The organism is Ruegeria conchae (assembly GCF_000192475.1).
GTDB classification, from domain to species: Bacteria; Pseudomonadota; Alphaproteobacteria; order Rhodobacterales; family Rhodobacteraceae; genus Ruegeria; species Ruegeria conchae.
This window is the reverse complement of sequence record NZ_AEYW01000006.1, coordinates 568,293-624,181: the sequence shown is the minus strand read 5'-3', so window position 1 is coordinate 624,181 and position 55,889 is coordinate 568,293. Positions and strand designations below refer to the sequence as shown.

56 protein-coding genes and 1 tRNA gene (1 of these 57 only partly in view) are annotated in these 55,889 nt (G+C 53.9%); 37 read left to right on the top strand and 20 right to left on the bottom strand.

Annotation, left to right across the window (positions count from 1 at the left end; translation table 11 throughout):
* From alaS to G7G_RS0107600, 3 genes are all read left to right on the top strand, one after another.
* Positions 1–1,480 carry the 3' portion of an alanine--tRNA ligase gene (gene alaS / locus G7G_RS0107620; protein WP_010440217.1) on the top strand. It extends 1,190 nt beyond the left edge of the window, so only the last 1,480 of its 2,670 coding nucleotides appear in the window; the start codon falls outside the window, past its left edge; its stop codon occupies positions 1,478–1,480.
* 1 nt (position 1,481) lies between these two features.
* Entirely contained in the window at positions 1,482–1,769 is a 288-nt protein-coding gene (locus G7G_RS0107615) for a DUF1330 domain-containing protein (protein WP_010440216.1), read from the top strand.
* 351 nt (positions 1,770–2,120) lie between these two features.
* Positions 2,121–2,741 (top strand): transglutaminase-like cysteine peptidase, encoded by a 621-nt coding sequence (locus tag G7G_RS0107600; protein WP_029621813.1) that lies wholly within the window; start codon positions 2,121–2,123, stop codon positions 2,739–2,741.
* A 165-nt stretch (positions 2,742–2,906) separates the two neighbouring features.
* Here G7G_RS0107600 and G7G_RS0107595 read toward each other — a convergent pair whose 3' ends face one another.
* The 3 genes from G7G_RS0107595 to G7G_RS0107585 form a co-directional block, all read right to left on the bottom strand.
* On the bottom strand, positions 2,907–3,518 hold the full coding sequence (locus G7G_RS0107595) for a hypothetical protein (RefSeq protein WP_029621811.1): 612 nt from the start codon (positions 3,516–3,518) through the stop codon (positions 2,907–2,909).
* A 437-nt stretch (positions 3,519–3,955) separates the two neighbouring features.
* Positions 3,956–5,773, bottom strand: a complete 1,818-nt coding sequence (gene typA / locus G7G_RS0107590) for a translational GTPase TypA (protein WP_010440211.1) — start codon at positions 5,771–5,773, stop codon at positions 3,956–3,958.
* Positions 5,774–5,850: 77 nt separating this feature from the next.
* Positions 5,851–6,225 (bottom strand): DMT family transporter, encoded by a 375-nt coding sequence (locus tag G7G_RS0107585; protein WP_010440210.1) that lies wholly within the window; start codon positions 6,223–6,225, stop codon positions 5,851–5,853.
* A gap of 145 nt (positions 6,226–6,370) precedes the next feature.
* Here G7G_RS0107585 and G7G_RS24835 point away from each other — a divergent pair, with 145 nt between their 5' ends.
* On the top strand, positions 6,371–6,502 hold the full coding sequence (locus G7G_RS24835; RefSeq protein WP_259462621.1) for a hypothetical protein: 132 nt from the start codon (positions 6,371–6,373) through the stop codon (positions 6,500–6,502).
* A 77-nt stretch (positions 6,503–6,579) separates the two neighbouring features.
* On the opposite strand, the gene G7G_RS0107580 is transcribed toward G7G_RS24835, so the two are convergent.
* Positions 6,580–6,825 (bottom strand): hypothetical protein, encoded by a 246-nt coding sequence (locus G7G_RS0107580; RefSeq protein ID WP_010440209.1) that lies wholly within the window; start codon positions 6,823–6,825, stop codon positions 6,580–6,582.
* Positions 6,825–7,478, bottom strand: a complete 654-nt coding sequence (locus tag G7G_RS0107575; protein ID WP_010440208.1) for an alpha/beta hydrolase — start codon at positions 7,476–7,478, stop codon at positions 6,825–6,827. Before G7G_RS0107575 ends, G7G_RS0107580 begins: the two co-directional genes overlap by 1 nt.
* 176 nt (positions 7,479–7,654) lie before the next feature.
* Between G7G_RS0107575 and iscR the strand changes: the two genes are divergently transcribed.
* From iscR to G7G_RS0107515, 12 genes are all read left to right on the top strand, one after another.
* Positions 7,655–8,113 (top strand): Fe-S cluster assembly transcriptional regulator IscR, encoded by a 459-nt coding sequence (iscR, locus tag G7G_RS0107570; protein ID WP_010440207.1) that lies wholly within the window; start codon positions 7,655–7,657, stop codon positions 8,111–8,113.
* Between the two features lie 54 nt (positions 8,114–8,167).
* A complete protein-coding gene (locus tag G7G_RS0107565) occupies positions 8,168–9,211 on the top strand; it encodes a cysteine desulfurase family protein (RefSeq protein WP_010440206.1) in 1,044 nt (347 codons plus the stop codon).
* Between the two features lie 18 nt (positions 9,212–9,229).
* A complete protein-coding gene (gene sufB, locus G7G_RS0107560) occupies positions 9,230–10,750 on the top strand; it encodes a Fe-S cluster assembly protein SufB (RefSeq protein ID WP_010440205.1) in 1,521 nt (506 codons plus the stop codon).
* Positions 10,750–10,953 carry a hypothetical protein gene (locus G7G_RS0107555; RefSeq protein ID WP_010440204.1) on the top strand — a complete coding sequence of 68 codons (204 nt, stop codon included), beginning with the start codon at positions 10,750–10,752 and terminating at the stop codon, positions 10,951–10,953. The genes sufB and G7G_RS0107555 overlap by 1 nt, the downstream gene beginning before the upstream one ends.
* Positions 10,954–11,005: 52 nt before the next feature.
* Positions 11,006–11,761: a Fe-S cluster assembly ATPase SufC gene (gene sufC / locus G7G_RS0107550; protein ID WP_010440203.1), complete on the top strand. Its 756-nt coding sequence runs from the start codon at positions 11,006–11,008 to the stop codon at positions 11,759–11,761.
* Positions 11,761–13,041, top strand: a complete 1,281-nt coding sequence (sufD, locus tag G7G_RS0107545) for a Fe-S cluster assembly protein SufD (protein ID WP_010440202.1) — start codon at positions 11,761–11,763, stop codon at positions 13,039–13,041. Before sufC ends, sufD begins: the two co-directional genes overlap by 1 nt.
* Positions 13,041–13,526: a YIP1 family protein gene (locus tag G7G_RS0107540; RefSeq protein ID WP_010440201.1), complete on the top strand. Its 486-nt coding sequence runs from the start codon at positions 13,041–13,043 to the stop codon at positions 13,524–13,526. Before sufD ends, G7G_RS0107540 begins: the two co-directional genes overlap by 1 nt.
* Positions 13,523–14,080, top strand: coding sequence for a Yip1 family protein (locus tag G7G_RS0107535; protein WP_010440200.1), 558 nt, complete (start codon positions 13,523–13,525; stop codon positions 14,078–14,080). Before G7G_RS0107540 ends, G7G_RS0107535 begins: the two co-directional genes overlap by 4 nt.
* A gap of 13 nt (positions 14,081–14,093) precedes the next feature.
* Positions 14,094–15,314, top strand: a complete 1,221-nt coding sequence (locus tag G7G_RS0107530; RefSeq protein WP_010440199.1) for a cysteine desulfurase — start codon at positions 14,094–14,096, stop codon at positions 15,312–15,314.
* Positions 15,315–15,369: 55 nt separating this feature from the next.
* Positions 15,370–15,446, top strand: a tRNA-Arg gene (locus G7G_RS0107525).
* A 113-nt stretch (positions 15,447–15,559) separates the two neighbouring features.
* A complete protein-coding gene (locus G7G_RS23670; protein ID WP_050806443.1) occupies positions 15,560–16,927 on the top strand; it encodes a tyrosine-type recombinase/integrase in 1,368 nt (455 codons plus the stop codon).
* A gap of 10 nt (positions 16,928–16,937) precedes the next feature.
* Entirely contained in the window at positions 16,938–18,233 is a 1,296-nt protein-coding gene (locus tag G7G_RS0107515) for a hypothetical protein (RefSeq protein WP_010440197.1), read from the top strand.
* Between the two features lie 719 nt (positions 18,234–18,952).
* Here G7G_RS0107515 and G7G_RS0107510 read toward each other — a convergent pair.
* Positions 18,953–21,325, bottom strand: a complete 2,373-nt coding sequence (locus G7G_RS0107510; protein WP_238528769.1) for an autotransporter family protein — start codon at positions 21,323–21,325, stop codon at positions 18,953–18,955.
* Positions 21,326–21,724: 399 nt separating this feature from the next.
* Between G7G_RS0107510 and G7G_RS0107505 the strand changes: the two genes are divergently transcribed.
* A complete protein-coding gene (locus G7G_RS0107505; RefSeq protein ID WP_010440195.1) occupies positions 21,725–22,303 on the top strand; it encodes a recombinase family protein in 579 nt (192 codons plus the stop codon).
* Positions 22,304–22,461: 158 nt separating this feature from the next.
* On the opposite strand, the gene G7G_RS0107500 is transcribed toward G7G_RS0107505, so the two are convergent.
* Positions 22,462–22,662 carry a hypothetical protein gene (locus tag G7G_RS0107500; RefSeq protein ID WP_010440194.1) on the bottom strand — a complete coding sequence of 67 codons (201 nt, stop codon included), beginning with the start codon at positions 22,660–22,662 and terminating at the stop codon, positions 22,462–22,464.
* Between the two features lie 356 nt (positions 22,663–23,018).
* Positions 23,019–23,588, bottom strand: coding sequence for a peptidoglycan L,D-endopeptidase MepK (gene mepK, locus G7G_RS0107495; protein ID WP_010440193.1), 570 nt, complete (start codon positions 23,586–23,588; stop codon positions 23,019–23,021).
* 345 nt (positions 23,589–23,933) lie between these two features.
* On the opposite strand from mepK, the gene G7G_RS0107485 reads away from it, so the two are divergent.
* Genes G7G_RS0107485 through G7G_RS0107470 form a run of 4 tightly spaced genes read left to right on the top strand, consistent with a single transcriptional unit; the run spans position 23,934 to position 28,168 of the window.
* Positions 23,934–25,535: a L,D-transpeptidase family protein gene (locus G7G_RS0107485; RefSeq protein WP_010440192.1), complete on the top strand. Its 1,602-nt coding sequence runs from the start codon at positions 23,934–23,936 to the stop codon at positions 25,533–25,535.
* A 34-nt stretch (positions 25,536–25,569) separates the two neighbouring features.
* Positions 25,570–26,661 carry a UDP-3-O-(3-hydroxymyristoyl)glucosamine N-acyltransferase gene (gene lpxD / locus G7G_RS0107480; protein ID WP_010440191.1) on the top strand — a complete coding sequence of 364 codons (1,092 nt, stop codon included), beginning with the start codon at positions 25,570–25,572 and terminating at the stop codon, positions 26,659–26,661.
* A 32-nt stretch (positions 26,662–26,693) separates the two neighbouring features.
* Positions 26,694–26,951, top strand: a complete 258-nt coding sequence (locus tag G7G_RS0107475) for an acyl carrier protein (RefSeq protein WP_010440190.1) — start codon at positions 26,694–26,696, stop codon at positions 26,949–26,951.
* An 8-nt stretch (positions 26,952–26,959) separates the two neighbouring features.
* Positions 26,960–28,168, top strand: a complete 1,209-nt coding sequence (locus G7G_RS0107470; RefSeq protein WP_010440189.1) for a beta-ketoacyl-[acyl-carrier-protein] synthase family protein — start codon at positions 26,960–26,962, stop codon at positions 28,166–28,168.
* A gap of 49 nt (positions 28,169–28,217) precedes the next feature.
* On the opposite strand, the gene G7G_RS0107465 is transcribed toward G7G_RS0107470, so the two are convergent.
* Entirely contained in the window at positions 28,218–28,811 is a 594-nt protein-coding gene (locus G7G_RS0107465; RefSeq protein WP_010440188.1) for an invasion associated locus B family protein, read from the bottom strand.
* A 451-nt stretch (positions 28,812–29,262) separates the two neighbouring features.
* Between G7G_RS0107465 and G7G_RS0107460 the strand changes: the two genes are divergently transcribed.
* Positions 29,263–30,810, top strand: coding sequence for a helicase HerA-like domain-containing protein (locus G7G_RS0107460; protein ID WP_010440187.1), 1,548 nt, complete (start codon positions 29,263–29,265; stop codon positions 30,808–30,810).
* A gap of 44 nt (positions 30,811–30,854) precedes the next feature.
* On the opposite strand, the gene G7G_RS0107455 is transcribed toward G7G_RS0107460, so the two are convergent.
* From G7G_RS0107455 to G7G_RS0107425, 7 genes are all read right to left on the bottom strand, one after another.
* On the bottom strand, positions 30,855–31,109 hold the full coding sequence (locus G7G_RS0107455) for a hypothetical protein (protein WP_010440186.1): 255 nt from the start codon (positions 31,107–31,109) through the stop codon (positions 30,855–30,857).
* A 187-nt stretch (positions 31,110–31,296) separates the two neighbouring features.
* Positions 31,297–32,610 carry a branched-chain amino acid ABC transporter permease gene (locus G7G_RS0107450; protein WP_010440185.1) on the bottom strand — a complete coding sequence of 438 codons (1,314 nt, stop codon included), beginning with the start codon at positions 32,608–32,610 and terminating at the stop codon, positions 31,297–31,299.
* On the bottom strand, positions 32,607–33,617 hold the full coding sequence (locus tag G7G_RS0107445) for a branched-chain amino acid ABC transporter permease (RefSeq protein ID WP_010440184.1): 1,011 nt from the start codon (positions 33,615–33,617) through the stop codon (positions 32,607–32,609). Before G7G_RS0107445 ends, G7G_RS0107450 begins: the two co-directional genes overlap by 4 nt.
* Positions 33,617–33,937: a hypothetical protein gene (locus G7G_RS0107440; protein ID WP_238528768.1), complete on the bottom strand. Its 321-nt coding sequence runs from the start codon at positions 33,935–33,937 to the stop codon at positions 33,617–33,619. Before G7G_RS0107440 ends, G7G_RS0107445 begins: the two co-directional genes overlap by 1 nt.
* Positions 33,938–34,052: 115 nt before the next feature.
* Positions 34,053–34,883: an ABC transporter ATP-binding protein gene (locus tag G7G_RS0107435; protein WP_010440182.1), complete on the bottom strand. Its 831-nt coding sequence runs from the start codon at positions 34,881–34,883 to the stop codon at positions 34,053–34,055.
* Complete coding sequence (locus G7G_RS0107430) at positions 34,880–35,668, bottom strand: ABC transporter ATP-binding protein (RefSeq protein ID WP_010440181.1); 789 nt, start codon at positions 35,666–35,668, stop codon at positions 34,880–34,882. Before G7G_RS0107430 ends, G7G_RS0107435 begins: the two co-directional genes overlap by 4 nt.
* 129 nt (positions 35,669–35,797) lie before the next feature.
* On the bottom strand, positions 35,798–36,979 hold the full coding sequence (locus tag G7G_RS0107425; RefSeq protein ID WP_010440180.1) for an ABC transporter substrate-binding protein: 1,182 nt from the start codon (positions 36,977–36,979) through the stop codon (positions 35,798–35,800).
* A gap of 170 nt (positions 36,980–37,149) precedes the next feature.
* Between G7G_RS0107425 and G7G_RS0107420 the strand changes: the two genes are divergently transcribed.
* Positions 37,150–38,244 (top strand): PQQ-dependent sugar dehydrogenase, encoded by a 1,095-nt coding sequence (locus G7G_RS0107420; protein WP_010440179.1) that lies wholly within the window; start codon positions 37,150–37,152, stop codon positions 38,242–38,244.
* 81 nt (positions 38,245–38,325) lie between these two features.
* Entirely contained in the window at positions 38,326–38,853 is a 528-nt protein-coding gene (locus G7G_RS0107415; protein ID WP_010440178.1) for a GNAT family N-acetyltransferase, read from the top strand.
* A 19-nt stretch (positions 38,854–38,872) separates the two neighbouring features.
* On the opposite strand, the gene G7G_RS0107410 is transcribed toward G7G_RS0107415, so the two are convergent.
* Positions 38,873–39,877: a GlxA family transcriptional regulator gene (locus G7G_RS0107410; RefSeq protein ID WP_010440177.1), complete on the bottom strand. Its 1,005-nt coding sequence runs from the start codon at positions 39,875–39,877 to the stop codon at positions 38,873–38,875.
* Between the two features lie 169 nt (positions 39,878–40,046).
* Between G7G_RS0107410 and G7G_RS0107405 the strand changes: the two genes are divergently transcribed.
* On the top strand, positions 40,047–41,417 hold the full coding sequence (locus tag G7G_RS0107405; RefSeq protein WP_010440176.1) for a class II 3-deoxy-7-phosphoheptulonate synthase: 1,371 nt from the start codon (positions 40,047–40,049) through the stop codon (positions 41,415–41,417).
* 52 nt (positions 41,418–41,469) lie between these two features.
* Here G7G_RS0107405 and G7G_RS0107400 read toward each other — a convergent pair whose 3' ends face one another.
* Entirely contained in the window at positions 41,470–42,087 is a 618-nt protein-coding gene (locus G7G_RS0107400; RefSeq protein ID WP_010440175.1) for a PAS domain-containing protein, read from the bottom strand.
* A 286-nt stretch (positions 42,088–42,373) separates the two neighbouring features.
* On the opposite strand from G7G_RS0107400, the gene G7G_RS0107395 reads away from it, so the two are divergent.
* The 10 genes from G7G_RS0107395 to phoB all read left to right on the top strand — a co-directional run bounded on the left by G7G_RS0107395 (position 42,374) and on the right by phoB (position 51,854).
* On the top strand, positions 42,374–43,264 hold the full coding sequence (locus G7G_RS0107395) for a YicC/YloC family endoribonuclease (protein WP_010440174.1): 891 nt from the start codon (positions 42,374–42,376) through the stop codon (positions 43,262–43,264).
* Between the two features lie 15 nt (positions 43,265–43,279).
* Positions 43,280–43,921: a guanylate kinase gene (gene gmk, locus G7G_RS0107390; RefSeq protein WP_010440173.1), complete on the top strand. Its 642-nt coding sequence runs from the start codon at positions 43,280–43,282 to the stop codon at positions 43,919–43,921.
* Positions 43,918–44,439 carry a gamma carbonic anhydrase family protein gene (locus G7G_RS0107385; RefSeq protein ID WP_010440170.1) on the top strand — a complete coding sequence of 174 codons (522 nt, stop codon included), beginning with the start codon at positions 43,918–43,920 and terminating at the stop codon, positions 44,437–44,439. The genes gmk and G7G_RS0107385 overlap by 4 nt, the downstream gene beginning before the upstream one ends.
* A 6-nt stretch (positions 44,440–44,445) precedes the next feature.
* Positions 44,446–45,477, top strand: coding sequence for a sensor histidine kinase (locus G7G_RS0107380; RefSeq protein WP_010440167.1), 1,032 nt, complete (start codon positions 44,446–44,448; stop codon positions 45,475–45,477).
* 181 nt (positions 45,478–45,658) lie between these two features.
* Positions 45,659–46,714 (top strand): substrate-binding domain-containing protein, encoded by a 1,056-nt coding sequence (locus tag G7G_RS0107375; protein ID WP_010440165.1) that lies wholly within the window; start codon positions 45,659–45,661, stop codon positions 46,712–46,714.
* Positions 46,715–46,796: 82 nt separating this feature from the next.
* A complete protein-coding gene (gene pstC / locus G7G_RS0107370; protein WP_010440161.1) occupies positions 46,797–48,269 on the top strand; it encodes a phosphate ABC transporter permease subunit PstC in 1,473 nt (490 codons plus the stop codon).
* Positions 48,266–49,624 carry a phosphate ABC transporter permease PstA gene (gene pstA, locus G7G_RS0107365; protein WP_010440158.1) on the top strand — a complete coding sequence of 453 codons (1,359 nt, stop codon included), beginning with the start codon at positions 48,266–48,268 and terminating at the stop codon, positions 49,622–49,624. The genes pstC and pstA overlap by 4 nt, the downstream gene beginning before the upstream one ends.
* Before the next feature lie 12 nt (positions 49,625–49,636).
* On the top strand, positions 49,637–50,434 hold the full coding sequence (gene pstB / locus G7G_RS0107360) for a phosphate ABC transporter ATP-binding protein PstB (RefSeq protein ID WP_010440155.1): 798 nt from the start codon (positions 49,637–49,639) through the stop codon (positions 50,432–50,434).
* A gap of 16 nt (positions 50,435–50,450) precedes the next feature.
* On the top strand, positions 50,451–51,152 hold the full coding sequence (gene phoU / locus G7G_RS0107355) for a phosphate signaling complex protein PhoU (RefSeq protein ID WP_010440152.1): 702 nt from the start codon (positions 50,451–50,453) through the stop codon (positions 51,150–51,152).
* 12 nt (positions 51,153–51,164) lie between these two features.
* On the top strand, positions 51,165–51,854 hold the full coding sequence (phoB, locus tag G7G_RS0107350; RefSeq protein WP_010440149.1) for a phosphate regulon transcriptional regulator PhoB: 690 nt from the start codon (positions 51,165–51,167) through the stop codon (positions 51,852–51,854).
* Here phoB and G7G_RS0107345 read toward each other — a convergent pair.
* Positions 51,851–52,762, bottom strand: a complete 912-nt coding sequence (locus tag G7G_RS0107345; RefSeq protein ID WP_010440146.1) for a LysR substrate-binding domain-containing protein — start codon at positions 52,760–52,762, stop codon at positions 51,851–51,853. The two genes, phoB and G7G_RS0107345, sit on opposite strands and share 4 nt — an antisense overlap.
* 97 nt (positions 52,763–52,859) lie before the next feature.
* On the opposite strand from G7G_RS0107345, the gene G7G_RS0107335 reads away from it, so the two are divergent.
* Positions 52,860–54,089 carry an acyl-CoA dehydrogenase gene (locus tag G7G_RS0107335; protein ID WP_010440143.1) on the top strand — a complete coding sequence of 410 codons (1,230 nt, stop codon included), beginning with the start codon at positions 52,860–52,862 and terminating at the stop codon, positions 54,087–54,089.
* Between the two features lie 133 nt (positions 54,090–54,222).
* A complete protein-coding gene (locus tag G7G_RS0107330) occupies positions 54,223–54,990 on the top strand; it encodes an SDR family oxidoreductase (protein WP_010440140.1) in 768 nt (255 codons plus the stop codon).
* Here the strand turns inward: G7G_RS0107330 and G7G_RS0107325 are convergent.
* Positions 54,987–55,853 carry an acyl-CoA thioesterase gene (locus G7G_RS0107325; RefSeq protein ID WP_010440137.1) on the bottom strand — a complete coding sequence of 289 codons (867 nt, stop codon included), beginning with the start codon at positions 55,851–55,853 and terminating at the stop codon, positions 54,987–54,989. The two genes, G7G_RS0107330 and G7G_RS0107325, sit on opposite strands and share 4 nt — an antisense overlap.
* Positions 55,854–55,889 lie beyond the last annotated feature (36 nt).

Genomic DNA, 55,889 nt, shown 5'->3' with positions numbered 1-55,889 from the left:
GCTGGATCTCACTCAGGATGCGCTGCGCGAGAAAGGACGTACAGTAGACACTGACGGGTTTGATGTCGCTATGGCCGAACAAAAAGCAAAGGCGCGCGCTGCCTGGGCTGGTTCTGGCGAAGCAGCTGATCAGGTTGTCTGGTTCGATGTGTTAGATTCCGCCGGCGCTACCGATTTCCTTGGTTACGACACGGAAAAAGCCGAAGGTCAGGTGGCTGCACTGGTAGTCGATGGTGCCTTGGTCGATAGTATTGAGAAAGGCGGCATTGGCTGGGTCGTGGTTAACCAGACGCCGTTTTATGGTGAAGCCGGTGGTCAGGTTGGCGATACAGGTGAAATCCGCAGGCTCGATGAACGAAAAGACGTTGCCCGTGTTGACGACACCAGAAAATTTGCCGACGGGAAGGTCTATGCTCATAAGGTGACAGTTGAACATGGATCAATCTCGACAGGTGACGCTGTTGAGCTTGAAGTCGATCACGCAAGACGTACGGCCATTCGCGCAAACCATTCAGCGACGCACCTGTTGCACGAAGCCCTTCGTGAAACGCTGGGTGATCATGTGGCTCAGCGAGGCTCATTTAATGCATCCGACCGATTGCGGTTTGATTTCAGCCACTCAAAGGCTTTGACGCGGGAAGAGATTCAAAAGGTCGAGCGTGAGGTGAATGCCTTTATTCGCCAGAACTCGGCTGTCGAGACGCGTATCATGACGCCAGACGATGCCCGCGCGCTGGGTGCACAGGCGTTGTTTGGCGAGAAATACGGTGATGAGGTCCGTGTCGTGTCGATGGGTAAGGCACCTACCGGCAAAGGGCAGGATGGTGAGACCTGGTCGATCGAATTGTGTGGCGGCACCCATGTGCGCCAGACGGGTGACATAGGTACGTTTGTCCTTCTCGGCGACAGCGCCAGCAGCGCAGGTGTGCGCAGGATTGAGGCTCTTACTGGGGATGAAGCTTTCAATCACCTATCGGCTCAGGATCAGCGTCTCGGCGCTATTGCTTTGGAGTTGAAAGCACAGCCGGATGATGTTGTTGCGCGTGTGAAATCGTTGATGGATGAGCGTAAATCGCTTCAAAACGAAGTTGCTCAACTGCGCCGTGATCTGGCGATGGCTGGTGGCGCAGGGCAGGGCGGCTCTGAAGCAAAAGAGGTCAATGGTATGGCCTTCCTGGCCCAATCACTGACCGGCGTGTCCGGAAAGGACCTGCCAACGCTGATCGATGAGCACAAAAACCGGTTGGGCTCAGGTGCTGTGTTGCTAATCGCAGATACAGGTGGAAAAGCTGCCGTTGCCGCCGGTGTTACACCGGATCTGACGGACAAAGTTTCAGCCGTGGATCTGGTTCGCGCTGCCGTTGCCGAACTTGGCGGCAAGGGTGGTGGTGGTCGGGCTGACATGGCACAAGGCGGAGGCAAAGATGCCTCTAACGTAGAAGCAGCCATAAAAGCCGCGGAACAGGTTTTGGGAGGATAAGATGCCTGCACTCTGGATTGCTCATGTCACTGTGACTGATGCCGATGCATACGGAAAATACGCCGAGCTGGCAGGTCCTGCGATCGCCGCCCATGGCGGTGAGTTCATAGCCCGTGCCGCGCGGTACGTGCAGTTGGAAGGCAAGGAACGTCCGCGTAATGTGGTCGCCCGTTTCCCCTCGGTTGAGGCTGCAGTTGAGTGCTATAATTCACCCGCTTACCAACAAGCACTGGATCATGCCCGAGGCGCCAGCGAACGTGAGCTGGTTGTAGTCGAAATCACTGAGTGAGTATCATCCTGATTCTTTGGACCAGCGGAACGGAAGTTCCGACGGCTTAATTTTACGTGTGGCCTCGGGATGCGGGCGCGCGCATCCTTCAATTTGCAAAAAATACAATAATAACAATATTATAATCTGAGAATTCTAACAATCCCTCCACAGCGAGAATACGAATGTGGCGGCGACTGCCATGATCTTGTGCAAAAATGGTCATGGAAATTGACGATTTTCCGCCGTTTTCCCCCCTCAAACTATTCAATGATTGCGTAAGTACCGATTTCGCCGGATATTTTCCGTTCGAACTCAATGAACTTCACGAAGCGCCAATCGTCTGGATTAAATCTAATCTGAGGGACAGACATGACGACCAGAGGCACTACCCTGAATGCATTTTGCGAATACACAGCGAAGTTCTGTGGACGCATCAGTTTGGCCGTGTTGATCGCAAGTTCGACATTGATCGCCTCAGAAGCCTCGGCCCGTGATGCCGCATTCATTCAAAGCGTTGTTGCCTCGCCTCCGCCGACAGGGGCACAGCAGTTGTGTCGTCAATACGCATGGGCTTGTGCTCAAAAGGGAGCCGCTTCGCTTTCCAGCGCACAAGAACTGAAGCTCGTAAAGCAGATCAACCGTCGCGTAAATGCGTCGACGCGAGAGGTCACCGACCAAAGGCAGTACAAGACCCGCGAGATGTGGGCCCTACCGACATCTCTTGGCGGGGATTGTGAAGATTTTGCCCTGCTTAAGAAGCGTGATTTGATCAATGCAGGAATTGATCCCCGCAAACTATTGATCGCGACTGTTTTGGATACCCGCAGAAACTCTCACGCCGTGCTGGTCTACCGTTCGAGCCAGGGTGATCTGGTTCTGGATAATCTCACAAACCGGATCAAGCCCTGGTCAGAGACGCGCTATCTGTTCCTGCGCATGCAGGATCCGAAGCAGCCACGCAAATGGGTTGGGGTTTATGGGCGGAGCTAACGCGCAGTTAGGAGTATCGGCCTTGAAATCCAAATGGTGGTAATGAGATCAAAAGATACGGGCGCGTGAATCTGCACAGCGCCCGTTTATTTCGTCTTAACTAGTATTTCGTCTTAACTAGACTTTGCCGCCAATCTTCAGACCGGTGGCCTGTACTCGCAGGGTCTAACGGGTAAACTCTTCTGCCCGCTGATGTGCTTCCTCCATTTCCTGCGCACCATCGCTCATTTCACGGGCCGAGTTCCGATATTCAAGAGCCAGCTGCCGATATTTCTCGGCCTCGCTTCTTTGCTCTGCGGCACCTTCCGGGTTTTGTTCTTGGTCACGAATTTCAGCTTTGTTCTCGTGCCACTGAGCCTTTGATTCGTACGAATCCGCCTGAGCGTGCAAATCTGAAGCTGCTTGCCGCTTTTCTCTTAGGATGTCTTGTATATCGCGCGGATCGGTATTCGTATCTTCGGGGTCACCACCTTTGGGATTGTCACCACCTTTGGGATTGTCACCACCTTTGGGATTGTCACCACCTTTGGGATTATTGTCGCCTCTGGGATTGTCACCGCCCTTGGGGCTATCGTCGTCGTCAGATGTCCGCTCACCGTCTGGCTCGTTGCCACCGCGAGGGTTTTCATCATCAGGACCATCGCCGGAACGTCGATCCGCCAGGCCAAGCGATGCTGTCGGAAGGTCGGTCAGCAGGGATGCAAATGCAGGGCAATCCAGCAGCGTCTGCTCCAGAACGGATTCAAAATCCGCCCGACGTTGGATGTATTTTATCATCCGAGAACTTACGACGTCGCAGGCGCAAAGGGTGTTTGAGGACACGGATTGCTTTGCCGTCTTTACAGTACACATCTCAGATGCCTGCGAAGTACCAGCAGATATCAATGGGAATGTAGAAGCAACAAATACTATCGAAAATAGTTTGGAATTAATGCGCATAGCATTTCTCCTTAGATACTCATTAACTAACTCGCCGTATACTCGTGCGGCGCCACACTTTGAACACAAAATCTCCTTTTTAGGCCTTATTTTCAAGCGGCCAATGATGAGTGCACAAGGGTCAATATTGGCTTACACCAGGGAAAGGCGTTTAAAAACAAATAGAAAGCCCGCCAAATTGGCGGGCTCTAGATTTCTGGACTATTTCCATATTGACGCAAATTTGCCACGAATGGGCCATTGTTGCGTTTGTGTGAACTGAGTTACTGCAGGACCTACGCAGATCGTGCCATTCTCTTCCGCTCATGTGGATCCAGATAGCGTTTACGAAGCCGGATCGCATGTGGCGTCACCTCAACCAGTTCGTCATCGTCGATATACGCGATCGCCTCTTCCAAAGAGAATTTTATGTGAGGCGTCAGGCGCACCGCGTCATCCGATCCGCTGGCGCGTACGTTGGTCAGCTTCTTGCCTTTAAGCGGGTTCACTTCCAGATCGTTGTCGCGGGAATGTTCACCGATCACCATGCCTTGATAGACATCGGTTTGCGGCCCCACGAACATGCGTCCACGTTCCTCTAGGTTCCACAAGGCGTAGGCGACGGCCTGGCCTTTTTCCATTGAAATCAAGACGCCTGCACGACGACCGGGGATCGATCCCTTGTGGGCAGCCCATCCATGGAAAACGCGGTTCAGAACACCGGTCCCGCGCGTGTCGGTCAGAAACTCGCCGTGATATCCGATTAGACCTCGTGATGGCACATGGGCGATGATGCGGGTTTTGCCAACTCCTGCGGGGCGCATCTCAACCAGTTCACCTTTGCGTGCTCCAGTGATCTTCTCGATCACTGAGCCCGAGAATTCGTCATCGACATCGATGGTGACTTCTTCGATGGGCTCAAGGCGTTGACCGTCTTCGTCGCGGAACAAAACCTGCGGGCGCGAGATGCTGAGTTCGAACCCTTCGCGGCGCATATTCTCGATCAGGACGCCCATCTGGAGTTCGCCACGGCCAGCGACTTCAAAGGCTTCACCACCGGGTGTATCGCTAATGCGGATCGCGACATTTGATTCAGCCTCCTTCATTAGACGATCACGAATGACGCGGGACTGAACCTTTTTACCGTCTCGGCCAGCAAGCGGGGAATCATTGATGCCGAAGGTGACGGTGATCGTTGGTGGATCGATCGGCTGAGCGGGCAAAGCCTCATTTACTTGCGGAGAAACTAAAGAATCCGCAACCGTGGCCTTGCTCATTCCCGCAATGGTGACGATGTCCCCGGCTTCGGCCAAATCGATAGGCTGTTGTGCGAGACCACGGAACGCGAGAATCTTTGTCGCACGGAAATTCTCGATCAATGTTCCGTCACGGCTGAGCGCCTTGAGGCTGTCACCCGCTTTCAACGTTCCGCTCTCGACACGACCGGTCAGGATGCGGCCGATGAAAGGATCGCTGCCAAGCGTGGTGGCAAGCATTCGGAACGGCTCGTCCTTTTTCTCAATTTGCTTGGGGGCGGGGACGTGATCGACGATCAGATCGAAAAGGGCAGTCAGATCCTTGCGCGGTCCGTCCAGTTCCATATCTGCCCAACCTGAACGGCCCGAGGCATACATGGCGGGAAAATCAAGCTGATCGTCGTCAGCACCAAGGTTGGCGAACAGGTCAAAACACTCGTCCAGCGCGCGATCTGGTTCGGCATCCGGTTTGTCGACCTTATTCAATACAACAATGGGACGCAGTCCCAATGCCAGCGCCTTGGAAGTCACGAACTTGGTTTGCGGCATGGGACCTTCGGCGGCGTCGACCAGAAGAACAACACCGTCTACCATGCTGAGGATGCGTTCGACCTCGCCTCCGAAATCGGCGTGGCCGGGGGTATCGACGATGTTGATACGAGTGTCTTTCCATTCGACTGAAGTCGCCTTGGCTAGAATGGTGATGCCACGTTCCCGTTCCAGATCATTGCTGTCCATTGCGCGCTCGGCAACGGCCTGATTCTCGCGGAAAGCGCCGGATTGTTTAAGAAGCTCATCCACCAGGGTCGTTTTACCGTGGTCCACGTGAGCGATGATTGCGATATTGCGCAGGTCCATGAGAGGTCAACCTTTGAACGGGAAGTTGGCCCGGCGCATAACGCGGCGCGACAAAATATACCAGCCCTAACCGGCGTTCAGTGACCCGCGGTCGAAGAAAACAGGTGAATGATCAGAATTCCAGACAGTATCAGAACAAGCCCCAGGATCGCCGGCCAGTCGAGTTTCTGACCAAATACCAGAAAACCAATCAGTGCTATTAGGAAAATCCCCAGTCCTGACCAGATTGCATAGACAATCCCGACAGGCATCACTTTCAGAGTGAGCGCCATAAGATAGAATGCGCTGCCATAGCCAACGACCACCAGGGCAGAGGGCCAAAAGCGGGTGAACTGATGGCTGGCTTGCAGTGCAGTGGTCCCAATGGTTTCCGCAATGACCGCCAGCAGCAGGATAAAATATGTTTTGGGCAAGATTGATGCCTTTCCGAAGTGTCGCGGAAGGTTGACCATAGTTGGCTATTGCCGGGCAAGAGGATTCTGGCGGCGCAGAATAAAGAGTCACTTTACCAAAGGTCAGGTAAACCTGACTATTTGATATTCCTGAGGCATGATAGAGGGTTGGGTGTTTTAGTTAGTTTTTAACGAGTTTGATTGAGTGACGACATTTGCAAAATCAGTCATTATCGTTTCGGTGTTGATCGTGGCGCTAGGGTGGCTTGCAGACGGGGGGTCCGTCGACATTGATGCAGCCCAGAATGTTGAGCGGTTAGAGGGTACTCCAGTTTAGGCGCCCACCGAACGATTTGACGAAAAGGAGCTTTCGGGCTCCTTTTCTTTTGTTCGCAATAAGATTGCATTCAATTTTTACTGCTTCTCGATCGCTTTGAGTTTTGAGCGATGATCGGACAATTTCTTGACCACAAACTTACGGGCCTTGCGTTCTGCGAGGCGTACCCGAACTTCGGTCAAAAACGCTTCTTCCAGCGTCTGAGATGACGCGCCCAAAAGCTCGCCGACCTCCACATAAAACCGATCCTCACCGGTTTCGTCCATGACCTTCATCGTATCCTCTGCCAATCTCGAGGCAAGGGTGGTGATGGTATCAGACATCAGCGCGTATTCTCGGTCAGGCGACGCTTCACATAATCCGTCACGTCGGTCATCAGCGTGTCCATGTGGCGATCCTGGAAGAAGTGATCCGCGCCTTCAACCTCGTGATGCGTGATTGTGATCCCTTTTTGCTCGTGCAATTTGCTAACCAGCGAAGTGGTATCCGCAGGGGGTGCAACGCGGTCTGACGACCCGTTGATGATCAGGCCGGAAGACGGGCAGGGGGCCAGGAAAGAAAAATCATACATGTTCGCCGGGGGTGACACGCTAATAAAGCCGGTGATCTCGGGACGACGCATCAGCAGTTGCATTCCGATCCAGGCGCCGAATGAGAATCCTGCAACCCAGCAATGCTTGGAGTTGTTGTTCATGGACTGAAGATAATCCAGCGCCGACGCGGCATCGCTAAGCTCGCCAACACCCTGATCATATTCGCCTTGGCTGCGGCCTACGCCACGGAAGTTAAAGCGCAGAACCGTGAAGCCCATGTTGTAGAAGGCATAGTGCAGGTTGTAGACCACCTTGTTATTCATGGTCCCGCCAAATTGAGGGTGCGGATGCAGCACGATTGCGATCGGTGCGTCTTTTTCCTTTTGCGGGTGGTAGCGGCCTTCCAGGCGGCCTTCGGGTCCGGGAAAAATCACCTCGGGCATGTGTGCTTTAGTCCTGTTTTTTGACGCCTCGGCCCCGAGATTATCTTGACGGTAATCGTCAGGCACCTTAGAACGGTTCTAATTACATTGTGTCGCGTGAAAACGCTGTCAGTGGGAGATACGCACTGGCTGCGGCGGCGTCAATGTTTTCGCTGTTCTTGCCTTAAGGAATTCAAATGAAGCTGTCGACCAAAGGACGCTATGCGATGGTTGCTCTGGCGGATATTGCTCTGCAATCCTCTGACAAGCTTGTTACACTTGGTGAGATTTCCGAGCGCCAGGATATTTCTCTTCCTTATCTGGAACAGCTTTTTGTAAAACTGCGTCGCGCTGAGTTGGTCAGCTCGGTTCGGGGTCCGGGTGGAGGTTATCGTCTTGCGCGCCCTGCATCCGAAATTCGAGTGGTTGAGATTTTGGCTGCGGTAGATGAAACCGTCGATGCGATGCACAAAGGGGCGGGGGCATCGGGTGCTTCGTCCGGCAGTCGGGCGCAATCCCTGACCAATCGTTTGTGGGAAAGCTTGAGCGCACATGTGTATGTGTTCCTGCATCAAACGCGGTTGTCGGATGTGATCCGAAATGATCTGGCACCGTGCCCGGCAGTTCCAAACTTGTTTGCGGTCGTGGACGACTGAGCTGATGTATCAGATTTTCGTTCCACAGGATTCCACGTTGAAAAAGATGTATCTATGAAACGGGTTTATCTCGATCATAATGCGACGGCTCCATTAAGGCCCGAAGCCCGCGCTGCAATGATTGCCGCGATGGATCTGGCCGGCAATCCGTCATCCGTTCACGCCGAGGGCCGTGCTGCAAAGGCAGTGGTCGAGAGAGCACGCGCACAGATTGCCATCGCATTTGGGGCGGATGGCGCAGACATCGTCTTTACCTCGGGCGCCACCGAAGCGGCGGCGTTGGCGATGTCAGGACGTGGTCTGCAGGGGGCCGCGATCGAGCATGATGCGGTACGTGCGTGGGCCAATGAAGTGTTACCAGTGTCGAAAGACGGGCAAGTTACGGTTTCAGATCCCGCCTTTACGGCATTGCAACTTGCAAACTCCGAGACGGGCATCATTCAAACTCTCCCGTCTGATCTGGCCGTAACTGACGCCACTCAGGCGTTTGGAAAGCTACCAGTTGCGTTCAACTGGTTGGGCGCGGAAATGGCGTTGATTTCAGCACACAAACTGGGCGGTCCCAAAGGGATCGGTGCGTTGGTGATGAAACGCGGCACGGATTTGGCCGCGCAAATCAAAGGTGGCGGGCAGGAGATGGGTCGTCGCTCGGGCACTGAGAATGTTATCGGAATCGCGGGCTTCGGCGCTGCTGCTGAAGCTGCATCCCGCGATCTTGCAAATGGTGTCTGGGAAAAAGTTCGTGAACTTAGAAATATTCTAGAAAACGCTCTTGAGGCCGGATCGAAATCTACTATTTTTGTCGGGAAAGATCAGGAGCGACTCCCCAACACGTTGTGCTTTGCCACTCCGGGCTGGAAGGGAGAAACCCAGGTCATGCAGATGGATTTGTCAGGATTTGCGATCAGTGCAGGCTCAGCCTGCTCCAGTGGCAAAGTGCGCGCCAGTGCTGTGCTGACGGCCATGGGATTTGATGAACACGCGGCGGCCAGTGCGATACGCGTATCGCTTGGTCCCGAAACGACGGAAGAGAATGTGCTGCGTTTTGCGGAAACGTGGCTTGAGAAAGAGAAAAAGCATCGCGCGCGCGCCGCGTGATCTGACGGAGGGTGTCTTATGGCCGCTTTGGACCAGACCCAGGTAAAAGAAGGTGTCGATCAGGAAACCGTGGATGCGGTACGCGAGGTCGGAACCTACAAATATGGCTGGGAAACAGAAATCGAGATGGAGTACGCCCCGAAGGGTGTAAACCCCGATATCGTCAAGCTGATTTCAGGCAAGAATGATGAGCCCGAATGGATGACCGAGTGGCGTCTCGCCGCGTTCGAACGCTGGACCAAGATGGATGAACCGAACTGGGCCATGGTCAGCTATCCTAAAATCGATTTTCAGGACCAGTATTATTATGCTCGTCCGAAATCGATGGAAGAGAAGCCCAAATCCTTGGATGAGGTCGACCCCAAGCTGCTGGCGACATATGAGAAACTGGGTATCCCTCTGAAAGAACAGATGATTCTTGCCGGAGTTGAAGGTGCCGAAGATGCGCCAGCCGAGGGGCGCAAGGTCGCCGTCGATGCGGTGTTTGACTCGGTTTCGGTTGGCACGACTTTCCAGGAAGAGCTGAAAAAAGCGGGTGTTATTTTCTGCTCGATCTCCGAGGCGATCCGAGAACATCCGGAACTGGTGAAGAAATATCTAGGAACGGTGGTTCCGGTATCCGACAATTTCTATGCCACTCTGAACTCGGCTGTGTTTTCGGATGGTTCGTTTGTCTATGTGCCACCGGGTGTCCGCTGTCCAATGGAATTGAGCACCTATTTCCGCATCAACGCGGAAAATACGGGGCAGTTCGAACGGACGCTGATCATTGCCGACAAGGGCAGTTATGTCAGTTACTTGGAAGGTTGTACTGCACCACAGCGGGACACTGCACAGCTGCACGCGGCCGTGGTGGAAATCATCATCGAAGAAGATGCTGAGGTGAAGTATTCGACCGTTCAAAACTGGTTCCCCGGTGATGAGAACGGCAAAGGTGGTATCTACAACTTCGTGACCAAGCGCGCCGATTGCCGTGGGGATCGCTCCAAGGTGATGTGGACGCAGGTTGAAACCGGCTCGGCTGTGACTTGGAAGTATCCGTCCTGCATCCTGCGTGGCGATGACAGCCAGGGTGAGTTCTACTCGATCGCGATCACGAACAACATGCAGCAGGCCGATACTGGCACGAAGATGGTTCATCTGGGCAAGAACACCAAGTCGCGGATCGTGTCGAAAGGGATCAGTGCGGGTATGGCGCAGAATACCTATCGCGGACTGGTCTCGATGCATCCAAAGGCCAAGGATAGTCGCAATTACACCCAGTGTGACAGCTTGCTGATTGGTGACAAGTGTGGGGCGCACACGGTTCCGTATATCGAGGTCAAAAACAACTCGTCCCGTGTCGAGCATGAGGCGACGACTTCGAAGGTCGACGAGGATCAGTTGTTCTATTGCCGTCAACGCGGCATGGACGAGGAAGAGGCCGTGGCGCTTGTTGTCAACGGGTTCTGCAAGGACGTGCTGCAGGCGCTGCCGATGGAATTCGCGATGGAGGCTCAGCAATTGGTTGCGATCAGCCTAGAGGGATCGGTCGGCTGATGACGCCAAAGCCACAACAACGTATCCGCAAGGATGATGTGCTGACAGCGCTTGGCTACGCGCTGCCGGTGATCGGCGGCCTGTTGGGGGTGGCTTACGTCAACACGAAATACATGGACTTCATCAACCCGGTCTGGGCAGTGGGCGGAGGCGCGCTGCTGGGTTGGATCATCGCTCGGGTGATCCGCAAGGTGCTGGGATAGACAATTATCAGGGGTCAATCTGCGCCCCTTGCGAGATGCAAAAGGACAAAAAATGCTGGAAATCAAAAACCTGCACGTAAAACTTGAGGAAGAAGACAAACAAATCCTCAAAGGCGTCGATCTCACTGTTGAGGCCGGCAAGGTTCATGCGATCATGGGGCCAAATGGCTCTGGCAAATCTACGCTTAGCTATGTCTTGTCCGGTCGGGACGGATATGAAGTGACAGATGGTACCGCCACACTTGAGGGCGAAGATCTGCTTGAGATGGAGCCGGAAGAGCGCGCAGCTGCTGGTGTATTTCTCGCATTCCAATATCCGGTTGAGATTCCCGGTGTCGGTAACATGACGTTCTTGCGCACAGCGGTGAATGCTCAGCGTAAGGCACGTGGTCAGGAAGAACTGTCTGCAGCGGATTTCCTGAAAGAAATCCGCGCCAAGGCAAAGGCGCTGAAGATCGACGCGGATATGTTGAAACGCCCAGTCAATGTCGGATTCTCGGGTGGTGAGAAAAAGCGCAACGAAATCCTGCAGATGGCAATGCTTGAGCCCAAGTTATGCATCCTTGACGAGACCGACTCGGGGCTCGATGTGGATGCGATGAAGCTGGTATCGGAAGGCGTGAATGCGTTGCGCGACGAAGGGCGCGGTTTCCTTGTTATCACGCATTATCAGCGTTTGCTGGATCACATCAAACCAGACGTCGTGCACATCATGGCCGATGGCCGTATCGTCAAATCCGGCGGACCCGAGTTGGCTCTGGAAGTTGAGCACAATGGGTATGCTGACATTCTGGCCGAGGTAAACTGATGGCTCTCGCTCAAGCAAAACAGTCGGCAACGGAAGAGCGGCTTGCAGCTCTGACCATGCCAGATGCGGGTTGCACGCGTAAGGCGCGAGAGGCTGCTCTGGCGCGGGTGCGCGAAATGGGACTGCCCGGGCGTCGGGATGAATACTGGAAGTATACCCAGCCCGATACATTGATCTCGGCACAAGCACCCGCGGCGGCGTTGTTTCAGAACGACGAAGCGCCGATGTTCAACGAGTTTGACCGGCTGAAGATTGTCTTCATCGATGGTGTATTTAGCCCTGAAGAGTCAGACGAACTGTCGATGGAAGGTGTCACTATCGACAGGTTGGAAGATATCTGCTGCAAAGATATCCATTGGGCCAAAGAGTTATACGGTGTTCTTGAAGCAAATGGTCAGACTCCGGTGCATCGCCCTCTGGCGGCATTGAACACTGCATTTGCGTCAGATGGTGTTGCCATCCATGTGACCGGAAAACCTGCCAAACCGATCAGCCTGATCTATCGCCATGCTTCGGAAACCTCGGATGCGATCCTGCACCATGTAGTTCGTGTCGAAAGCGGCGCCGAGGTGACCATCCTTGAAAATGGCCCGGCCGCATCGCGTTTTAACAAATGTATGGAGATCGATATCGCCGATGGCGGTACGCTGCACCATGTTCGCGCGCAGGGTCGCGATCATCAGCGGCGAGCAGCGACGCATATGTTCACTCGAATGGGAACGGAGTCTGTGTACAAATCCTTCACACTTACTGTGAACGGTGTTCTGACGCGGAACGAGCAGGTGGTTGAGCTTACCGGCGACGATGCCGTGGTCCATGTTGCGGGTGCTTGCGTTGGAGATGGTGAATTCCACCATGACGACACGGTATTTGTGACCCACGATGCGGTGAATTGCGAAAGCCGTCAGGTGTTCAAGAAGGTGTTGCGCAACGGGGCGACAGGTGTCTTTCAGGGAAAGATCCTCGTCAAAGCGGGGGCGCAGAAAACCGATGGATATCAGATCAGCCAATCGTTGCTGCTGGATGAGGACAGCCAGTTTCTCGCCAAGCCCGAGTTGGAAATCTACGCGGATGACGTCGCCTGTTCGCACGGCTCGACCTCTGGTGCGATTGACGAAACAGCGCTGTTCTACCTGCGATCGCGTGGTGTTCCCACCAAAGAGGCGACGGATATGCTGACTTTGGCTTTCCTCGCGGAAGCGGTTCAGGAAATCGAAGATGAAGCTCTGGCCGAAGTGATTGTCACACGATTGCAAGATTGGCTGGCACGCCGCCGCTGATGTCCGTCACAACAGATATCGTTGCCACGTATCGCGGACCGGGGCGTGTTGTGCGTCGCCTGTTGGATATGGGCCCGCGTGAAGATCGGGCGCTGGCATTTGTGATGGCCTTCTGTGTAGTTGGTTTCATCGCTCAATTGCCAAGCCTTGCACGCCGTGCCCACATTGAGGGGCTGGAACTGAACATGCTCATGGGCGGTGCCTTGTTGGGCTCGGTCTTCATACTTCCTCTGTTCTTTTATCTTCTGGCGTGGCTCTCACAACTCGTAGCGCGGGTTTTTGGAGGCCGTGGAAACGGCTATGGCGCAAGGCTGGCATTGTTCTGGGCGTTGTTGGCATCGGCCCCCTTGGTGTTGTTGAACGGGTTGGTCGCGGGCTTTATCGGTCCGGGCCCGGAACAAACGCTAGCCGGAATGTTATGGGTTGCGATTTTTACCTGGTTCTGGTTGTCCGGTCTCAGACAATCGCAAAAGGCCATTAAATGAACTCTGCCGTGCTTCTGAATATGGTCGTCCTGACCCTGACAAACCCGGCCGAGGCTGCCAAGCGATTGCTGGCGATGCGCTTTGGTCCAGACGTGCTGTGGATTGCATTCTTTCTTGCCGTGATCCTGAATGCGCTGGTTCAAACTCTGTCCGGCTTTATCATGCCGTTTATTAACCCAGAGGTTCAACAAATTGCCGAGCCTTTATCGCGGACCTTGTTTGTATCAGTTGCCGCGATTCTGATCAGCGTCGTTGCTTTCCTCTTGGTAGGGCGGGTACTGGGTGGAGAGGGGTCGTTCAACGACCTCATGACTCTGGTCGTCTGGCTGCAGATCCTGCAGATTATCGGGCAGGCGATCATTCTGACATTGGTCTCGGTGCTGCCGTTTTTGTTCTTACCGGCAAGCCTTGCGATGCTGGTACTGAGCCTCTACATCACCTTACATTTCCTCAACGAAGCGCATCGATTTCAGTCGCTGGGTAAATCGTTTCTGGTGATCCTATTGTCTGGCCTTGTGGCTATCCCATTTGTCCTTTGGCTGTCGCCTGTATAGGGAACCTCTGTCCATGTATGACGTACAGAAAATTCGCGCCGACTTTCCGATCCTGTCGCGACAGGTCAACGGAAAGCCTCTGACCTATCTCGACAATGGCGCATCCGCGCAAAAGCCTCAGGCTGTTATTGACGCAGTCACGCAGGCCTATGCCCATGAGTATTCGAACGTTCATCGCGGGCTTCACTACCTGTCCAATCTTGCGACCGAAAAGTACGAGTCCGTCCGGGGCACTGTCGCGCGTTTTCTGGGCGTTTCGAACGAGGAAGAGATTGTATTGAACTCGGGTACGACCGAGGGGATCAATCTCGTCGCTTACGGTTGGGCGATGCCGCATCTGCAGGCGGGTGACGAGATCGTGCTCAGCGTGATGGAGCATCACGCAAACATAGTACCCTGGCATTTCTTGCGCGAACGGCAGGGCGTCGTTCTGAAGTGGGTTGATGTGGACGCAACCGGTTATCTTGATCCACAAGCTGTCATCGACGCGATCGGGCCAAAGACAAAGCTGGTGGCGGTGACGCAGTGTTCAAACGTTTTAGGCACTGTGGTCGACGTCAAATCGATCACACAAGCGGCCCACGCCAAAGGTGTTCCGGTATTGGTGGACGGTAGCCAAGGCGCTGTCCATATGCCCGTGAATGTCGAGGATATCGGCTGCGACTTTTACGCGATAACGGGCCACAAGTTGTACGGCCCGTCCGGTTCAGGTGCGATATTCATCAAATCGGAACGCATGGCCGAAATGCGCCCCTTTATCGGGGGCGGCGACATGATCAAAGAGGTGTCAAAAGATCAGGTGATCTACAATGATCCACCGATGAAGTTCGAAGCCGGAACGCCGGGCATCGTGCAGACCATCGGTATGGGCGTTGCGCTGGATTACATGATGGATTTGGGCATGGAGAACATTGCGTCACATGAGGTGGGTCTGCGCGACTATGCGATGCAACGACTGAACGGGCTGAACTGGCTGCAGGTTCAGGGAACCACACCCGACAAGGCCGCAATCTTCAGCTTTACGCTGGACGGGGCAGGGCATGCCCACGATGTTTCGACGATACTTGACAAAAAGGGTGTCGCAGTGCGTGCGGGCCATCACTGCGCGGGGCCGCTTATGGACCATCTGGGTGTCACCGCCACCTGCCGCGCCAGCTTCGGCCTCTACAACACGACCGAAGAGGTTGACACGCTGATCGATGCTTTGGAATTGGCCCACGATCTGTTTGCCTGATGTGGTCGCATTTGCAGTTGCACCCGGATTGGAACGAGGGTAGCTAACGGCCAAGGCACCTGTAGCTCAGCTGGATAGAGCGCTGCCCTCCGAAGGCAGAGGCCAGAGGTTCGAATCCTCTCAGGTGCGCCATATCAATAAATATAATACAATAAATACAATGAGTTAGATTGATATTGCGCCCTGCCAGGTGACACATTAGGTGACACATGACAGCAAGTTGGTTCAAAATCGGCCCAATCAGTATGAAGATAAAATACGTAGAGTGGCGTAGAGGTACAGCCTACTATCGCCGTCGAATTCCGTCCGACCTACAGAATAAATACGCTGGAAAAGCCCATTTGTTTTCCTCGCTCAAGACTGACAACCCTGCATTGGCAGCAAAACGGTCACTCGAAGAAACTAGGCGTATCGACAGGGAGTGGAGCCTGTTGAGGTCGAATGGGCAATCAGACCTTCAGACTAGAGAAGAGGGAATGGCGGTACTGCGAAAGTACGGCCTGAAGCCGGGTCAAGCCGTCGAGTACGACAAATACGACATAGAGCCAGATGAGTTTGTAGACGAACTTCTCGCTCACTCTCACGACCCTTACGGAAACAACCCCGGTATCGTGAAGGGACGCCTACCAGCAGGCCTTAGGATGGCAGCTGAGTTGTTTTATGCTGAAGGTGATGAACTGAACAAACTCACTTGCCCTAGCTTCTCTGAAGTTATCGTGAAGCACCTGTACTTTCATCCAAGACGGGTATCAGACCCTCAGTTTGACCGAGCCACACAAAGGTTCATAGAGGTCAATGGAGACATGCCAATAGATCAGTTTCGGCGTGAACACGGGAACGCCTACGTTAAGAACCTGCTCGAAAGCGGTGTGAAAAAGGCGACGGTAAAAAGGTATCTTGCTCAGGTGAGGCCGGTATTCAAGACGGCTATCTTCGAACTCGAAGTCGAAATGAATAACCCACTGGAGAAACTGCAGATACCGGAATCCGAAAGGGATTTTGAACAAACGAAGTACCCATTCACAGTCGATCAGATTATGGCAATTCAGAAACGGTGTATGGAGGTTAACGATGAGCGTAGATGGTTGATTGCCGCCCTAAGCGATACTGGTGCGAGACTGTCTGAGATTGCAGGATTACTTCGGAGTGATGTCCATTTAGATGCACGAATACCGTATGTCTGCATAGCGGCAAATAGCGTTAGAGAAGTCAAAAACAACGGGTCTGCGAGGAAAGTTCCCTTGGTTGGTGCGGCTCTATGGGGCGTGAAACAAGCTATGGCTGCTTCAAAAGAGGATTATCTTTTTCCCATGATAACTAGACATGGTGACTACGACAAAAATGCAACCTCAGCCGCGTTGAACAAATGGCTAACTGAACAGGGGCTAAGAGGTGAAAAGCAAAGTTTGCATAGCCTAAGGCATTCGATGAAAGACAGACTAAGAAATACGGGCTGTCCAAAGGATATTCATTACAGGATCGGGGGCTGGAAGACTTACGGTGTAGGGGAATCCTACGGTTTAGGACATGAGCTCTCGGTTCTTCACAATCATCTACTGCATATGATCGAATGCGAGAAGCAAAGTGCAGTGAGTTCAATGAAATTGGTCTAAGTAAACAGTAATGAAAGACGACAAGTACACTGCAGAGAAATTCAAACCAGAGTTTGAACCTGAAGAACTGAGGGCAGCAAAAATGGCCCCGTTGGTGATGCTTCCCTTTTCGGACGAAGCTCATACGGCTGTTGATGCGTTACTTGATCAAACCGTTTCGTTTCAAAGAGAGCAGGGAAGAAGAAAAAGAGGTCTCAAAGCTGGAGTAGCTCTATCGTTGAAAGCTACGATCGCTGCTCTTATTGGCGACTTGCTCGAAGCAACACTGAACACAGAGTCAAATGGTTACTGTTGGAGATTGGGGGACAGAACCAAATTCAAAGTCACTTTGGCTACCAGCAGGCACTATGAAACCCTAAAGAAAGAATGGCCTCTAATGGGGCTGATGGATGTCGTTGATGGCTTCAGAGGTAGTGACGATTGGGATGGGGAGATATACCACCCAAACACTCCGAACAAACGATGGGCTACGCGACTTAGGGCAACGTCCGTTTTGCTGAGTAAACTCGAAGACTTCGGCATCAGCCCAGCAACGCTGTCTCTGCATTTCAGAACGGAGCAGAAAAAGTCGCAACCGATCAGTCTCAGAGCAACAAAGGCAAGAGATCAGACTAAGACAAAAAACATCCAGTACGCAAAAACGCCACTGACGGACGCACTTGAATCTGATGTTCGGGAAATCAATGAGTTTTTGAGTGAGTGGGAATACAGCTTTGGTGCGCCACCTGTGCTGTATCGTCTATTCAACAATGGGGATACTGAGGACTACCAATGGGATATGGGTGGCAGGTTTTATGGCTCTGATTCCACCTACATCAATTGGAAATCTGAGAACCGGAAAGGTATCCAGATTGGTGGTGAAGCAACAGCTGAAATTGACATTAAAGCCTGTCAACTAACCATGCTACATGGATTGTTCGGTGTCGATTATGACGTCGGGGTTGACCTGTATGAGATCGATGGTTTTGACCGCGACGAAGTCAAACGGACAGTACACATTATTGTTGGCAATGGAAGGGTAAGCGGTAGACGCAACCCAGTCCAAATAAAACTTTTGGAGCAATATCCCTTTTTGAATGATCTTGAGGCTCGTGGGTTAAACTCGCTGAGACTGCAAGCTATGGACTCGAATATTATGAACCAAACCCTGCTCACATTGAAGCGGCAACACAACATTCCAGCTCTTCCAATCCATGACTGTTTGATCGTTCGCGCACGGGATATTGGTACTGCTGAAGAAGTGTTCAGCGAAGTATTTGATGAGCATATTGGTGTTAAGCCAACCTTAGAGACGGAACTTCAATGAAGAAGTATCCTCAATAGATATTGAGACTATTACCTTATCTGATTCAATTACTTACTGCTCCTACGTGTAAGATTTGGTTTGGCCATACGATGTGTTTTAGATTGTTTGTAGTCTACTTCTAAAATGCTAACGATAGATACCTTAATGTCCTACCTTACGGGTTACTATGAACGCTAAGCCCGTCGTTGGATGGCTCCGAGTGTTTGTCAAGTTTGCGTAGCTTTGAGAATCTCTTATTAATCAATAGAATCAACGAGATGCTTGGCTTCATTGGACCAATCCAAAGAAGCAATACAGGGCTGTTTGCTTCTTTCTGGTAGGGGAAGGCCAAGCCGTCGCAATGGACCGCTCTACGGGGCTCTAAGAGGCTCTCAGAGGGCCTTCAGGTCAGTAGGCATTGGGCTTAATTTTAATAAAATATCAATTGGTTGGTGGTTTCTTTTGAAGCATGATTTCAACCTCCGACTTTTGGGGCGTCAATTAGAGCTCTTGAGATTTCATCAGACAACTTCTTAAAGCTTTGTATACTTGTCGGATCGCTTCTCGACCGAAGTAGGATTGTGCAGCCATTACTGTTCGCACAAAGCGGGCTTTAGCCGCGCGGTTCATCAAGGTCTGCTGTGCGGACAAAACGGACGTCCACTGGGTTCGTTTGTGAAGGCCCAACAACGATGTTCGGCGTGTGTGATTCCTAAATTTGAAAAAATCGTACTGCCAAATCAGAACCGAACGCTTAAGTTTGCACCAAGGCCATGTTCTTGGCCATTGGAGCGAACAGAATAGCCATATCCTGCCGTGAGTCTGGCCAGCTCAGATATTTGATAGCCCAATCCAAGCCCAAGAACGAATCCGTTAGCGCCTCGGTTTTGTCCGACCTGTGTGAATGTTCCGAATAAAGGGCTTGTAACCGTGATTTCGTGCTCACTGTCCTTGTTGGCAAAGAAGTCGTACTCGTAACGAGCAAAGGCGATTGGGGTCAGCAAACCACTCTGTGCCAAGAAGTCCCGTTGGTAGTCAACTCCAATGGAAGCAACCAGCGACTCTGCGTTCGCTTTTTCAATCGAGTAGTTGAAATCACCACCGCCTGTCTCTGTGCCTGAACCTTGTTGAATACGCCCGTAGTTCAATCCAAAAACCGTAGAGAACTTTGCACCGCTGTCCAGGTTAAACAATTTCCGCGCCTGGATACCGGCGTGGATTCCTTCCTGGTCTAAATCGGACTTTGCCTCGCCTCCTGTAAAGCCATCAACAGAAGGGTTATTCCGCTTGGCGTCGGTTTCACCGAACATGTAACCGATCAGTCCGGAGAACTCCCAAGTTCCGGTTGTTGTACGCCCATAGACGCCCACATGATAGCTGTCGGTTGAAAAGTCCTGATCGACTTGATCATGTTCATCCATGGAGGATGTCCCAAAGCCTGCGTACACGCCGACCACACCTCTATCGGTGCTTGCGATATCCGCTCCGACCAAAATGGTGCCGAGCGAATAGTCGAATGTCCCAAGACCACTACTTCCATCAACGTCACCGCTCACATAGGCCGTGTCGATCCACCAGCGCCGATCAGAGCAGTCTATTGCGCCGCTCGGGCTCTGGGCCGAGTCGATTTCGCCTGCTGCAACAGGTTGGTTCTCATTGCTGAAGCCGACCGCTTGATACTTGCGGCAGTCAGCGTGGCTCAGCACAGTGTTGGTTATCAGGTCAAGTTGCTCCAACCCAACGGTCAAATTGGAGGAATAGGGTTCTGCGTGTACACGATTAAACCCAGCCAAACCTGAATTGGTAAGCGTGTTAACGGCATTGCCCAAGGTTGTGCCGTTGGTCAGAATGGTTCCGGGCGACGTGTTTGTGGTGTTGGCCACCGCACCAGCGAGATTGCTTGCATTGGGTGATCCTACAACTGCTGGATGCTGCGGTAAGCTCGAGACAGGGAGGGTAGAAAACGCAATATCAATTCTCCCGTCCACAGTTGGCGTATTTGAGATACTCAGACTAGAAAGAGCGGGTAGAGAACCTCCGGCAACAAGAGTTGGGGAGTTTCCATCAAAACTCGAGGCTTGAAAAACCGTGTAGTCGTTGCCAGCAGCATAGTCTTGTGCAGACAGACCAGATCGAGCGGCTTCGACTTGTATGGTAGCGCGGTTAATCCCCGTCACTGGCCCGCTGGATGACACCAAGTCAGCTTTCTGCCCGGCCGTCGGATCGACCTCACTTAAGAGCCTTGACCCAGCTTCAAAGGCGATCCCGCCACTATTGTTGAGTGTACCAATTGAAAAGCCCGGCGAAAGCACCCCGCCGTTCTTAACTGTGAAGTTGAAGGCGTTCACGGTTCCCGTTCCGGCCAGAGTGCCAAAATTTTCAAAGTTTACGGTGTTCAAACTGCTTGCCGCATCAAGCCGAACAGTCGTGCCTGCGGCTATCGCCATGTCACTGGTTGAAGAAATCGAACTGTTCGTCAATGTGAAATCAGAAGCCTCAGCAACCCGAGTTTGGATATAGTACGCCCCGAAAACCACTTCGGTAGCCCCCATAACAGTCAGGTTGTCGTAAGTTAACGGTCGGTCTGACTGGAAGTAAACTTCAGTGGGGTCGATATTCGCGCCGTTGAACGGAACGAAGGTCATTGATCTGCCGGAACCAATCGAAGTTCCAATGAGGTTCACTCTGAGCTTCCCGTTGATGTTTGTAGCCAAGGCCTCACGAGAAACAAAGTCTCCGCTACCTGCCGCAACATCAACGTTTAGGAGAGTTAAAACTGAAGCATTACTTGGAACGGTGTTTTGGCCCGGGACATACAACTCAATTTCACCAGAGGACGTGATAGAGGAGTTTCCAATTGTAAGTCCTGTTATGGGTCCGTTTGGGATCGGCAGACACGTGCGTTCCGTCGTTGAAATTGTTTGATTAACGCGAGTGCTTTCAGATCCGGATGAATACTCTATCCGAGGAGATCCCAATTCTACACAACCCTGTGCGCTTTGGGCCTGTGCGTCGTCCACCACTAACACATAAGCCAAGACTCCCAGTGACAACTTAACAATAAATGCACGCTGAGCGTATAGTGCCGCAAGTGTCGGGCCCAGTGTTTCCATCAGCTTTCTCCTCTTACTTGATAAGCGAGAGTACACTCAATTGTTATACACGGTGAGTTTTGTGAAATGCTCAAAAAAGTCAAACGATTGACTGCTTTCGGCTCAGAGCGGTCATCTGACAACTTTTGTCAGCCGTCAAATGTCCGGTGCTTAAACCTTTTAGATTCTGCACCACTAAGGAACCGTTTTTTCAGAGGTAATAATAAGAACAATAAACCCCCTCCTTTTTGAAGTCGGTTTCTAAAACCCCCCCCCTTTGTTTCCAGACAAAAATGCTGCCAATAGGCCAAGGTTCTGTGTCCATCTGCTTAGGGTGGCGGAAATGGTGGCAATGAAGTCGATCTCGGCTTTTGGCAAGCAATTGCCTCAACGTCTAAGAACCTAAAGGAGATCACCACCATGATCATCGGATACGCAAGAACATCTACACTGGAACAACAAGCCGGACTGGAGGCCCAGCTGGAGGCACTCACAGAAGTTGGATGTGAGAAAATCTACTCAGAACAAGTCTCCTCTGTTGCCCGTAGAGGGGCGCTCAGTGAAGCTCTCAGCTTCTGCCGAGAAGGAGATGTCCTCATAGTTACCAAGCTTGACCGACTTGCTCGTTCGGTCCGTCATCTCGGAGAAATAGTGGATGAGCTCACAAAGAGGGGTATCGCTCTGAGAGTTCTAGACATGTCCCTTGATACCTCCACAGCTACAGGGAAGCTCATGCTGAATGTCCTAGGGTCAATCGCTCAGTTTGAAAGGGAGATGATGTTGGAGCGGCAGCGAGAGGGAATAGCCAAAGCCAAAGCGGAGGGTAAATATAAGGGCAGGAAACCAACGGCACGTATGAGGACTGCCGAGGTGCTTCAGCTACTAGGTCAGGGCTACAAGAAGCATGAGATCGCCCAGCGCTTGAGGATTTCTCAGAGATCGGTCTATCGGATCGTCAATGAGGCCCACCGGTCAGTAGCTGTGGAATGCAACCGCTGAAATAGACGATCGAAATCACAGCCATAGATTGAAAACATCTGCTGACAGCAATCTATGGCAGTGACATTTCGGGGAAGAGGTTGTGTCACTCGGTTAGCGGCAGACCATATACACTTCTCCTTAGTGGTAAGGTAAAGCAGCCGTTTCTTGTTCATGTGTTAGGCTGTCGGTTGTTCTAGCGCATCGCCCAACGCCAACAACAACAGGATTGCCAGTATGGGCGATCCGACAAGACCAATCAGGAACCAGATTAGTCCGGACCGGTTGCGTTTGCCCGCCATCGTGATCGGTAGAATGTAGAGCCAGATCACAAAGGCCAGAACTAGAACACTGAGGATGATTGTTAGAATTGAATCCATGGTTTGTAACCCTTTGTTCCTTTTAGCGCCCCGTAAACAGATTCAGCATCAACTAGAGGTCTTGCTTTCTCAAAACTAGCACGGTCAGACTTTTAACACATAAATGGTGACACATGGAGTGACACATGAGTTTTTGCAGTTGACGTAAGTGACCGAAAAAAAATAGAAATAAGGGGAAGAAAATCGGAAGTAAATCCTCTCAGGTGCGCCACTTCTCTTGTGTTTGTTTTTGCTCCACTCAGTAGCGATTGGTATGCAATCTAGCTGCCGACAAAACAAAACCCCCAACAGAGATAACTGAGGGGGTTCACATTAACTGAGGGGGTTCACATTATGGTACGGGATTATGAGTTAAATCAGCCGCGCCAGGAACGGATGACACCGCAATCCATATGCACGAAATTCGACCGATAGTACTGGCCAACGCCCCCGGCGCGGCAGGAAATTGCAGCTTTCGCCATTTGCGAGACCGAGCGCGAGGATAAACGCAAGTCTGCAGCCTGACCTTTCATATGCAAGGAATTCTTGGCGACACCGCGAGAGCGACGGCGCAGCATGGCATTGGTTTGCGGAGAGCGGTAACCAGACAGCAGCATATAGGGTTCGCTTACATCCAGCATATTATGCGCCGCAGCCATGATGTCGATCGTGCGCAGGTCCATGTCCTTGACCTGATCGCTGCGCCAATCACGCATGAAGTGGTTAACCTCTTTCACCGCGTCCTTGATATATTTTCCATCAACCCAATATACCATATCGATCCGCTCACCGGTGCGGCCCGAATACATACGAATGCGGCGAATGTCGCCACCGCCGCGAAGAAAACCTGCTGCTTTGGAATAGGTTGGTGCCGCGACAACCGCCGTTGCGGCGAATGCGCCCAATAGGGCACGCCGGGTCAAGCCCGATGTACTGCTCTTGGTCATTTCAGTTTCGTCCCGTACTGTTCCTGCCTGCACACGATGTTACGCGCGCTGTATTAATTTTTATCCCATCCCAGATGCGGGATTTATTGCACAGTCGGAATCATCCGCCAAGGAGTCTTTGCCTGCGCCTTAATCAAGGGGGAATTTTCGGCAGTTTTTTGCGCAACTGATGCAAACATGCATGATAATTCTGCAATCCAAGTTCCAACGATGCAAACACGCATCACGGTAAAAAGAAGAGGCTAATTGATATATTTGTGAATAGACATTGACTGCGCCTCCAAACATTATTTCTAAACGCCGTAGAAATTTTGCGGCAAATCATTGAATAACCAAGGCTATCTGATGTCGTTTGTTTCTCGCGCTCGTTCTAGTGTATTTGCAGCTACCTTTGTGGCAGTTTCAGCTTCTGTCGCATTGGCGGGGACATCTGGCACCGCCTTCCAGATGGCGGTGGCTGAAAGCACGATTTCAAACACTGCGATCGCTGAATTCTACCGAAAAAATGCGTTTGATCCAGTGTGGGTAGGCAGCACTCCTGAACATGAAGCGCGGCGCGCTGCCTTGATCAAGGCTTTGTCAACAATCGACATGCATGGGCTTCCACGCGCGCGCTATGATGTCTCAGCATTGATCGCGAAGATGCAGGACGCCAGAACAACCCGTGATTTAGGTTTGATCGAGGCTGAGCTAAGTCAAATTTTTGCTAAATATGCCAACGATATACAGTCCGGTGTTACTTCACCTTCGCAAATCGATGCTGGCCTTGTACGGGATGTTGAACGGCGCAGCACGCAAGAACACCTGAAGCGTCTTGTTGCCGGCGATGGTGATGAGTACTTCCGTGAGATTATGCCTCAATCACGCCAGTATCGCGCTTTGATGAAGCAGAAAATTGCGCTTGAAACGCTGATCGAACAGGGCGGGTGGGGTGAGACCGTTCCTGTCACAAAGCTTGAGCGCGGAGACACAGGCGCGAATGTCATCAAATTGCGCAATCGGTTGGTAGCTATGGGTTATTTGAAACCCACTGCAAGCCCCAACTATGATGACGTGTTGCTTGCTGCCGTTCAGGCGTTTCAAACCGCACATGGGCTTGAACCGGATGGCGTAGCAGGTAATGGAACCATCACCGAGATCAATCGGCCAGTATCCGACCGTCTGAAAGCGGTTTACGTTGCTTTGGAACGTGAGCGTTGGTTGCCCGAAGAACGTGGTGAGCGCCACATTCTGGTGAATCAGGCAGACTTTTCGGCAAAAATCGTTGATGACGGTCAGGTCACGTTTGAGACACGCGCAGTCATTGGCAAAAATACACATGATCGCCGTAGTCCGGAGTTTTCGGACGAGATGGAGCATATGGTGATCAACCCCAGCTGGTATGTTCCGCGCTCGATCATCACCAAAGAGTACCTGCCGAAATTACAAGCTAACCCGAACGCAGTGGGGCATATCCAGATTACTGATCGTGGGGGGCGGCAAGTTAACCGGGGCGCTGTTGATTTCACCCAGTTCACCGCAAGGAACTTCCCGTTCTCGATGCGTCAACCACCAAGCAGAAGCAACGCGCTGGGTCTGGTGAAGTTCATGTTCCCGAACAAGCACAACATCTATCTCCATGATACACCACAGAAATCTTTGTTTGCGCGCGAGGTTCGGGCTTTCTCACACGGATGTATTCGATTGGCGCAGCCATTTGAATTTGCATATGCATTGCTGGCCAAACAGGAAGAGGATCCAAAATCTTTCTTCCATCGTGTGTTGAACACCGGGAAAGAGACGAAGGTGAACCTTGAAAACCCGGTGCCGGTGCATCTGATCTACAGAACGGCCTATGTCGGACCGAAGGGTGAGGTTCAATATCGCCGTGATGTATATGACCGTGATCGTAAGATCTGGGAGGCATTGCAAAAGGCAGGGGTAGCCCTGCCGGACGTTCAGGGGTAATCACGGGGCAACTACGCGCCACGAGGAAGCCCGCATGCAATTCACAGTTCAGCAAATCGCCGACGCTCTTGGTGCTGTGGCCGAGGGTCAGACGAGTTTGACGATCCTTCGCGCAGCCGAGCCAGGCGATGCGGGACCAACCGATCTGGCGATGGCAATGTCGCCCAAATATGCCGAGGCCTTGGCGAATGGCGCGGCGCGGGCCGCTGTACTTTGGGATGGGGCAGATTGGCAGGCTTTGGGTCTTGAGGCCGCCATCTTTGTTCAGCGCCCGCGTATGGCGATGGCCGGAATAACATCGATGCTGGATCGAGGGCAGGGCATTGCACCGGGGATCCACCCATCGGCTGTTATCGATGAAACTGCTGAGATTGGAGAGGACGTATCGGTCGGTCCGCTTGCCGTGATCGGAGCGCGGGCAAAGATCGGTAAGGGTTCGGTTATCGGCGCGCATTGCGTGATTGGAATGGATGCAGCGCTGGGTGAAGGCGCTCTGCTTCGCGAGATGGTAAGCATCGGGGCACGGGCGCAGATTGGCGATCGATTTATTGCTCAGCCGGGCGCGCGTATCGGAGGTGACGGGTTCAGCTACGTCACGCCTGAGGTATCAGGCGCAGAAAACGCGCGGAAAACACTTGGCGATCAAGGGGATGCAAAAGCGCAAAGCTGGTTGCGCATTCACTCACTTGGGGCGGTCGAGATTGGTGACGATGTTGAAGTTGGGTCGAACTGTACCGTCGACAACGGCACTATCCGCAACACCGTGATCGGAAGCGGGTCCAAGTTGGATAACCTTGTACATGTGGGTCACAACACGCGCGTGGGGCAGGATTGCTTGCTCTGCGGTCAGACTGGAGTTTCCGGTTCGGTTGAGATCGGAAATAACGTTGTATTGGGTGGTCAGACTGGCGTTGCCGACAACATCTTTATCGGTGATGGGGTAATATCCGGTGGAGGCACCAAGATCCTGTCGAATGTGCCTGCTGGCCGCGTGATTATGGGTTATCCAGGGGTCAAAATGGAAAGCCACACAGAGATTTACAAAGCCCAACGCCGATTGCCCCGTTTGGCCCGTGACGTTGAGGCGTTGAAAAAGGCTGTTTCCAAACTGCCTCCAAGCGATTAAATCAACCCCAACACGATAACCAGGGGATCGAGATGAGCATCAGCGACCGCGTCATTGCAATCATTGCCGAGCAGGCCGTGCTTGAGCCTTCGGATGTGACGCCCGACAGCACGCTCGAGGATTTGGGCATCGATAGCCTGGGTTTGGTTGAGAGCATCTTTGCCATCGAAGAAGAGTTTGATATCACGGTGCCCTTCAACGCGAACGAACCCACCGCGAGTGATTTCGATATTTCAAACGTGGCCGCGATTATTGCGGGCATAGAAAAACTTGTATCGGAAAAGGTCTGACCTCCGGTATGAGACGCGTCGTCATTACGGGTGCGGGCACCATCAATTCGCTGGGTCATTCTGTCCCCGATACGCTGGAAGCCATGCGTGAAGGCCGATGCGGTATCTCAGATCTTGAGTTCCGTGATGTAGACCGGTTGTCGATCAAGATCGGCGGGCAAGTGCGCGGTTTTGAGGCTGAGGGGCGGTTCAATCGTCAGCAGATGACGCTGTATGATCGGTTCACACAGTTCACGCTGACCGCTGCCAAAGAGGCGATTGACCAGTCAGGCATTGTGTTCTCGGGCGATACCGCGGCACGGTCAGGCGTTGTTTTGGGAACTGCCGGGGGCGGTGTTTCAACCTGGGATGACAACTATCGTTCGGTCTACGAAGACGGCAAAAACAGGGTGCATCCATTTGTTGTCCCCAAATTGATGAACAACGCGGCAGCCAGCCACGTTTCGATGGAACACAACCTAAAAGGCCCCAGCTTCACGGTGTCGACCGCTTGTGCATCATCGAATCATGCCATGGCACAGGCGTTTCAGATGGTGCGCAGTGGGGCTGCACCAGCCATGGTGACTGGTGGGTCGGAATCGATGCTGTGCTTTGGCGGTGTTAAGGCGTGGGAAGGGCTTCGTGTCATGTCCAAAGATGCCTGCCGCCCATTCAGTGCTAACCGAAACGGGATGGTGCAAGGCGAAGGTGCGGGTGTCTTTGTCTTCGAAGAATATGAACATGCGCGTGCACGTGGCGCTGAGATCCTGTGCGAAGTCGTGGGCTTTGCCATGTCTTCAGATGCGGCTGACATCGTTATGCCAAGCAAACAAGGGGCTTCTCGTGCGATGGCCGGTGCCTTGGCGGATGCAAAATTAAACGCTAGTGACGTGGGGTATATCAACGCGCATGGCACTGGCACGGCTGCCAATGACAAAACCGAATGCGCTGCCGTTGCTGATGTGTTTGGCCCTCATGCAGACGACCTCATGATCTCGTCCACTAAATCAATGCATGGTCATTTGATTGGTGGAACTGGCGCGGTCGAGTTGCTGGCTTGTATCATGGCCTTACGCGACGGAATTGTCGCCCCGACTATCGGCTATGAAGAGCCTGACCCCGAATGTGCACTCGATGTGGTGCCGAACGAAGCGCGTGAGGCGAAGGTCGATGTCGCACTTAGCAACGCGTTTGCCTTTGGCGGATTGAATGCCGTTCTCGCGCTAAAGCGGATTTAATAAAGCCGTCGCTGTTAAGCAACGGCTCGGGTTTTAACTAAATTCGGTATCAGTTTGCTGACTCCGTCAGGCCGTCAAATGCTGCGGTGAAACCGCTTAGCGACATCTCCATGTTCAGCACCTGATCCGGCAGGCGGGCAGGGACCAGCGAGAGCACTGCAGTGGATCCCGATCTCATGGCATCGATATCGCCCTGTGTCAGTCCCAGTTGCGCAAGACATCCTACCGGGACACAGTGGTGATAGTTATACAACTTGCGCGGCGCACCATCGATTGAAACCGCCAACTGAGCCTGCAGAAGTGTTTCAAGCGGAACCACGACGTTTGCCCAAGCGACGGCGGCACCTCCTTGCGGCAATTTGCCGATCGACACCTCGGCGATTGGATCGCCTTGCTGATTGTTCAGAATCTGAACCATGGCGCATGGATCCTGGCTAGCATCGGATTTGATGCAAGAAATTTTCCAATCGCCCGATTGCTCTTTCTCATATTGCTCACCAATCCGGGGACCGGTCTGGCCCAAATCCAGATCAGAACCGACCTCGGCCCCGGATTCCGGAGCGTCGGTGCTTTCCTGCGCCATGGCCGTGGTGCAGAAAAGTCCTGCCGCCACGATGCTAAGGTGTGCCAATTTCCTGATCATAAATGCCTCATCTTGATGATCCAGCTTTTTGCCTCGTCTAACATTGTTGTAGGGCGGTGTCAGGAACAATCCGAACGACGGTATGCAAATTACTCAATTTTTTGCCGAAACGCGCCAAACACAGCAAATTAAGCAGTGAACAGGCAATGAAAAAGGGAGCCGGTGGAGCGGCTCCCTTCTTGAATTTTTCTCCCCGTCGGACTGGCCGACTTAGTTATGCGCAGACGTTACGAAAGCGAAACCCATCGGTCAACTGCTAACCCCAAAAAAAGAACCGATATCGTTGGATTTGGTCAGAATTCATAAAAAAGCCGTGCCCGAAGGCACGGCCAGTCGACAGGGAGGAAGTTTGCCACCGCAGTCAGACCACGATGAGCAACATTTACTCTCGCAGCGAAAGGTTAACTTTGTATGCTTGCAGCAGATCGGTAGAACTCAGGACAGTTTCTTAATGGACAACAAAATATTCGTAGGCGGCGGCGGTGATGGATACTCAGTGGCACAGGGGTTGTCATTGAAATACGCGAACCGCCATGGTCTTATCGCCGGCGCGACCGGAACAGGTAAGACGGTAACGCTGCAAATTCTGGCCGAGGGGTTTTCGCAAGCCGGTGTTCCGGTGTTTCTGTCCGATGTCAAAGGTGACTTGTCGGGATTGGCGCTGCCCGGAAGCGAAAGTCACAAGCTGCATCAGGCCTTTCAGGACCGCGCTGCGAAGATCGGGTTCGATACGTTCTCGTACGCCGCTTGCCCGGTCACCTTTTGGGACCTGTTCGGTGAACAAGGTCATCCCGTCCGAACCACCGTAACTGAGATGGGCCCGCTGCTGTTATCCAGACTGATGGAGCTTAGCGAGGCGCAGGAAGGTATTCTTAACATCGCCTTTCGGGTCGCGGATGAAGAGGGCATGCCGCTGCTGGACTTGAAAGACCTGCAGGCATTGCTGGTCTGGATTGGCGAAAACCGAGCCCAGCTGTCGCTGCGATATGGCAACGTTTCCACGGCATCGATTGGTGCCATTCAGCGGCGTTTGCTGGTGCTTGAAAATCAGGGTGGCACGAACCTGTTCGGTGAGCCTGCGCTGGAGCTTGCAGATCTGATGCAAACTGACGAAAGCGGGCAAGGTATGGTGAACATTCTGGCCTCGGACAAATTGATGGGGTCGCCGCGCCTTTATGCGACTTTCTTGTTATGGTTGCTAAGTGAACTCTTCGAGGAATTGCCCGAAGTTGGTGATCCGGAAAAACCCAAGCTGGTGTTCTTCTTTGACGAGGCGCATTTGCTGTTCGAGGACGCTCCGAAAGTACTGGTGGACAAGGTCGAACAAGTGGCGCGGCTTATCCGATCGAAAGGTGTGGGCGTATACTTTATCTCGCAAAATCCAGCCGACATTCCCGAAGATATCCTCGGCCAACTGGGTAATCGGATCCAGCATGCGCTTAGGGCATTTACCGCACGCGACCGAAAAAACCTGCGTCTGGCGGCAGAGACCTATCGCGAGAATCCCGCCTTCGATACCGAGGCCGCCATTCGCGAAGTCGGCGTGGGCGAGGCGGTAACCTCGATGCTGCAAAAAAAAGGGGTCCCGGGTGTCGTCGAACGCACCCTGATCCGACCGCCGGGTTCTCAACTTGGTCCGATAACCAAGGCTGAGCGTCAATCGTTCATCGAAACGTCTCCGATGGGTGCCAAATACGGCACCCGGATCGATCGCAAATCTGCCTTTGAAATCCTGCAGGCGCGGGCCAATGCGGCGGCCAACGCGGCTGAACAGGCCGAATCCGACGAAGTTTTGGAACAGCAGAGCCCGATGGAACGGGAATATGCCTCGGCCCGCAGATATTCGGGCAGTCGTGTTGGGCGCTCTTCTTCGCGTGTCTCGCGAAAGAAGGATACTTTCGCCACGGCCATGAGCGAGGCCGTGATCAAAGAGCTGAAAGGAACGACAGGTCGCCGTATCGTTCGTGGCATCCTGGGCGGATTGTTTCGCAATCGATGAGGCGTTCGTTCATGCGCGCGATCAACAGGTCGCACGCCGCCTGATCAGCGCTTCAATCGTCGCAGGCCTTCTTGTTTGCAGTAGTTGTCTGCCTCGGGCACCGACATCTTGGTGGCGGGGAAATCGATCGCACGATCCCAGCTGACCCTGTCATGCCGGTAAAGCTGGCAGGTCACGACCCCTTTTGGTGTCTGCACCTTGACCGGGGTGGTTTCCAATTCCTCGGGCGTGGGTACGCAGGCCGATAACACTGCCAATGTCGGAACGGCCATAGCGAATATTTTGAGTGGTTTGTTCATAGCGAGGTCGATGCTCTCATCCTGGTAAACGTTCAGATCGTTAACAACCCTGCGCCAATCTCGCACAGAGCTCGGCACAGCAGCGATGTGGTGGTTCGCAGTGTGCAGGTTTAGCCCTTTCTGATCTTCCGCACAATAAAACGCGCCGGATCACGGCGCGTTAGGGGAATTTCTCACGAAATTTTGCTTATTTCTCTGGGATCAACCCTCTTGGGCTGAATCTGAGAACAATCAGCAGAATAAGTCCCATCGTGAACAACCGCATATGTGCTGCGCTGTCTATCAGATGCGATTTCAAAGCGCTGCCATCGGGCATTCCTGCGGTAATCAGGTTCATCAGCCACAGTCCTATGGGTTCAACCTGCACCCACAAGAACCAGATTAAGAACGCTCCCAGTACGGCTCCGAAGTTGTTGCCCGATCCGCCGACGATGACCATGACCCAAACTAGGAAGGTAAATCGCAGAGGGTTGTAGGTACCTGGTGTCAGCTGCCCGTCGAGCGTGGTCATCATTGCACCGGCAACGCCGCAGATGGCCGAACCCAGAACAAAGATTTGCAAGTGGCGGCGGGTGACGTCCTTGCCCATCGCCTCAGCCGCGACTTCGTTGTCACGAATGGCACGCATCATGCGGCCCCAAGGGCTTTTTAACGCCATCTGAGCCATCCAGAGCAGTATCAGCAACACGATGAGGAACAGCAACGAATACCCAAGCTTCACGGATAGGGTCGAGGCGGTGACGGGGTCCAGCCCGAACCATTCGGCCCGCGCGATGAAAGAGGGGTCTTGCTGCAGCTCAACCTCATAGCCCACCACTGGTGCGGGGCGCGGAATGCCGTAGACATTCTTGACCCCTCGGGCCAACCAGTCTTCGTTTTTCATAACCGCGATGATGATTTCGGCGATCCCAAGCGTAGCAATCGCCAGATAGTCCGACCGCAAACCCAGAGCGGTTTTACCGATCAGCCAGGCCGCGCCCGCGGCCAGCAGCCCTCCAGCCGGCCAAGCGAATAGGACCGGCAGGTTCAGCCCGCCGATATTGCCTGCTACAGCAGGATCAATCGCTTCGATCGAAGCAACATTGGGATCAAAGATTGCGCGGTAAACAAAAAAGCCAACGATCAGAATGCCGATGATCGCAAACGACCGTGTGCGCCCTTTCGGCATCTTCTGCGCGACCATAACGGCCGCGACCACCGTTGCCGCGCCCAGCAATAGCGAAAGAACGACACCGTATCCTCCTCCAGACCATGCGCCGGGGGTAGGTGGGGTTGAGATCAGAACAACCGCAAGCCCGCCCAGCGCGACAAAGCCCATGACACCGACATTAAATAGGCCCGCAAAGCCCCATTGCAGGTTCACTCCGATCGACATGATGGCCGAGATCAGGCCCATGTTCAGGATCAGGATCGCGGCGTTCCAACTTTGCGTGAACCCGGTCAACAGGATCAGGCTGCCAACGACAACAAATAGCAGTGTGTTTTTGACGGGCTCGCTCATATTACTTTTCCCTTGAACAGGCCTGTCGGCTTAAACAGCAGCACGATCAGCAAGATGGCGAAGCTGACGGCGAATTTGTAGTCGGTGGACAGGAACTGGACCAATCCGGACGGCTCCAGACTTTCCGGCGCCAGATAGGTCAGCACTTTCTTCCACGCATAGGTGACGGTCACCTCGGAAAACGCGATGATGAACCCGCCAGCAATGGCGCCCAGAGGGTTGCCGAGCCCGCCCACGATGGCCGAGGCAAAGATCGGCAGCAAAAGCTGGAAATAGACGAAAGGCTTGAAGCTCTTGTCGAGGCCGTAAAGCACGCCCGCCGTGGTCGCCAGGGCGGCGACGATGATCCATGTGATCATCACCACCCGTTCGGGGTTGATGCCGGACAGAAGCGCCAGATCCTCGTTATCCGAATAGGCGCGCATCGATTTGCCGGTACGGGTTTTGTTGAGGAACCAGAACAACGCGGCCACGGCAACCACCGCCACAACGACAGTGATGGCCTGAGAAGTCTTGATCGCAAGCCCCTCGTTCAGTCCCGTCCAAGCCTTGAAATCCCGCGCTTTGATCAGGAACCGCGCGCCGTCCGAAAACCGCTGGTCATCCGGCCCGATGATGAACCGCACGAGGCCGTTCATGATGAACATCACGCCCATCGACACGATCACCAGAATAACCGGCTTGGCCTTCTGCTCTCGGTAGAACCGATAAACCAGCCGGTCCGTGATCAGCACCAAAACGATACAGCCCAATATGGCAAAGGGCAGGGCGAGCAGAGCTGTCGGCAGCGGCCCGAAACTGACCCCGGCGGCCTGCATGGCCCACGTGACCAGCACGGCAATCATCGCGCCAAAGGCCATCGTGTCACCATGCGCAAAGTTCGAGAACCGCAGGATGCCATAGATCAGTGTCACCCCCAAAGCACCCAGCGCCAACTGGCTGCCATAGGCGATTGCGGGAACAAGAACGAAGTTGGAGAGCGCCACAAGGGCGTTGAGGAAGTCCATTAAAACTCCTGCTCGCATTTTCCAGAGAAAGTGCGTCGTCCATTGTTAGCTTTCGCATAATCGACATAACGCAGTGGTTGGGTGAACAATGTGACGGTTAGTTCGGTTGTCGAAGTTTTGGTCACATACATATGCTCGTGTCTGTCGTCTTCGGTCCAGGACGCCGCCAACAGGTCACTTTTTGAAACGGCTGTCCACTCTTGCCCGTCAGACAAGCTAATTTTGGAAGTGATATCACCAGCCTTCGCGATCCTATCGACTGAAAAGTCACCAAAGTTACTTTCAATACGCTCGGGCGGGGTGCCTAGCAGCTCAAGCATGAGTTCCTCACCCTCACAGTTTTGCACGTCAGTGCAGGCCTCTTGAAGGACGCAAGGCGCCGCCCAAGCCGTACTGCACATTGAGGCAAATGCGATCATCATTGCGGATCTCACGTCACCCCCCCAAGAAACTCTTACGAACTTCAGGATCGGCTAGAAGTTCCTTGCCCGTGCCGGTATAAGCATTCCGTCCCTGAACCAGCACATATCCCTTATCCGCGATCTCCAGCGCCTGACGGGCATTCTGCTCGACCATCAGGATCGGCAACCCAGTGCGCGACACCTCGATGATCCGGTCGAACAACTCATCCATCACGATGGGCGAGACTCCAGCGGTGGGTTCGTCCAGCATCAGGACCTTGGGCTGGGTCATCAGCGCACGGCCCACGGCGACCTGCTGGCGCTGACCGCCCGACAGCTCTCCGGCGGCCTGATTGCGCTTGTCGCGCAGGATGGGGAAGAGATCATAGACCTGTTCCATCGTCTCCGAGAAATCGTCGCGGCGGATGAAGGCGCCCATTTCAAGGTTCTCTTCAACCGTCATCGAAGTGAAAATGTTCGAGGTCTGTGGCACAAAGCCCATGCCACGCTGCACACGATCCTGTGGGCTGAGATTGGTGATGTCTTCGCCATCCAGGCGCACAGACCCTTGGCGCACATCTAGCATGCCAAAAACGGCCTTCATTGCAGTCGATTTACCCGCACCGTTGGGTCCCACGATCACCGCAATCTCACCCTTGTCAACGGCAATGGTGCAATCATGCAGGATGTCCGGCCCTTTGCCATAGCCGCCGGTCATGGTGTCACCAATCAGGAAAGGGCCGCCCTCGACTCGGTGAGTCTCACCGCTTTTGCGATGCGCTGGGGTCATTGTGCCGACACCATGCGTATTGGTGATCGAGGCGTCCTTGTTGCCCTTATCGTCCTGGTAGGGGGTGTCGCTCATGCGCCCGCCTCCAGCTTGTCTTTGTTCTTCAGGCCTGTGCCTAGGTAAGCTTCGATCACGTGTTCATTGGCTTTGATCTCGTCCAGAGTGCCTTCGGCCAGCACCTTACCCTCGGCCATACAGATGACCGGGTCGCAGATCTTGCCGATGAAATCCATGTCGTGCTCGATAACAACGAAGGTATAGCCGCGTTCCTTGTTCAGGCGCAGGATCGTGTCTGCAATGGTCATCAGCAGGGTGCGGTTCACGCCCGCGCCGACCTCGTCCAGAAACACGATCTTCGCATCGACCATCATGGTGCGGCCAAGCTCAAGCAGCTTTTTCTGACCACCCGAGACCTGACCGGCCTTGTGATCTGCCAGATGCTCGATGGTCAGGAACTCCAGCACCTCATCGGCCTTGGCTTTCAGCGCGCGTTCCTCATCGGCGATACGTTTACGCCCGAACCATGTGTTCCACAGCGATTCACCCGATTGCGCACCGGGTACCATCATCAGGTTCTCGCGGCAGGACATCGAGGAAAACTCATGCGCGATTTGGAAGGTGCGCAGCAGGCCCTTGTGAAACAGCTCATGCGGAGGCAGACCAGTAATATCCTCACCGTCCATGAAGACCTTGCCGCTGGTCGGTGGAAGAACACCCGCGATCACGTTGAACAGAGTGGTTTTTCCGGCCCCGTTCGGACCGATCAGGCCGGTGATGGACCCTTTTTGGATTTCCAGCGATGCCCCGTCCACCGCATGAAACCCGCCGAAATGCTTGTGCACGTCTTCGACGACGATCATCTTTTCCCCTTGCCGCCCTGTTCGGCGTTCTTGTTGTCATATCCCCTTAAGGGAGGTGCGGCCTTTTGTCATTGAAACAGCCCGGACACAAGGCCCGGGCTGCTTGATTTTATGACTATGAAGTTCGGATCAACGGAAGTTGACGGTCTTGTTCTCGCCGTCGGTCACTTCGATCTCGCGGTAGGATCCCGCGCTTTCACCGGGTCCGATCAGTTCAACACCAGATGCGCCGACATAGTCGATTTCCTGACCAGCAGCCAACAGTTCCAGACCTTTGGCCAGTTCACCGGGATAGATTTTCTCACCCGGAGCGTTGGCAACATCCATGATCTTTGCTCCGTATTCTGCCGGAGCGGTCGAGCCTGCGGCCTGCATGGCCAGCATGAACAGTGCGGCGGCGTCGTATGCTTCAGGTGAATAGGGCGACGAGCCGTCAAAACCAGCAGCTTCAGCCATGGCAAAGTACTTCTCGGCACCTTCGCCGCCAGAACCGGCGATCTGTCCGAACGAGCCGTTTAGGTCGGGCCCGACATTTGCGGGCAGCGAGTCACCGATCATGCCGCCAGGCAAACCGAACGTGTCAAACGCGCCGCTGTCCAGTGCTGACTGGATGATGCCCAGACCGCCTTGGTCCAGATAACCCGCAACCACCAGTATGTCGCCACCGGCGGAGGCCAGCGCGCCGACTTCTGCCGAGTAGTCAGCCTTGCCGTCTTCATGTGCAGCGACGATGGTGACTTCACCACCCGAAGCTTCGAATGAAGACTGGATCGCGTCTGCCAGGCCTTTGCCGTAGTCGTTGTTGGTGTATGTCAGAGCGATCGAGCCGATGCCGCGATCGTTCAGGATATCTGCCATCACCTGACCTTCACGCGCATCCGACGGGGCAGTGCGGAAGAAGAGGCCGTTGTCTTCCATCGTCGACAATCCCGGCGAGGTTGCAGAGGGCGAGATCATGACCATGCCGTTCGGAATCGCAACGTTCTGCAGGATGGCGCCAGTTACGCCCGAGCAGTCACCGCCGATGATGCCAGCGACGCCATCCGCGATCATGCGTTCGCCGTTCGATGTCGCCAGGCCATTGTCGATGCAGCCGGTGTCAGCACGCGTTCCGGTAACGGTTGAGCCGTCCAGCAGCTTCCCGGATTCTGTAACTTCGGCCATCGCCAGCTCAGCGCCCGAACCCATGGCTGGTGCCAGCGATTCAATCGGTCCAGTAAAGCCGAACAGCACGCCCAGCTTAACGTCGTCGGCCATTGCGGTGCCCGCTAGCAGGGCGGTTGCTGCGGTAGCGGTAAGCAGCTTTTTCATTAGGTTACTCCCTATTTATTGTTTGAACGTTGTCGTTCTGGGCACGACCCTAGGCAAGCTGTTCGGAAAAGAAAAGTCCTAACAAAAAAGTGCTTTTGTCCGCAGACAATCTATCTGCTTTGATGGGAATTGAGCCTTAATACCGAAGTATTGTTGGGAAGAGGGTAGAGATGCATAGAATTTTAGCGATTCTGATTCTGTCCTGTTGGTCGGTGTCCGGCTGGTCCGATGTTATCGAGACGTCGGTCGGGAAAACTCAACTCAGCCAAGTGGTGAAAGGCTTGGACACGCCGTGGGCCATTGGCATTCTTCCGGACAACAGTTTCATCGTAACCGAACGCGATGGAGAGCTTCTTTATGTCGCTGAAGGCGAGGCAAAGCGCGTCAAAGGGGTGCCAAAAGTGGCCGCGAACGGGCAGGGTGGTTTGCTTGATGTAACGATTGCTCGGAATTTCAGTCAAACCCGAGAGCTTTTTCTAACGTTTTCAAAGCCGCAAAGAGGTGGTGCGGGTACTGCAGTTGCAGTCGCGCGGTTCTCCGAAAGCGGGGATCGCCTGACCAACCTGCGCATAATTTTTGAGGCCGTGCCCGGCGGTTCCGGGGGTAGGCATTTTGGCTCGCGTGTCGTCGAGGCCGAGGATGGCTCTTTGTTTGTCACGATTGGAGATCGTGGGGATCGTCCGGCTGCTCAGGACCGGTCAAATCATTTGGGAACGGTTATTCGAATAAATCGAGATGGAACAGTTCCTCGTGACAATCCGTTTGTGGACAATCCCGATGTCCGGCCTGAACTCTGGTCGTTTGGGCACAGGAATCCTCAAGGAGCCAACTTGGATCAGCAGGGACGGCTTTGGGTTAGTGAACACGGGGCCAAAGGGGGCGATGAGGTCAATCTGATCCGGCCCGGGGCTAACTATGGATGGCCCGTGATCTCTTATGGGGTGCATTACTCGGGACAAAAGATTGGCGAAGGAACGTCGAAACAGGGGATGGAGCAGCCTAAGCACTATTGGGATCCCTCGATCGCACCTTCGGGGTTGCTTGTGTATTCAGGTAAGCTTTGGCCAGAGTGGAAGGGGGATCTGTTCGTAGGCTCTTTGAAATTCGACTATATCGCACGGCTTTCAGGCAATCCGCTGCGCGAGGTCGAACGGATCAAGAGTCCTGAAACAGAACGTGTCCGTGATATCGTAGAAGCGTCCGATGGGTCGATCTGGTTCATTTCGGTCGGGCAGGGCACGGTTTATAAGATGTCGCGCCTCTGATAATCTGCAATGAAGTTATTGAATTTTCCAAGTCATCGGAGCGTTTGGGTAACCCGGTGGCCAGTTGATTTGAGGTGCCAAATGAGTGGCTTCGTAATCGAATTGTGCAGCACTATACCGCCGAAGAGCGAACTGAATTCTATCTTGAAAGAGTATTACGCGCTTATCGTTGTCAGAATGCAGGCAATGGGATTTGAGATAGATCCAGCTGCCCCTGAAAGCGCGCTGGCCGAGTTCTGGGCAAATACGGATGACTATTTGCCTCCGAATGGATGTTTGGTCGTAGCCAGAAATCAAACCCGAGACATCATTGGATGCGGGATGCTGAAACGGTTTGATTCCCGAACGGGTGAGCTAAAGCGGGTCTTTGTGATCGAGGGAGCAAGAGGAACCGGGGCGGGGCGTGCCCTGATCATGGCCCGTGAACAAGCAGCACGCGATATGGGTCTTAAGCGCCTGATCGCTGACACACTGACGCCAAATGTCGAAATGCGAAGCTTGTATCCCAAGCTCGGATTCGTTGAGCTTGAAGAACCGATCGAAACAACAACCTATCTGGATCAACCAATGCTTCGGCCGCACCTGCATTACTTCGAAAAAGAGTTGTAGGTCTGGCAGCGTCCTTGGATCAAACAGACAATCGCCCGCTCTGCGCACCACGTTCACGATAAGGCGTCGTATTATAGTGTGCCCGGTAGCATTTTGAGAAATGCGATGGGCTGGCAAAGCCACAGGCCAGCGCCACGTTGATGACACTCATATCTGTCTGCATCAGCAAGTTGCGCGCTTTGTGCAGGCGCAGTTCCATGTAGTAGCGCTTGGGGGAACGGCTAAGATAGCGGCGGAACAGGCGTTCAAGCTGACGCGTGGACATGCCCACGTCCTTGGCCAGAATCGATGGCGAGATCGGCTCTTCTATGTTCTTTTCCATCATCAGGATGACTTGGCTGAGCTTGGGGTGGCGAACGCCAATCCGTGTCGGCGTCGAAAGGCGCTGAGTGTCCTGATCCGTGCGGATCGATGAATATATCATCTGATCCGCGACTGCATTTGCCAGATCTTCACCATAGTCATCGGCAATCAGTTTAAGCATCAGATCAATCGACGATGTTCCACCTGCTGTGGTCATTCGATTTCCGTCCACCAGAAATACGGATTTGGTCAGTTCGACCGTATCGAATTCCTCGGCAAAGCTATCAGAGTTTTCCCAGTGGATTGTGGCGCGTTTACCTTCCAGCAATCCCGCTTTCGCAAGCGTATAAGCAGCAGTGCAGAGACCACCGATCTTCAGCCCCTTGCGGGCTTCGCGGCGCAGCCAGTTCAACACACGTTTTGTGGTGGCCGCCTGAACGTCGACCCCACCGCAGATCAGGATCACTTCATCGCGCTGCAATTCTTCGAGGTCTGCATCCAATTTGAAGGTGGTTCCGGCTGAACAATGCACCAGCTCTCCGCCTTCACCCGCCAGCGTCCAAGTATACAAATCGCGATTTGCCATACGATTGGCAATGCGCAGACTGTCGAGGGCCGAAGCAAAGGACAGCAGTGAAAACTTGTCCAAAAGGACAAACACAAAATTAAGTGGTTTGCCCGCGTCATTTTCCACGGTGACAACTTGGCGTTGCTCTTGCATGGCGAACTGTCCTTGATTCGGTACACGTCAGCTTCTTGGCGACGGCAGATATGCCCGTCAACATGCTCAAAGCTTGTTTGCGCCGTCAAGAGGTGCAAATCGCATATGGCCTCTCTTCAATGCTTTTTGTATAGAGACGATCTGAATTACCTCAGCGGAGATCCAAGCTATGACCGAGTGGCAAAAAACGAACTGGCGCAACAAGCCCCGAGTTCAGATGCCCGACTATACCGACGCGGCTGCGTTGGGAAAAGTCGAGGCGCAGCTTTCGAAGTATCCCCCTCTGGTTTTTGCCGGCGAAGCGCGGCGGCTCAAGCAGCATTTGGGTGCTGCAGGCCGGGGTGAGGCATTCCTGCTGCAAGGCGGTGATTGTGCTGAAAGCTTTGAACAGTTCAGTGCGGACGCTATCCGTGACACGTTCAAGGTGATGCTGCAAATGGCGATGGTTCTAACCTATGGCGCCAAGGTGCCTGTGGTCAAAGTTGGCCGCATGGCGGGTCAATTCGCCAAGCCACGCAGTGCGCCAACGGAAATTGTGGATGGTGTGGAACTGCCCAGCTACCGTGGTGATATCATCAACGAACTGGACTTTACGCCCGAGGCCCGAATTCCTGATCCGAGCAAGATGCTGCAGGCCTACACTCAGGCGGCCGCCACGCTAAACCTGTTGCGCGCGTTTTCGACCGGTGGTTTCGCGGATATGAGCCATGTCCACTCTTGGACACTGGGCTTTGCCGATGGGCAAGACGTTCAGAAATACTCTGAGATCGCCGACCGCATTCAGGATTCGATTGATTTCATGGGGGCGGCGGGCATCACTGCGGATACGACGCATGAGTTTTCGTCGGTAGAGTTCTACACGAGCCATGAAGGCCTGCTGCTTGAGTACGAAGAGGCGCTGACCCGTCTGGATTCGACCTCGGGCAATTGGTTGGCTGGCTCGGGCCACATGATCTGGATCGGCGATCGTACCCGCCAGCCCGACGGTGCGCATGTCGAATTCTGCCGCGGTGTCCTGAACCCGATCGGTCTGAAATGCGGTCCGACAACCAGCGCCGAAGACCTCAAGGTTCTGATGTCAAAACTGAACCCGGAAAACGAAGAGGGTCGTCTGACTTTGATCGCGCGTTTTGGCGCAGGCAAAGCGGGTGAGCATCTGCCGCGTTTGGTCCAGGCTGTAAAAGAAGAAGGTGCCAAGGTCACTTGGGTTTGTGACCCGATGCATGGCAACACGATCAAATCTGCGACCGGGTACAAGACACGACCGTTCGATTCCGTGCTGCGCGAAGTACGCGACTTCTTTGGAGTGCATCAGGCCGAGGGCACTGTTCCGGGTGGGGTGCATTTCGAGATGACCGGTCTGGACGTCACCGAATGCACCGGCGGTGTCCGCGCGGTGACCGAAGAGGATCTTTCCGATCGCTATCACACAGCGTGCGACCCGCGCCTGAATGCGTCGCAGTCGCTAGAACTGGCCTTCCTTGTTGCGGAAGAACTGACCAATCTGCGTCGGGATCGGGGCAAGCGCGCCGCGAGCTAAAGTAGCAGTGGTTCAAAGACGAAAACGGCGGGCAAGTTGCCCGCCGTTTTTTTTATTCATCCCGCGACGAAACCAGCTTTAGGTGCGGTGCGCCTTTGAACCCGCTCGGACTTTCGGCAAATCCTTCTGCAATGTTCGGCGCGTGTTTTGGCGGGGTCTGTAGATCGGAAACCTTGTTTACTCGGTGATCGGATATTGTGAACCGGCGCGGCGTGAGACCGATCATCCCATCACTGACCATGACACCCAGGACTCTGCTGATATCTCCCAGATCGCTCTTGAGTGGTAGCAAGATCATGCTCGCTTGTAAGCTAACCTGACCTAACTTCCCCTTTGAAACGAGCCCAAGTTCGGCAATTGCAGGTGCAGAGAACACCTGATCTAGAAGCTGCTTGGTGTCATCTCGGGCTTCGGGCTCGAAGAACGAGGTGAGCGGCATCCCGCGAACTTCCATTCCGGCCAGTTTGTTCAGATGGCTCCCGGCCAGACGAAATCGGGCAAGACCGGGTGCGATGCGTTCAAGAATGAAGGTGTATTCCAGAATATTCTCAAGCCCGCGCGGATCGATTTGTGACCGCATTGGAACGCCATCTGCTGTCAGCAATGCTGTCCAATAGGCTTCGGCCTGACGAATAGGGGACAGGCTGCGTCCACTGTCAAATCGGTCCATCGCGATGATCTTTCCAAATTCAGAACCGGATTTAGTACTGAAAAACCTCCTCATTTCATCACCCCAACGTCAATCGATCACGATTTTTCTAAAATGCCACCTAATGGGCAATGCTGCGACCCACCAGCCTTTTCCGCTGCAAGATTGACATGGGTTAATACAATTTTGGAGCAATTCTTTAACGAATGGTTAACCTCTCGGAATTGATCCGGATTTGAGCAAGGACTTGCCCCCTGCTGGTCAATGGCATTAGGTGCGACCAGTGAATTTGACGGAAAGGGCAGTCATGATCAAATCCATGACCGGGTTCGCCTCGGGTAAGGGCGCGTTCAGCCCCCATAGCTGGACTTGGGAGTTGCGCAGCGTCAATGGTAAGGGGTTGGACCTGCGTCTGCGATTGCCAGATTGGCTGACAGGGCTAGAGGCGGCGCTGAGAAGCGACCTGTCAAAGCAAGTCAATCGCGGCAATGTCACGCTGTCCCTGCGGCTGAGTCGTGAGGAAGCCGCTGCAGAAATCCAACTGAACACTTCTGCGATGAAGGCTTCACTGGAGGCGCTGGCTCAGACCGAGGCCATGGCTGGCACGCGCGGCGTGCTATTGGCGCCGTCGAAGGCCAGCGATCTGCTTTCTCTGAAGGGGATGATGGAAGTAGGCGGTGACACTGATGATCCGGAGCCACTTGTTGAGAAGCTGAAAGCGGAGTTTGGCGGGCTGCTTTTGGAATTTATTGAAATGCGAAGTGCTGAAGGAAAAGCGCTGGCAGGCATTCTTGGCGGGCAATTAGATCAGATCGCTGAATTGACAAATCAGGCTGTCAAATTGGCCGAAGGTCGTCGGCTGGAAATGGAACAGGCATTGCGAGACAATCTCGCGCGTGTTCTCGACAACGCCCAAGGTGCCGATCCTGAACGAGTAGCGCAGGAGCTTGCGCTTATTGCGGTGAAGGCAGACATTACCGAAGAGATCGACAGGTTAATCGCGCATGTCGCAGCGGCACGCGCGCTGTTGTCGCAAGACGGACCGGTCGGGCGCAAGCTGGACTTCCTGATGCAGGAGTTCAATCGTGAAGCGAATACGCTTTGCTCGAAATCGCAAAATGCCGAACTGACAGCAGTCGGTTTAGAGCTGAAGGCCGTGATCGATCAGATGCGCGAGCAAGTACAGAACGTGGAATAAGGACGGAAACATCACATGGCGGATCGCCGCGGTCTACTAATCATTCTGTCGTCGCCTTCGGGCGCAGGCAAATCTACTCTGGCCCGTCGCCTGATGCAGTGGGATGTCGGCCTTGAGTTTTCAATCTCAGCCACTACCCGCGCGCCGCGCCCAGGTGAGGAACATGGGCGAGAGTATTATTTCCTATCGGAAGATGAGTTCAAGCAACAGGTCGCAGATGGCCAGATGCTGGAACACGCTCATGTTTTTGGTAACTTCTATGGTTCACCTGCGGGGCCGGTGCGTGAATCCATCACGCAAGGGCGTGATGTGCTGTTTGATGTTGATTGGCAAGGTGAGGTGCAGATCCGCAATTCTGATCTTGGCAAACACGCATTGTCAATTTTCATCCTTCCTCCTTCGATCCGTGAGCTTCGGCGCAGACTGGAAGGGCGCGGTCAGGACAGCGATGATGTGATCGCCAAACGCATGCTAAAAAGTTGGGATGAGATCAGTCATTGGGGGTACTACGATTACGTCTTGATCAACGATGATCTGGGTGCAACCGAGGAAAAACTGAAAACCATTGTCAGTGCCGAGCGGATGCGCCGAATTCAGCAGCCCAGCCTGCAAAACCACATCCGCGCCCTGCAAACCGAATTCGATGGTCTATCATGACGATTTACGCTTTGGGTAAACACACACCAAAGATACACGAAGACACTTGGGTTGCACCTGATGCCAACCTGATTGGCAAGGTAGTATTGGAACAGGGGTCTTCGGTGTGGTTCGGCTGCACCATCCGCGCGGATCACGAGGAAATACGAGTGGGGGCAGGCAGCAACGTGCAGGAAAACTGCGTGATGCATATCGATGCCGGATATCCGCTGACGATAGGTCAGAATTGCACCATTGGTCACAAGGTCATGCTGCACGGCTGCACAATCGGAGACAATTCTCTGATCGGTATGGGTGCCATCATATTGAACGGCGCTAAGATCGGCAAAAACTGTCTGATCGGGGCAGGGGCGCTTGTTACGGAAGGTAAGGAAATCCCCGATAACTCACTTGTCATGGGATCACCCGGTAAGATCGTGCGACAGATTGATGATGCAGCTGCGCAAAAGCTGACTTTGAGTGCGCTGCATTATCAGGAAAACATGCGTAATTTTCGCGATTCTCTGCGACCGGTCTGAGTTTGCATGACTGACACTTTGCTCGCTGATCTTGTCTCTGCCATTCCCGCACCGGCGCTTCTGGTCGGGCAAACCGAGAGGATCGTTGCTGCGAACAATGAGGCCTTGTCTCTGCTGGGCCAAGCCATTGAAGGCCGGCACTTTGCAACGATCCTGCGGCAACCGCAGATCATAGATGCGGTTGAGCAGAGCCTCCGGTCGAAAGAACCGGGTCGGGCGCGACATCTGTCAAATGACGGTGCGCAGGATACCACTTTTGAAGTGCAGTGCAGGCCCGTCAATGGGACCGATGCCGTACTGGTTGTGTTTCAGGATGTCACGCATCTGGAACAGGCCGGCCAGATGCGCCGCGATTTTGTAGCCAATGTCAGCCACGAACTGCGGACACCTCTGACGGCGCTGATGGGGTTTATCGAAACCCTGCAAGGCCCGGCCCGTGATGACACAGCAGCACGTGATCGGTTTCTGCAGATCATGGCGGATGAGGCCAATCGAATGAACCGGCTGGTGGGGGATCTGCTCTCGCTTAATCGGGTCGAAAGTGAAGAGCGGGTCAGGCCCAAGGAACCATTGGAGCTGACCGGGTTAATTCAGTCGACGTTGAACACGCTACGGCCATTGGCAGATGATGCAGGTGTCGAGCTATCACTGGATGCCCCGAACGAGCCAATCACGATGGTTGGGGACAGCGATCAGTTACGTCAAGTTTTCACTAACCTAGTTGAAAACGCGATCAAATACGGCGGGAGTGGTGGCAGAGTCGATGTGATCGTGAATCTGTCCGAGCGAGATACCGCAATGCGCGGGCCAGCCGTGCGGATCAAGATCATAGATCAGGGTCCCGGCATCGATGCGAAGCATCTTCCCAGGCTGACCGAGCGATTCTATCGGGCAGACAGCCACCGCTCACGCGAATTGGGCGGAACGGGGCTGGGTTTGGCGATCGTAAAACACATCGTCAATCGCCATCGCGGACGACTGAAAGTGGATAGCGAGTTGGGACAAGGTGCCGTTTTTACGGTGATCTTGCCGCGTTGAAATTGCGCGGACGGTTGGTCATCCAGTCATGACGCATCGTCAAGTTAAGAATTTCTGAGAAATTCGTGAGTTGTCATGAAACTGTTACATGCCTGTCACAAAAGACTTACGCGAGCGTCATAGTGCTTCGCCCAGATCATCATAGGGGTGATCAGAACGTATATTTCTCAAGGAGACTGAGATGTCCTTTGTAAAACTGTCGGCTTCGGCTCTGGCCATCGCTGCCGTATCGGCGACCACTGCGGCCGCTCGTGATCAGGTTCAGGTTGCTGGCTCGTCAACCGTTCTGCCTTACGCTTCGATTGTTGCTGAAGCCTTCGGTGAGAACTTTGATTTTCCGACGCCTGTTGTTGAATCCGGTGGCTCCTCTGCTGGTCTCAAGCGTTTCTGCGAGGGCGTGGGTGAAAACACCATCGACGTTGCCAACGCATCGCGCAAGATCCGCGAAAAAGAGATCAAAGCCTGTGCTGACGCCGGTGTTACCGACATCATCGAAGTTCAGATCGGCTATGACGGCATCGTGTTTGCATCCGACATCAACGGCAACTCGTTCGCGTTCACACCGGATGACTGGTACAAAGCCCTTTCCGCTCAAGTTGTTGTTGACGGCCAGCTGGTCGACAACCCCTACAAAACTTGGGATCAGGTGAACCCGAACTTCCCTGCTCAGCCGATTGCTGCCTTTGTTCCTGGTACCAAACACGGCACCCGTGAAGTGTTCGAAGACAAAGTGATCCTGGCAGGCTGTGAGCACACCGGCGATTTTGACGCCTATCTGGCTGCTGCCGAAGGTGATAGCGACAAAGCCAAGAAAAAAGCCGCTGAAAAGGCTTGTATCGCGCTGCGTACTGATGGCGTTTCAGTAGACATCGACGGCGACTACACTGAAACTCTGGCCCGCATCGACAGCAACAAAGACGGCATCGGCGTCTTTGGTCTGGCGTTCTACGAGAACAACACAGACAAGCTGCAGGTTGCCACCATGTCCGACGTGGTTCCTTCGACTGAATCGATTGCAACCGGTGAATACCCGGTCTCTCGTCCGCTGTTCTTTTACGTAAAGAAAGCGCATATCGGTGTGATCCCCGGTCTGAAGGAATTTGCTGAATTCTTCGTCGCGGACGAGATTGCTGGCCCTGATGGCCCGCTGGCTGAATACGGTCTGGTATCGGACCCGGAACTGATCAAGGTTCAGGAAGCTGTTGCCAATGAAACCGTTCTGGGTGGTGGTTCTTAAACCATAGAACTTATGAACCGGGGCGATGCAAACACGCCCCGGTTCTTTTTGACTCCAACTCTGCCATCCCCATGGAGTTCACATGGCGTTATCCTGGATTTTGCTCACCCTGCTTGCTTTGGCGGTGCTTGGGTACTTCGCGGGCCGGTCCCGCGCCTTGGCAAGTGCCGAGGGTGATGCGCGCGCATTGCATTCCTTGCCATCCTACTATGGGTACAATGTCGCGCTGACCGCGCTTGTCCCCGCGCTGGGATTGCTGATCCTGTGGCTTCTGGTGCAGCCATTGATTGTGAACAACACGGTGTCAGGTATGATCCCTGACACTGCGATCGCCGAAGGCTCTGATCGTGGTCTGGTCATGAGCGAAGTTCGCCGCGTCGCCTATGGGTTAGACGGTGCGATTGCGTCTGGACTGCTGTCTGAGGTGCAGGCGCGCAACGCCGACGCAGATATCGAAGCACTGACACAATCGCTGAAAGATGCAGGTCAGGTGTTAACCCAAGACATCTCAAAGCCCATTCTGTTGGCCGCTCAAAAATACCGTAGCATGACGTCGACCGGTTCAACCGCAATGCAGATCATGGTTCTGGTCGTTGCGCTATTGGGAGCCGCATTTGCGTATATCCGCACGCACAGGGAATTCCGCGCCCGCAATGTTGTCGAGCAAGGTATTCTGGCGCTGCTTCTTCTGGCCGCTTCTATCGCCATTCTGACAACCGTAGGCATCGTTCTTTCAATGCTGTTCGAGACGATGAATTTCTTCCAACTGCATTCATGGAAAGACTTCTTCTTTGGCAGCACATGGGCCCCGAACTTCCGTGGAGGTAGTGAGCTCTCGATCCTGCCGCTGCTCTGGGGCACGCTATACATCTCAGTTATCGCGCTGCTGGTGGCGGTGCCGATTGGCCTTTTTGCAGCGATATATCTGTCGGAATACGCGACCGGAGCGACCCGTTCGATTGCCAAGCCGCTGCTTGAAATTCTCGCAGGCATCCCAACCATCGTTTACGGTTTGTTTGCTTTGTTGACCGTTGGTCCGGCGCTGGTGTCCCTGTTTGGGGACGGCGGGGCACTGGGGCTTGGCTGGATGGCAAGTTCCAACGCCGTTCTGACTGCAGGTCTGGTTATGGGCATCATGCTGATCCCGTTCGTCTCGTCGTTGTCGGATGACATCATTAACGCGGTGCCTCAGTCGATGCGCGACGGCTCGCTTGGCCTAGGCGCAACCAAATCCGAAACCGTGCGTCAAGTGGTGCTGCCTGCAGCGCTGCCGGGGATCGTCGGTGCGATCCTGCTGGCTGCCAGTCGGGCCATTGGCGAGACCATGATCGTGGTTATGGCGGCCGGTGCGATTGCGAAATTTTCGGGTAATCCCTTTGAGGCGATGACGACTATCACCACCCGTATCGTCAGCCAACTGACCGGCGATACCGACTTTGCAAGCCCTGAAACGCTGGTGGCCTTCGCACTGGGTCTCACGCTGTTCGTCATCACGCTGGGGCTGAATATCTTCGCCCTCTACATCGTACGCAAATACCGGGAGCAGTACGAATGACCGATATTTCCCAATCCCCTGGCGCTTCTTCTGCTGCGAAACCCAAAGGTTCGCTGTTTGATAAGGACGCACGCACTAAACGTCGCAATGCCGCTGAGGGGCGGTTCAAACTGTATGGCATCGCCGCCATTGGTATCGGTCTGCTGATGTTGATCGTTTTAGTGACCAATATCGTAACCGCCGGTACAGGAGCTTTCCAACAAAGCTTTCTAGAGCTGAATGTCGAGCTGAAGGAAGACAAGCTGGACAAAAAGGGTAATCGAAATATCGAGGATATCAAAAAGGTCTCAACCTTTGGTTACGCCCCATTGATCGCTTCGGCGTTGGAATCCGAGGTGCAAAAGCTTGGCATTCAAACAGATCTGAAACCCAAAGAAATGGGTAAGATTCTGTCGAAGGCCGCACAAGCAGAACTGAGGAACTATGTCATCGCCAATCCGGATGAGATTGGCAAAACCGTAAGCTTCCGCTTTCTGGTCAACAGCCGTGTCGATGGTTACATGAAAGGTCGCGTGACGCGCGAGTCTATCGCCAACGACAAAAGCATCTCGGTCGCACAACTGGATGTCGTGGATCAGCTGCGCGACTCGGGCGTGCTGTACAAAGCTTTCAACCCGGATTTCATCTTCGGCTCGGACGCCTCTGACCAACGGCCCGAAGCGGCCGGGATCGGTGTATCCATGCTCGGCTCACTGTTCATGATGTTCGTGGTGCTGGCACTGGCATTGCCCATTGGTGTAGCCGCTTCAATCTATCTTGAGGAATTTGCGCCGCAAAACCGGCTGACCGATATCATCGAAGTGAACATTTCGAACCTCGCAGCCGTACCGTCCATCGTGTTCGGTATCCTCGGACTGGCGGTGTTCATCAACTACATGCACCTGCCGACCTCAGCCCCGCTGGTGGGCGGCTTGGTGCTAACGCTGATGACGCTGCCCACGATCATCATCTCGACCCGTGCGTCGCTGAAAGCTGTGCCGCCTTCGATCCGAGATGCGGCGCTTGGGGTAGGGGCCTCGAAAATGCAGTCAGTGTTCCACCATGTCCTGCCACTGGCAGCACCGGGCATCCTGACAGGTACTATCATCGGCCTGGCGCAAGCGCTGGGGGAAACGGCTCCGTTGCTGCTGATCGGGATGGTAGGCTTTATCGCTTCAAACCCACCGGACGGAATCGTCGCGGGGTTTCTGTCTCCGAACTCGGCCATGCCTGCGCAGATCTATGAATGGTCCAAACGCGCCGACCCGGCCTTCTACGAACGCGCATGGGGGGGCATCATCATTCTGTTGATCTTCCTCGTGACAATGAACACCATTGCGGTCATCTTGCGCCGCCGCTTTGAACGCCGCTGGTAAGAGGGGGCTATGATGAACGATATGACACGAGTGGAGAGAACCGTGGACTCCAAAGCAATCAAGATCGCCGCGAATAATGTTCAGGTCCACTATGGCGATACCCATGCCATCAAGGACGTGAATGTCGAAATCGAGGACAAGACGGTTACCGCTTTCATCGGCCCCTCGGGCTGCGGCAAGTCCACGTTCCTGCGCTGCCTGAACCGAATGAATGACACCATCGATATCTGCCGCGTCACTGGGGATATTCTGTTGGATGGCGAAGATATCTATGACAAACGGGTCGACCCGGTGCAGCTGCGCGCCAAAGTGGGCATGGTGTTCCAGAAGCCCAACCCGTTTCCAAAGTCGATCTATGACAACGTCGCCTATGGTCCTCGCATCCACGGCCTTGCGAAGAACAAAGCGGAACTGGATGAGATCGTTGAGAAATCCCTGCGCCGCGGTGCTATCTGGGACGAGGTGAAGGATCGTCTGGACGCGCCCGGAACAGGCCTGTCCGGTGGCCAGCAGCAGCGCCTATGTATCGCCCGCGCCGTCGCGACCGAACCAGAGGTTTTGCTGATGGACGAGCCATGCTCGGCGCTAGACCCGATTGCGACGGCACAGGTCGAAGAACTGATAGATGATCTGCGTAAACGGTATTCGGTGGTGATTGTTACCCACTCGATGCAGCAGGCTGCGCGTGTCAGCCAAAAGACCGCGTTTTTCCACCTGGGAAATCTGGTCGAATTTGGTGAGACCGGCCAGATATTTACAAATCCCGAAGACCCCCGGACCGAAAGCTACATTACCGGCCGGATCGGCTGAGAACAGGTATTCAGACATGACAGAACAACATATTGCATCCGCGTTCGACCGGGATCTCGAGGCCATTCAAGCCCATATTATGAAGATGGGTGGCTTGGTCGAAGCCGCCATCATGGGCGCCGCCCGTTCGCTGGAAACCCGCGACGAGGAATTGGCGCAGGAAGTGCGGCAGGGCGATAAGGCCATCGATGCGCTGGAAGAATTGATCAACGAAGAAACCGCACGGCTGATTGCGTTGCGTGCCCCTACGGCAGGTGATCTACGATTGGTTCTGTCGGTGCTCAAGGTTTCAGCCAACCTCGAGCGGATCGGCGATTACTCCAAGAACATCGCTAAGCGAACCACCGTTCTGGTCAACGCGGGCGAGATCAACGGCAGCGCCGCTGCGCTGCGTCGCATGGCGCGCGAAGTTGAACTGATGCTGCGCGATGCGCTGGATGCTTACATCCAGCGAGACGCAGAATTGGCCACCGACGTAATCGAACGCGATCAGGAAGTAGACCAAATGTATAACGGCTTGTTCCGCGAGTTTCTGACCTTCATGGCCGAGGACCCGCGCAACATATCATCCTGCATGCACCTGCATTTCATCGCAAAGAACATCGAACGGATGGGCGACCACGTGACAGCGATCGCCGAGCAGGTTGTCTATCTCGTTACGGGTGAGCGACCCAGCGAGGCCCGGCCCAAAGCTGATAACACGTCGCAAACGATCTAGGAGACTTTCGACATGTCCGCTGATCAACCGACGGTACTGGTGGTTGAGGATGAGCTGGCTCAGCGAGAGGTGCTGGCCTACAATCTGGACGCCGAAGGGTTTCGCGTATCACGCGCTGCCAATGGGGAAGAAGCTTTACTGCTGGTCGAAGAAGATCGCCCTGACATAATCGTTCTCGATTGGATGATGCCCAATCTCAGTGGTATCGAGGTCTGCCGTCGATTGAAATCGCGGTCTGACACGCGCTCGATCCCGATCATCATGCTGTCAGCCCGGTCCGAGGAGGTCGACAAGGTGCGCGGCCTTGAGACGGGCGCGGATGATTATGTGGTCAAACCGTACTCGATCGTGGAACTAATGGCGCGTGTCCGGACGCAACTGCGGCGAGTGAGGCCAGCGACTGTAGGTATCCGACTGGAGTTCGATGATATCATTCTGGATTCCGAGACCCACAAGGTCAGCCGAGACGATAAGCCTTTGAAATTGGGACCAACCGAATTCCGGCTGCTGAGCACATTCATGGAAAAACCCGGCCGTGTCTGGAGCCGCGAGCAATTGCTCGACCGTGTTTGGGGGCGCGATATCTATGTCGATACGCGCACCGTTGATGTCCATATCGGACGTTTGCGCAAAGCATTGACACAGCACGGCGGTGAAGATCCGGTGCGTACGGTTCGTGGGGCAGGGTACGCGTTGGGCTAACGCGGTAGCGCTTCTTCGGTTTGTGCCTGAGATGCCAACCAATGTCTGAACTGCCGCAGGGCGTCGTCGTCGGACTTTTCGCGCGGCCAAACCAGATAATAGGCACCCATAGCCTCAATTGCGTTTGGGAAAGCCGCAATCAGTTTGCCGGTCGCCAGGTCCTGTTCGACCAGATAATTCGGCAATAGCGCCACACCCAATCCATGCAACGCAGCTTGATTGATCGTGTTGAACTGATCGTGGACCGTGCCGGGCAGAGGGTGCTGATGTTCGATCCCCATTTGGCGAAACCAGTCTTGCCATGCACGGGGTCGGGTCTGGATGTGCAGCAAAGGCAGTTTGAGTAAGTCTCGAGGTGAGGTTGGCGCGCCTTGCGGTAAGAGACCGGGCGCGCAAACAGGTAGAACACGCTCCATACTCAACAACAAGCGATCAGTTCCAGGCCAATCCGGTTCCCCAAAATGTAATGCTGCATCAAAAGGTTCGGATGCAAAGCTGAATGGTCTCAGTCGCGTGGTCATGTTGATTGTAATATCAGGATAGAGCCGCGCAAAGTCGGGAAGACGCGGCACCAACCAACGCATTCCGAACGTTGGCAGGATCGCAAGGTTTAGTGTTCCACCGGCCGGAGCAACATGCAATTTCAATGCAGCCTGTGCGATCTGCGACAAGGCTGGCCGAATTTCCCGAACATAGTCTTGCCCCGCCTTTGTGAGTGATAGCCGCTTTCGATCACGACTAACCAACTCGGCGCCCAAATGCGCCTCAAGTGTCTGAAGTTGTCGGCTGACAGCGCTTTGCGTCAGAGCCATTTCATCAGCGACTGCCGAGGCTGACCCAAGTCGATCCAAAGCTTCAAGCGCGCGCAGTGCAGAAATGGGCGGTAGAGTAGGGCGGTTCGGTCTCATCTATGCGTTTTGATCATGAAACCATGCAAATGTCTCGCTGTTTTTTGACAATAGCTCAGGTTATGATTGTACAAACCATTCCTGCCGGAGAAACAAAATGAATGCTCCAGATACAAAACCGGTCCTGCGCGCGAAGGATGCGCCCGAACTTGGCAGTTTCAACTGGGATGATCCATTCCGCCTGTCTGACCAGTTGGAAGAGGATGAACGCCTGATCGCCGACAGCGCTCGCGCTTATGCTCAAGAAAAACTGCAGCCGCGCGTTACTCAGGCTTTCCAAAACGAAGAAACGGACCCGGAAATCTTTCGTGAGATGGGGGAAATGGGTCTGCTCGGCACAACAATCCCTGAGGAATACGGTGGAATTGGTGCCGGTTATGTCACTTATGGCCTGGTAGCGCGCGAAGTCGAACGTGTGGATTCTGGCTATCGTTCGATGATGTCGGTGCAAAGCTCGTTGGTAATGTATCCAATCTATGCATATGGCAGCGAGGAACAGCGGCGCAAATACCTGCCGAAACTGGCCAGCGGAGAATGGATCGGCTGCTTTGGCCTGACGGAACCGGATGCGGGTTCTGATCCGGCGGCAATGAAAACCCGCGCCGAGAAGATTGATGGTGGCTATCGCTTGACCGGCAGTAAGATGTGGATCTCAAACGCGCCGATTGCCGACGTTTTTGTGGTCTGGGCCAAATCCGATGCGCATGACGGTAAGATCCGCGGATTTGTATTGGACAAAGGTGCCAAGGGATTGAGCGCTCCGAAGATCGAAAATAAGTTGAGTCTGCGAACCTCGATCACCGGTGAAATCGTCATGGATAGTGTTGAAGTGGACGAGGGTGCCTTGCTGCCTCATGTTCAAGGCCTAAAGGGCCCGTTCGGCTGCTTGAACCGCGCACGCTTTGGTATCAGTTGGGGTGCGATGGGTGCGGCGGAATGTTGTTGGCACGCAGCTCGCCAATACGGATTAGATCGCAAGCAGTTCAATCGCCCTTTGGCACAGACCCAACTGTTTCAGCGCAAACTAGCAGAGATGCAAACCGAAATCTCACTCGGCTTGCAGGCAAGCTTGCGTGTCGGACGTTTGATGGATCAGGCCGAGGCTGCACCTGAGATGATCTCGATCATCAAACGCAACAATTGCGGTAAGGCGTTGGACATAGCTCGAATGGCGCGTGATATGCACGGCGGCAATGGGATATCGCTCGAATTCCAAGTCGTGCGCCACATGATCAATCTAGAGACCGTCAATACCTATGAGGGGACACATGACGTCCATGCATTGATCCTGGGGCGGGCGCAAACAGGTCTGCAGGCGTTTTACTGAAGCTTTGTCGATTAATTGTATAATCGGTATTATGTAAATAATAGGATGGGTAAACCATTGCTGGCTAATCCGCATTGGCTGTGGTTTCCCAAGATGTTACGCTGTGTTTGAAATGTAGAACACGGATATCGTGATGGATCTGAATGGAAAAACCGTTGTCATCACCGGTGCAGCAAGTGGCATCGGCAAAGGTCTTGGAGAACGGTTTTCAAAGGAAGGCGCACATGTGGTCTGTGCGGATTTCGATCTTACTGGCGCGCAGGTTGTGGCCAAGAAAATCGGTGGCGATGCAATCAGATGTGATGTTTCCAAAGAAAGCGATATTCGAGAGCTGATCGACGTGGTCGAGGATACCATTGCTCCGATTGATTTGTTCTGTGCCAACGCTGGCATTCTAACGTTCGGTGGGCTTGACGTACCTGACACGGATTGGGACCGCATCTGGCAAATCAACGTAATGTCGCATGTCCGGGCTGCTCGGCATCTGATCCCAAGGATGGTCGCGCGTGGTGGCGGTTACATGATGTTTACTGCATCTGCCGCTGGACTGCTCAACATACCCGGCGCTGCGCCGTATGGAGTTACCAAGCACGCGGCCGTAGGATTTGCTGAGTGGATCGCTCTGACATATCGCGACCGTGGCATCCGAGTTTCTGTTTTGTGTCCGCAAGCTGTGCGGACAGAGATGATGCGTGGATACGAGGATTCTGTTGCCGCGTTCGACGGAATAATTGAGCCTGCTGAGGTTGCACAATCCTGTATCGAGGCAATTTCCGACGAGCGTTTTCTGGTTCTTCCGCATCCGCAAGTCTTTGATTACATGCGCATGAAGATCGAAGACTATGATGGCTGGTTAAGTAATATGAATAAGATTAATCAACGCTTTATCGGTGATATCTAACGTAACCGACGCCGCCTTAGCAGGCCTTCCTGCGCGACTGACGCAACCAGCTTTCCATCCTGAGAAAAGATTGATCCGCGATTGAAGCTACGCCCCTGCCCCGTCCATGGTGATTCCATGGAATAAAGATGCCAGTTCTGAAACATGACGGGTGCATGAAACCAAATGGCATGGTCCAGACTGGCACCATCGATTTCGCCAGTAAACCAACTCAGCCCATGGGGCCTCATCCCGGAAGTGAGCAGCCCCATATCCGAGGCATAGGCCAAGAGAAGATGTTGCGTAATCGTGTCCGCATCATTCGCCGCACCCATGCGAAACCAGAGATAGTTCTTATCATCTGCCTTTGAGGGCGTGAACAGGTCCAGAGGATCAACTTCGCGCACTTCGATGGGACGCTCACGCAGAAACTCTGACTTCAGCTTGTCCGGCACACGGCCAAGATACTTTTGCCGCAGATCGTCACGCGATGGATAGAGTTCTGGACCATCAACATTGGGAATCGGATGCTGATGATCCCACCCATCATCCTGTTTGTGGAATGAGGCGGACATGTTCAGGATCTGTTTGCCATGCTGGATCGCAACCACGCGACGGGTCGTAAATGAACCTCCGTCTCGTGCGCGATCCACTTGATATATAACGGGAATGGACGGATCGCCGGGGCGGATGAAATAAGCATGTAGCGAATGACACAGGCGATCTTCAACCGTCCGGTAGGCTGCCGCAAGCGCCTGTGCAATCACTTGACCGCCAAAGATGCGCGTTGGCGTTTCACCGCCTGAGCCGGTGCCGCGGAATAGATCGACTTCGAGCCTCTCGATATTCAGCAGATCAAGCAGTACACGTTCGGCTTCGGTCATCTTGGGGTCTCCTGCATCCAGACTTTTCCGGTATCA

Excerpts from the sequence above, each read along its gene's own strand:
- G7G_RS0107615 (WP_010440216.1), top strand. The coding sequence starts at position 1,482 with ATGCCTGCACTCTGGATTGCTCATGTCACTGTGACTGATGCCGATGCA.
- G7G_RS0107600 (WP_029621813.1), top strand. The coding sequence starts at position 2,121 with ATGACGACCAGAGGCACTACCCTGAATGCATTTTGCGAATACACAGCG.
- G7G_RS0107595 (WP_029621811.1), bottom strand. The coding sequence starts at position 3,518 with ATGATAAAATACATCCAACGTCGGGCGGATTTTGAATCCGTTCTGGAG.
- typA (WP_010440211.1), bottom strand. The coding sequence starts at position 5,773 with ATGGACCTGCGCAATATCGCAATCATCGCTCACGTGGACCACGGTAAA.
- G7G_RS0107585 (WP_010440210.1), bottom strand. The coding sequence starts at position 6,225 with ATGGTCAACCTTCCGCGACACTTCGGAAAGGCATCAATCTTGCCCAAA.
- G7G_RS0107580 (WP_010440209.1), bottom strand. The coding sequence starts at position 6,825 with ATGTCTGATACCATCACCACCCTTGCCTCGAGATTGGCAGAGGATACG.
- G7G_RS0107575 (WP_010440208.1), bottom strand. The coding sequence starts at position 7,478 with ATGCCCGAGGTGATTTTTCCCGGACCCGAAGGCCGCCTGGAAGGCCGC.
- iscR (WP_010440207.1), top strand. The coding sequence starts at position 7,655 with ATGAAGCTGTCGACCAAAGGACGCTATGCGATGGTTGCTCTGGCGGAT.
- G7G_RS0107565 (WP_010440206.1), top strand. The coding sequence starts at position 8,168 with ATGAAACGGGTTTATCTCGATCATAATGCGACGGCTCCATTAAGGCCC.
- sufB (WP_010440205.1), top strand. The coding sequence starts at position 9,230 with ATGGCCGCTTTGGACCAGACCCAGGTAAAAGAAGGTGTCGATCAGGAA.
- G7G_RS0107555 (WP_010440204.1), top strand. The coding sequence starts at position 10,750 with ATGACGCCAAAGCCACAACAACGTATCCGCAAGGATGATGTGCTGACA.
- sufC (WP_010440203.1), top strand. The coding sequence starts at position 11,006 with ATGCTGGAAATCAAAAACCTGCACGTAAAACTTGAGGAAGAAGACAAA.
- sufD (WP_010440202.1), top strand. The coding sequence starts at position 11,761 with ATGGCTCTCGCTCAAGCAAAACAGTCGGCAACGGAAGAGCGGCTTGCA.
- G7G_RS0107540 (WP_010440201.1), top strand. The coding sequence starts at position 13,041 with ATGTCCGTCACAACAGATATCGTTGCCACGTATCGCGGACCGGGGCGT.
- G7G_RS0107535 (WP_010440200.1), top strand. The coding sequence starts at position 13,523 with ATGAACTCTGCCGTGCTTCTGAATATGGTCGTCCTGACCCTGACAAAC.
- G7G_RS0107530 (WP_010440199.1), top strand. The coding sequence starts at position 14,094 with ATGTATGACGTACAGAAAATTCGCGCCGACTTTCCGATCCTGTCGCGA.
- G7G_RS23670 (WP_050806443.1), top strand. The coding sequence starts at position 15,560 with ATGAAGATAAAATACGTAGAGTGGCGTAGAGGTACAGCCTACTATCGC.
- G7G_RS0107515 (WP_010440197.1), top strand. The coding sequence starts at position 16,938 with ATGAAAGACGACAAGTACACTGCAGAGAAATTCAAACCAGAGTTTGAA.
- G7G_RS0107510 (WP_238528769.1), bottom strand. The coding sequence starts at position 21,325 with ATGGAAACACTGGGCCCGACACTTGCGGCACTATACGCTCAGCGTGCA.
- G7G_RS0107505 (WP_010440195.1), top strand. The coding sequence starts at position 21,725 with ATGATCATCGGATACGCAAGAACATCTACACTGGAACAACAAGCCGGA.
- G7G_RS0107500 (WP_010440194.1), bottom strand. The coding sequence starts at position 22,662 with ATGGATTCAATTCTAACAATCATCCTCAGTGTTCTAGTTCTGGCCTTT.
- mepK (WP_010440193.1), bottom strand. The coding sequence starts at position 23,588 with ATGACCAAGAGCAGTACATCGGGCTTGACCCGGCGTGCCCTATTGGGC.
- G7G_RS0107485 (WP_010440192.1), top strand. The coding sequence starts at position 23,934 with ATGTCGTTTGTTTCTCGCGCTCGTTCTAGTGTATTTGCAGCTACCTTT.
- lpxD (WP_010440191.1), top strand. The coding sequence starts at position 25,570 with ATGCAATTCACAGTTCAGCAAATCGCCGACGCTCTTGGTGCTGTGGCC.
- G7G_RS0107475 (WP_010440190.1), top strand. The coding sequence starts at position 26,694 with ATGAGCATCAGCGACCGCGTCATTGCAATCATTGCCGAGCAGGCCGTG.
- G7G_RS0107470 (WP_010440189.1), top strand. The coding sequence starts at position 26,960 with ATGAGACGCGTCGTCATTACGGGTGCGGGCACCATCAATTCGCTGGGT.
- G7G_RS0107465 (WP_010440188.1), bottom strand. The coding sequence starts at position 28,811 with ATGATCAGGAAATTGGCACACCTTAGCATCGTGGCGGCAGGACTTTTC.
- G7G_RS0107460 (WP_010440187.1), top strand. The coding sequence starts at position 29,263 with ATGGACAACAAAATATTCGTAGGCGGCGGCGGTGATGGATACTCAGTG.
- G7G_RS0107455 (WP_010440186.1), bottom strand. The coding sequence starts at position 31,109 with ATGAACAAACCACTCAAAATATTCGCTATGGCCGTTCCGACATTGGCA.
- G7G_RS0107450 (WP_010440185.1), bottom strand. The coding sequence starts at position 32,610 with ATGAGCGAGCCCGTCAAAAACACACTGCTATTTGTTGTCGTTGGCAGC.
- G7G_RS0107445 (WP_010440184.1), bottom strand. The coding sequence starts at position 33,617 with ATGGACTTCCTCAACGCCCTTGTGGCGCTCTCCAACTTCGTTCTTGTT.
- G7G_RS0107440 (WP_238528768.1), bottom strand. The coding sequence starts at position 33,937 with ATGCTTGAGCTGCTAGGCACCCCGCCCGAGCGTATTGAAAGTAACTTT.
- G7G_RS0107435 (WP_010440182.1), bottom strand. The coding sequence starts at position 34,883 with ATGAGCGACACCCCCTACCAGGACGATAAGGGCAACAAGGACGCCTCG.
- G7G_RS0107430 (WP_010440181.1), bottom strand. The coding sequence starts at position 35,668 with ATGATCGTCGTCGAAGACGTGCACAAGCATTTCGGCGGGTTTCATGCG.
- G7G_RS0107425 (WP_010440180.1), bottom strand. The coding sequence starts at position 36,979 with ATGAAAAAGCTGCTTACCGCTACCGCAGCAACCGCCCTGCTAGCGGGC.
- G7G_RS0107420 (WP_010440179.1), top strand. The coding sequence starts at position 37,150 with ATGCATAGAATTTTAGCGATTCTGATTCTGTCCTGTTGGTCGGTGTCC.
- G7G_RS0107415 (WP_010440178.1), top strand. The coding sequence starts at position 38,326 with ATGAGTGGCTTCGTAATCGAATTGTGCAGCACTATACCGCCGAAGAGC.
- G7G_RS0107410 (WP_010440177.1), bottom strand. The coding sequence starts at position 39,877 with ATGCAAGAGCAACGCCAAGTTGTCACCGTGGAAAATGACGCGGGCAAA.
- G7G_RS0107405 (WP_010440176.1), top strand. The coding sequence starts at position 40,047 with ATGACCGAGTGGCAAAAAACGAACTGGCGCAACAAGCCCCGAGTTCAG.
- G7G_RS0107400 (WP_010440175.1), bottom strand. The coding sequence starts at position 42,087 with ATGGACCGATTTGACAGTGGACGCAGCCTGTCCCCTATTCGTCAGGCC.
- G7G_RS0107395 (WP_010440174.1), top strand. The coding sequence starts at position 42,374 with ATGATCAAATCCATGACCGGGTTCGCCTCGGGTAAGGGCGCGTTCAGC.
- gmk (WP_010440173.1), top strand. The coding sequence starts at position 43,280 with ATGGCGGATCGCCGCGGTCTACTAATCATTCTGTCGTCGCCTTCGGGC.
- G7G_RS0107385 (WP_010440170.1), top strand. The coding sequence starts at position 43,918 with ATGACGATTTACGCTTTGGGTAAACACACACCAAAGATACACGAAGAC.
- G7G_RS0107380 (WP_010440167.1), top strand. The coding sequence starts at position 44,446 with ATGACTGACACTTTGCTCGCTGATCTTGTCTCTGCCATTCCCGCACCG.
- G7G_RS0107375 (WP_010440165.1), top strand. The coding sequence starts at position 45,659 with ATGTCCTTTGTAAAACTGTCGGCTTCGGCTCTGGCCATCGCTGCCGTA.
- pstC (WP_010440161.1), top strand. The coding sequence starts at position 46,797 with ATGGCGTTATCCTGGATTTTGCTCACCCTGCTTGCTTTGGCGGTGCTT.
- pstA (WP_010440158.1), top strand. The coding sequence starts at position 48,266 with ATGACCGATATTTCCCAATCCCCTGGCGCTTCTTCTGCTGCGAAACCC.
- pstB (WP_010440155.1), top strand. The coding sequence starts at position 49,637 with ATGAACGATATGACACGAGTGGAGAGAACCGTGGACTCCAAAGCAATC.
- phoU (WP_010440152.1), top strand. The coding sequence starts at position 50,451 with ATGACAGAACAACATATTGCATCCGCGTTCGACCGGGATCTCGAGGCC.
- phoB (WP_010440149.1), top strand. The coding sequence starts at position 51,165 with ATGTCCGCTGATCAACCGACGGTACTGGTGGTTGAGGATGAGCTGGCT.
- G7G_RS0107345 (WP_010440146.1), bottom strand. The coding sequence starts at position 52,762 with ATGAGACCGAACCGCCCTACTCTACCGCCCATTTCTGCACTGCGCGCG.
- G7G_RS0107335 (WP_010440143.1), top strand. The coding sequence starts at position 52,860 with ATGAATGCTCCAGATACAAAACCGGTCCTGCGCGCGAAGGATGCGCCC.
- G7G_RS0107330 (WP_010440140.1), top strand. The coding sequence starts at position 54,223 with ATGGATCTGAATGGAAAAACCGTTGTCATCACCGGTGCAGCAAGTGGC.
- G7G_RS0107325 (WP_010440137.1), bottom strand. The coding sequence starts at position 55,853 with ATGACCGAAGCCGAACGTGTACTGCTTGATCTGCTGAATATCGAGAGG.